This is a genomic window from Pseudomonas sp. Y5-11, from assembly GCF_022368695.1.
Classification (GTDB): domain Bacteria; phylum Pseudomonadota; class Gammaproteobacteria; order Pseudomonadales; family Pseudomonadaceae; genus Aquipseudomonas; species Aquipseudomonas parakoreensis.
Map to the genome: position 1 here is coordinate 836,240 of NZ_CP058974.1, position 57,364 is coordinate 893,603.

Consider the following 57,364-nt stretch of genomic DNA (forward strand, 5'->3'; position numbering starts at 1 on the left):
GCCAATCGCATGAAAGTGCTGGTGCATGACGGCTTCGGAATATGGCTGGCGGCGCGCCGGTTAAACCAAGGCAAGTTCCACTGGCCTGGCATTCGCCATGGTTCTGAGATGGAACTGGATGCCGAGCAACTTCAAGCATTGGTGCTGGGGCTGCCATGGCAACGCGCAGGTTCTGGAGGCTCGATCATACTGCTTTAACGGCTGCCATTAGCCTATCGGTCTATCGTCGCGAAACGCCTGCTCTGGCAAAGTCCGGCGTATGACTTCTTCGCCCAATCTCGACCAACTGTCTCCCACTCAACTGCGCGTCCTCGCAGCGCAGTTGCTCTCGCAAGTCGACACTATGGGCAAGAAAATCAACCGTGATCAAACAGTCATTGAGAAAGTGACCCATGAGATCGCCCAGCTCAAGCGTTTGAAGTTTGCCAAGCGCAGCGAGCAGATGAATCCTGAACAGGCCAGCCTGCTAGATGACCTGATCGATACTGATATCGCGGCGATTGAGGCCGAGCTTCAGGCGTTGCAAATAGCACCAACGGCGACCGAGGAAAAGCAAAAGCCCAAGCGCACGGCATTGCCGGCAGAATTTCCGCGAACGTTGATCCATCACGAACCGGACAACACTCACTGCCCATGCGGCTGCGCCCTCAAGCGCATAGGTGAGGACGTTAGCGAGAAGCTGGACTACACGCCCGGCGTGTTCACCGTCGAGCGCCATGTCCGTGGCAAGTGGGTCTGCGATAACTGCGAAACGCTGATCCAGGCACCGGTTCCGGCGCAGGTCATTGATAAGGGCATCCCGACTTCGGGCCTGCTCGCACAGGTCATGATCGCCAAGTTTGCTGACCATCTGCCGCTTTACCGTCAGGAATCGATCTTCGGTCGAGCGGGCCTGGCGATTCCACGTTCAACCTTGGCTCAATGGGTTGGCGTGACCGGAGTTCAGTTGCAGCCGCTGGTCGATGCGCTGCGCGAAGTAGTGCTTGGGCAACAAGTCATCCACGCAGATGAAACACCGGTGCAGATGCTCATGCCGGGAACAAAGAAAACCCATCGCTCCTATGTGTGGGCCTACGCTACCAGCCAGTTCTCGGATGTGGCAGCGGTGGTTTATGACTTCAGCTCCAGTCGCGCCGGAGAGCATGCTCGCAACTTCCTTCAGGACTGGAAGGGCAAGTTGGTCTGCGACGATTTTGGCGGCTACAAGGCCAGCTTTGAACTCGGCGTGACAGAGATCGGCTGCATGGCCCATACACGGCGCAAGTTCTTCGAACTGCACGCTACGAATAAAAGCACGCTCGCCGAGCAAGCCCTGCGCTATATCCAGTTGTTGTACGAAATCGAAAGAGAAGTCAGAGACCTGGAGCCGGATTTACGGCGCCGAATACGGCAAGAAAAAGCCGTACCGGTGATGGATAGGCTGCATGCCTGGATGATCGCGCAGCGTGATCTTGTGCCCGAAGGTTCGGCCATCAGCAGAGCACTCGATTACAGCCTTAAACGCTGGGCAGCGCTGTCGCGCTACCTCGATGACGGGGCGGTTCCCATTGATAATAATTGGGCGGAGAACCAGATCCGGCCATGGGCTCTTGGGCGCAAGAACTGGCTCTTCGCCGGGTCGCTACGCAGCGGAAAACGGGCTGCGGCGATCATGAGCTTGATCCAGTCAGCACGGCTGAATGGCCATGATCCGTACGCCTATCTAAAGGATGTTCTCATGCGCCTGCCGACGCAGCGCGCGAGTGAGATTAACAAGCTGCTGCCGCACATGTGGGCGCCTGTTTAATCGCGCAGGGTGTCTGCCCTGGCATCTACATTTTGCGCCACACCAAAGCAGGAATTGCTCGGATGTAAATTAGTTCGCTGACCAACTCAATCAGCGTTTGAGTAATGACTGCTGCCGCAGCGAGCCCTCTGATTTCCTCGGGCAAGGCCAATGCCAATGGCAGAACCACTAATGAGTTTCGTGTCGAACTGCTGAAAGCGACTGATCTTGCCGTGCTGGCCGGTAACTTAAACGCCCGAGCCACCAGCGCACCTACCACCGGTGCCAAGAGCGTGAAACCAATGTAGGCGGGAATAACAGGCAGCAGCTTGTCGATGTCTCTGACCACCGTTGAAATCTGAGCGCCGATCACTACGACCAATACAGCCGCCATAGCCGGTACAGGCATCCAGGCCCATGCGTTGTTCCAGCTTTCAACGATGCGTGATCTCTTTGCCCCGGCAGCTGTTGCTACCGCTAAGACCAAAGGCAAAGCGATCAGCATCACAAAGGCCTCAACAAATGGGCCTATAGAAATGACCACTGTTGAGTCGTTACCCAGCATGAAGGTCAGGTACACCGGCAGCAGCACAAGCTGCATCAAAAGAAGCAATGGGGTGGCCGCCAGAGTGAGTTTGGAGTCGCCTTTACCGATATGGGTAAAAACCACCACATAGTCGATACAAGGCGTCAGCAAGACCAACAGGGCACCCACCAAAATCGCCGGGTGATTGGTTATCCCCATCGTCAATGCCCAAACCAGCAAGGGGATGGCCACGAAGTTGGCTGTGAGCAGCGCTGCCATGAAACGCTTATTTGCGAGGCCATTACGGAGATCCAAGAACGGGATCTGTAGAAACATGGCGTACATCAGCACTGCGATGGTGGGTGTCACCGTCGACCCTAATGCTTCAGACGCATTGGGGGCGAGCAGGCCTCCGAGGGCCGCGACAATGACCGCGACGAAGTAAATGGGAATCTGGTTAGTCTCTAGCTGTTCTCTGTCCACAAAATGCCCTTCAAGCGCGTGAAATTATTTTCTGAAGACAGGTTAATATCTGTAGCTGCTACAGGTTCAAGAAAATGCTTGGGGAGTTTGCATGTCAGGAATCGGGGCGCTGTCGAAATCAACGGGTTGCCACATTGAAACGATTCGCTACTACGAGAAAATAGGCCTTTTACCTCCCGCCCTGCGGTCGACTGGGCGGCATCGAATCTATACTGAAAAGCATCGATCAAGACTCGTCTTCATCCGGCAGAATCGTGAATTGGGTTTCCCGCTCGAAGATATCCGAGAACTCATCGCGCTCGCAGCAGATGCTGATCGTCCGTGCGCTGACGCGCTTTCGGTGGTCAAGAAGCACCTAGCGGAAGTAGAGTCGAAGGTAGCAAAGCTTCAGCAAATCCGGGTAGAGCTGCTCTCAATGGCAGGTATGTGTGAGTCAACATGCCTAGGTTTGAACACTCCAGACTGCACGATTGTTGAGTCACTTTTTGAACCTGCTGCTGGGGTTCGCTCTGGTTGCTGCTCCTAGACGAGTCAAGAGCATAGGGGGAGCAAGCTGCCATCGAAACCGAATAGCGCGATAGCCTCGACAGGGTGTTTCGAGCGTCCGTCTACACCAAACGGGCTGGTACAAGATGTGTTCGGCAGACGCTTACCGAGCTTGAGCGTGATCTGGCAACTACACGAAAAGGATATGACATGAACCCTGATGAGCTTTATGTTTCCGTCGACGTCGAGACTTCTGGACCTATACCAGGCGAATACAGCCTGCTTTCCATTGGAGCTTGCCTTGTAGATCAACCTGCCACGTCCATCTATCTTGAACTACGACCTGACAGTCCAAAACACGACCCAGAAGCACTGGCAGTATCGGGGCTGAGTCTGGAGAAGCTGGAGCGCGAAGGACTCACTCCGCAACAGGCGATGCTGACATTTGGTGAATGGCTGAAATCATCCTGCCAAACGGGGCAGAAGGTCATTTTCGTAGGACTCAATGCACCGTTTGACTGGTCATTCGTCAACTACTACTTCCACAAATACTTGGAAACCAACCCCTTTGGTTTTACCGCTATCGACATGAAGGCCTACTTCATGGGAGCTGTAGGTTGCAGCTGGCAGGAAACAAAATCATCCAAGATGACCGCTGCGCTGAAGCCACTCAGCGAACCGAACCATAACGCATTGGATGATGCTCGCTTTCAGGCAGAGCTCTTCGCGCTAATGCTGGCGGGTAAGGGTAACCGCTGACGCCTCCCATGGCACTGACTTGAAGCTTATCTAAGCCAAGTTGCTTCAACATATCTGCCGCCCCTGAACGACCAAGCCTTGATGCCTTCTGGTTTTTCGGACTTGCCAACGATAACGGCTATTGGGTGCGGTAGATCCTGCGTGTAACGCGCAGCAAATCTGGAGAAACTTCCTATGTCTGCCGGAGAAATCACCGGAACAGATTGGGGATGCGTATGCCAATAGCCCACCAGACGTAACCCTTGTTCGTTGGCAGCTTGGATCTCCTGACGGCACCGCTCCGCATCCAACTCTAGCCAAGACCAGCCTGACCGATCGGCGCGATGAGGCAACGTGGCCAAGGCCAGCAGCAACCCTTTCGGATTAACCGGGTTGACGAATAACTGTCCCCCTCGCTCCACGCCAAAGAGGCCCTGCCGATGACTATCCAAGATGTCCGCGACAGCTTGCGACACCAATAGCTCGGAATCCACCTCCGCCCATCTCCAGCGCCAAGCGATATCCGTCATACCATTTCATCCTTATGTTCCGGCCATCCGCGCTCGAGTAGGAGTTGCTGCGCCCCCTCTGGAAGTTTGGGCCCATGGTATTGGCCTCCTAGGCTCGGCACATCTTCAGGCCTGTAGATACTGCTGACCCAAGATGCAGTGGTGATGTTGCAGGTCAATGCACGTAAAGCCGTGTGCGACACCATAGAGGCGATATTGGTCATCCCCAGCGATCCGCCTGGAATAAAGCTCTCCCCACAAGCGGGCAGTGGAACCACACCTCCTCCCGGCCACTCGGTAAACTTATGAAGAAAATCGCCGATGTCCGTGAATAAATGACGGCCATCAAAGGTACCGGCTGGTGCGAATAGCGCGTGGCCTACCTGGGTATACGGTTCGCTCCAGGCTTGTAAAAGTCCCCAAGAAACGCCGCTGGATTTGGCTCGCCATACAGTGACCTCCGACTGCCAGTCCGCTGTCGTAATCACCACAAGATCTGCGTTATCGAACACTTCTGGTTTGCTGCTCATAACTACTTCGGCGAAAGTCGAATAAGCGGTGCATTCTGTAGTCGGAAGATCTAACAGAATCTTGTCCCTCAACGCTGAGGCTTTCAGTCTCCCTAGGCTATCCGCTCCCAGAACGTGCCGCCCCAGATTGGCTGACACCAAAGTGTCAGGATCGATGAGGGTAAGGTGGCCGACACCGGATCGTGCCAATTGTATTGCCACCGCACTGCCTAATGAGCCAACGCCAACACAAACGACTCGAGCATTTTCAAGGTGCTGTGCAGTGCCACTTATATCGCGGGACAGAATGGACGCTCGATCAAGCACGTCCAGGGCAGTTGCGCGGACAAGTGCCGGAGGATGTGCATTTGCGATAGCTGGCCGCCGGCGCGCTGTACGCAAGCCGAATTTTGCCCCCCGCTCCTGCTGTACGCCGAGCGAGCGCACATTGAGACAATATGTTGGAGCACCTGCCCCTCCTGGAAGCTCCAGAACAATCCATCGACTCGCCAACGTTCCATGCAGCTCAAACCATGCCAGCAATTGCTCGGCATCGTCAGGTTGAAGGTGTGGCTTTAGCCACAGCAATAAATCTTCTGGATCCGGGGTGCGGATATCCGGATAAGTCTGAAGCTTGACGTAAAAACCGGGAGTTTCGGCCGCGCGAATGACAGCGGAGCGCCCGACAACCCGCCGGTAATGCCCTTTGAGTGCTGCTACATTCGATGCTAACCAAACCGTTTCCTGACCGGATGGCACAGCCCGGCGCGGATCGCTGAGCGCAAACAACTGCGAGGCAGTCTGAGGTCGATCCAACAGTAAGAGGTTCTGGAATGACTGACCGTGCTGAAACGACCAGTAGGTAGTGATCTCATTCTGAAATTCGATATCGCGCGTTGCCTGGCTTGATCCCATCTTGGACAACGAAACAATCTGGGCCAAGCGAGCAAGGCTGTCCTCTACCACGACCTCTGGGGAGCCCATGATGGGGCGTTCCTGAAAGCCATGAAGGCAAAGCCCCGACTTGGTGGCATGCGGCCAAACCAGCCATGGAGAGGGTTCGACGTTCAGCCGCAAGAGTCCACGGGGAAAGTTGGAGGGGAAACCAATACGCAGACGCCGCTCCTGCCCCGTGTAATCGATGGGCAAGGGGAAGTGAAAGCACGCCGCTTCGTCAGCCCGCATGGGTGCGAGCTGGAGCAATGCATCGGCTGCATCCTGACCTAGGGTATTTCGCAGCGCGGCGATTCCGCGCTGCAATGGCGTCTTAAGAGGATCAGCCAAGGCGTCCAACTGGCTTTACGCTCGACTGAGAGGTTCCGCCACCGCTGGCCCCTCCGAAGAGCGAACCCATCGAAGCAGAGTTTCGAGTAGTGCCATCCGGTCGGCCGGGCATAGTCCAATTCGCAGGGATCTCATTGTTCACTGCCGTAATGAATGCCGGTGCAATACCGAAATTCTTTTTCACTGCCTCGGCAAAGGAATCGTTGGATTCAAAACTTTCCAAACCCAATGAAACAGATGCACTGGCGTCCGCATGCCATTTGGCAAATGCTTGGCGATAGCCTTGCCCCTCGCCCGGTCGATTCCACTTCTCTGCAAAGTTTTCGCCGTTATCGGCAGGGTTGCAGACATAGCAGTCGCTACCTCTCTGCCCGATGTGCTGCGGCATCCTGCGAACGATTTCCAAAATTGCATCGAGCGGTGCCAGAGGCTTCGCCTGCGACTCCTTTACGACATCCAGGTATGCGTGCGTGGCCAGGGTGGTGATGACCGCAGATATTGGGCGAGTATCAGCGCTCCTTGTCTTAATGGCCCATTCATCGCGATGCCGCTTGAGCAGCTTAATGGTTGCACGCAGGGGATCTTGATCGATGTAATCCTGATAATGCGGCAAAGGATCTTGTGTCGCGGCATCAAGCATCCGCTGGCTTTTGGCAACTACCAAGCTTTCCAGAGAGATCTCTTGGGCAGAAGCAACCTGCAACCAATTCGAGTAAGGGATAGGGCTGCTTGCTTTCCACCCTGTGACCCGATCCGGAACCTCCAGCTTACCTTCGCCGTTTGCTTCGCCATTTCCGTTGATCGCGCGGGCAGGCGTGACATCGATGTGGAAACCTGGATTTTCGTCGGCATAAACGATCCGGATGCCACGACGTAATTGCTTAACTTCTTCTTGGACGCGGGAGCCTTCCCTAAAACGCTGCTCAATCGCTTCTAGAACTTCCTTCGCACTAGCGCCTTGAGCGTGAGGGAGCCAGATAATCGCGTCCGCATCAATGGTGTCCAGATCCGCAGGCGCGCCGGGGATTGGCTTGATGGTCGTTTTCAGCCGCATCGAGCCTTGCACAAAGATATGGGCCTCAGCGAGCAGCGGGTTGTCGGAAGCCGAGAGGATTTTTTCCAGTTGGGAGTAGCGGTCATTAATTTTTTCGTACTGCGCTTCCGACAGCGAGATTTCCCGCGCAGCGCGAAGCAGAAAATATTCCCAACTGCTGCGCTTGGTCTGTTCGTTGCTCAAAAGCATTTACCTAGCCTCCTGGGCCACCAAGCCCAATTGCAGTGTTTGCGTAAACCGATCTTGGTTTTCTTTGTCCCGATCGAAGATCAGGTATGTATGTTGATGCTGTGTTGTGAGCAACGCGCCAAACTCGATGGCCAATGCCGCAGGAATGGCGGCGAAGACGTGGATAGGGTCAGGAGTCAGAGCCTCAAGCTGGCTCAGTCGTATTTGAAGTGCGTCACGAAAGGCATGAATCACCCGACGGTTTTGTACCATCGCATAGCTTGGCTCTGGGATCGACAGCTCTGCAATACGTGCACCGGGCAGAGCTTCGGCCACGTCGCGAACTGGAACTTGCGCAGAAATGGAGAGCACAAGCGCCAGTGGCCCGTCGCCGTCGGGGGGAGGTGTAAACAAAAAAGCGGGCGGCTCAGCGGACTGATCTGGCCAGCGCAAAAGATGCTCGCGGTGAAAGGAGAAGATCAAGCGCTTGGAACGGTCGCCGATACTCTGGCCCAACATCATCAAAGCCGGAATGTCGGCCAAGCCGACTACTGCTAGCGCAGGCGAGTCGCCATAGGTGCCGCCGCGACGCTTGAGTTGCTGCTCCAGCTCATACTGGACGCTGTCTTTGACGTTCTGCCAATAGGTAGTGTCCCTGCCACGTGGTCCGGGCGCAGCGAAGGTGATTTTGATGCCTTGATCGAAGGCGGTTAATCCCTCGGCGGACATCGCAGTCAACAGATCGCGAACGGGGATATCGTTGATCGTCTGAAAATGCTGACTCTGGACGATGAGCGGAATGGCTCTGCCACCATCGGGGGTCGTTGCCGCGAGCCGGATGCGTTCCAGGTACGCTTGGTGTAAACCACTCAAATCATTTTCAGGATACCCATCTGCGTCACGATCAATTTTGTCATGACAACCTGGGCACAGGAGCATCAGATTAGCGGTATTGTTTGTGTGCGCCTCAGCATCATGATCCGCGCGTCCCCGAGGGCCTTTGGGACTGGCGGGCAGGATATGCGCCACTTCGCCCCATTTCATTGGCTTGCCGGCACGATAATCGAACGTCAGATCCGTGCCGCACAGTTCACAATGACCAGCGGTCTGTGTCCATACGATCCGCTTCGTCTCATCATTTGTGTTGAAGCGCCCGCTTGCGGGTTTAGCGTCTTCTTGTTCTGCCATTCCGACCTACCCCAGAGAAACATCCATGATTGAAAACGATGATGGCAAGATAAGATCATATTAAGGTCATTCGCCTCGATTTCAAGAGTGATCTGAGGGTGACGAATGCTGAGTCGGCTTTGAGCAGGATGCTGTTTGTGGCTCATCGAAACACAGTAGGGCAGCGTTCGTTTTTCTGGCAAGTGCTGGTGGGTAACGGCACTGACCACAGCGTATGTATCGAAATTAGCGAGTTTATGCAAAAGACATAAACTTGCTAATTTCGATACATACCGCGCGTAGGACTGATGAAAACGGGCTGTGCAGTTCAAACGAGGCTGCAAGCGCAGCCCCTTTTGTATGCATTTTTACGCGTCAGTGCTTGCCAGGCTCAACGGACAAGTGTCGACGACGCATGAGGTGATAGGCCGCCGGGATCACAAACAGCGATAGCAAGGGCGCCGTAACCATACCTCCAATCATCGGGGCGGCAATGCGGCTCATCACCTCGCTGCCGGTACCGCTTCCCAAAAGTATTGGCAACAAACCAGCGATAACCACCGCAACGGTCATGGCCTTGGGTCGAACGCGCTGCACAGCGCCTTCACGAATCGCGGCCATTAACCCGTGTTCTGTGTTGTCACCGAGGTCTTGACGCTCGGCCCAGGCATTTTTCAGGTAGAGCAGCATGATCACGCCAAATTCTGCAGAAACACCGGCCAAGGCGATAAAGCCGACCCCGGTGGCGACCGACAGGTTGAATCCCAACAGATAGAGAAACCATGCCCCGCCCGTGAGAGCGAATGGCAGCGTGGCCATAATCAGCAAAGCCTCATCAAGGCGTGCAAATGTCAGGTAGAGCAACACGAAGATGATCAACAGCGTGGCAGGCACCACCAGTTTGAGTCGTGCGTTGGCCCTTTCAAGAAACTCGAACTGACCTGAGTAGCTTAAGCTCATGCCGGGCTGCAACTTTACCTGCTCACTGACGACCCGGCGTAGATCGGCCACCACGGAGGCAATGTCCCGGCCATGCACGTCGATGTACACCCAGCCTGAAGGCCGTGCGTTCTCACTCTTGAGCATTGGCGGCCCGTCGTTGACCTTGATCTTCGCCACGGTGCCAAGGGTGATCTGGCTGCCTAGTGGGGTGTAGATCGGTAACTGCTCCAAAGCACCGAGCGAATCCCGCCACTCCCGAGGGTAGCGGACGTTGATTGGGAAGCGTGCAAGCCCTTCAATGGTCTCGCCGACATTTTCACCGCCGATAGCGCCGGCCACGATCGACTGCACATCGGCGATATTCAGTCCGTAGCGGGCGGCGGCTTTTCGGTCGATATCCACGTCGATGTAACGCCCACCGGTTAATCGCTCGGCCAAAGCCGAACTGACACCGGGTACGCCCTTAGCCACTCGCTCGACCGCCTGAGTCGCGGCATCAATCTCCGTCAGATTGGTGCCGGCAACTTTCACCCCAACAGGACTCTTGATCCCCGTAGCCAGCATGTCGATACGGTTGCGAATCGGCGGTATCCAGATATTGGTCAGCCCAGGAACTCGCACCACTCGATCCAGCTCTTCCACTAGCTTTTCCTGAGTCATGCCTGGACGCCAATGCTCCTGCGGCTTGAACTGGATGGTGGTTTCGAACATCTCCAACGGCGCCGGGTCGGTGGCAGTTTCAGCACGACCGGCTTTACCAAAGACATGTTCGACCTCCGGCACGGTCTTGATCAGGCGGTCGGTCTGTTGCAGCAGTTGCGACGCTTTCTGCGCCGACAATCCCGGCAGAGCCGAAGGCATATAGAGCAGGTCGCCCTCGTCCAACGGTGGAAGAAACTCGCCACCCAAGCGCGACATTGGCCATAATGCGCTGATAAAAACCAGCAACGCGACCAGCAGCGTGATCTTCGGTCGTCGCAAGACTGCATCCAGAGCCGGCTGGTAGATCCGGATGAGCCAGCGGTTCAACGGGTTCTGTTGTTCACTGGGAATTCGTCCCCGAATCCAGTAGCCCATCAACACCGGCACCAAGGTCACTGACAATCCCGCCGCCGCGGCCATGGCGTAGGTCTTGGTGAAAGCCAGCGGGCCGAATAGCCGCCCCTCTTGCGCTTGCAGGGTGAACACCGGAATGAACGACAGCGTGATGATCAACAAACAGAAGAACAGTGCTGGTCCTACCTCCGCCGCCGCTTCAGTCATCACGTGCCAATGACGTTCACCTTTCAGTTCCTCCCCAGGATTGGCCGCGTGCCAGGCCTCAACCTTCTTGTGCGCGTTTTCAATCATCACCACGGCAGCGTCGACCATGGCGCCGACGGCGATGGCAATCCCGCCCAGGGACATGATGTTGGCGTTGATCCCTTGATAGCGCATCACGATGAAGGCAATCAGTACCCCCACCGGCAGGGAGATGATTGCCACCAGAGATGAACGCAGGTGCCAGAGAAAGATCCCGCAGACCAACGCGACGACGATGAACTCTTCGATTAGCTTGTGGCTGAGATTTTCCACGGCGCGGTCGATCAGCTTGCTGCGGTCGTAGGTGGTGACGATTTCCACCCCCGCCGGCAAGCTGCTTTTCAACTCGTCGAGTTTGGTCTTGACCGCCGCAATGGTTTCGCGAGCATTCTTGCCGCTGCGCAGAATTACCACACCGCCAACCGTCTCGCCTTCGCCGTCGAGTTCGGTGATGCCACGCCGCATTTCCGGACCCAACTGGATCGTGGCGACATCGCTAAGGGTCACCGGCACACCGCCCGATCCCAGCTTGAGTGGGATCGCCCGAAAATCATTGAGCGTTTTCAAGTAGCCGGAAGCCCGCACAATGAACTCGGTCTCTGCCATCTCTAGGACGGCGCCGCCGGTTTCCTGATTGGCCTTGCCGATCGTTTCGGTCACCTCGGCCTGCGTGATACCGAGGCTGGCCAATTTGAGTGGATCAAGCTGCACCTGGTACTGCTTGACCATCCCACCCACGGTGGCCACCTCGGCAACATTGGGCAGAGTCTTGAGTTCGAACTTGAGGAACCAGTCCTGAAGTGCACGAAGTTGCGCCAGATCGTGTCCGCCACTGCGATCTACCAGCGCGTACTGGAAAATCCAGCCAACGCCTGTCGCATCTGGCCCCAACGCCGGTTTGGCGCTGGCCGGCAAGCGACTTTGTATTTGGCTCAGGTACTCCAACACCCGCGAGCGGGCCCAATACAAGTCAGTACCGTCTTCGAACAGCACATAGACAAAGCTGTCACCAAAGAAGGAGTAGCCGCGCACGGTCTTGGCGCCAGGCACCGAAAGCATGGTGGTGGCCAACGGATAGGTCACCTGGTTCTCGACAATCTGCGGTGCCTGTCCCGGATACGGGGTGCGGATGATCACCTGAACATCGGAGAGATCCGGCAGCGCATCAATGGGCGTGCTCTGCACCGACCAGATGCCCCAAGCCGTGACAAAAAGTGTCGCCAGTAGCACCAGGAATCGGTTGGCCACTGACCAGCGAATCAGGGCGGCGATCATGGCTGGCTCCCCGATTTGTCTAGACGCTCAACACGCAGGCCATCGTCGGTCTGACTCACCGCAACCCGAACCTTATCGCCCGTTTTGAGGCCCAGCATCAGCGCCGGAGTAGCGAGTGGGAACGTCATCGTCATGCCAGGCATGCCCAACGTTTTGAAGGGACCATGGGCGAGTGTGACTTCTTTGTCGTTGATCTCAACGATCTGCCCATCCGCCTCATGAAAACTGGAGACTGCTGCGCTGGGTGGTGACTCTTCCTCCGAGCTTGCAACGATGCCCTTGAGACTGGCCTCCGAGTCGAGCAGGAACTGGCCAGAGGTAACCACCTTCTGGCCCTCTTCCAGACCTTTCAAGATCGCCGTCTTGTCATCGTTTTCCTGCCCGATCAACACTTCAACAGGACGATAGCGGCCAGCGTCTTCAGCAAGCATCACCAGAGCACGTCGACCGGTGCGAATGACGGCCTCGCTCGGCACCCACAACACACTTTGCTCCGTTGAACGATTGAGGCTCACTCGTGCGGTCATACCCGGCCTGAGACGGCCTTCTGGGTTGGGTAACTCGACGCGTACGCGAAGGGTGCGGCTATCCGGATTGGTTTCCGGAAGAATCGCGCTGACGACGCCCTTGAGCACAACCCCAGGGAACGCGGGCAAATGCGCCTCTGCCGTTTGCCCCATGAGGATCGATCCAGATTCAGTCTCCGGAACGGCCAAGGCCAGCCAGACGCTACTCAAACCATTAACGCGTGCCAGTGTCTCGCCGGCGGCCACCGTCATACCCTCGCGCACATTGAGCTCTTGCAGCACACCACTAATAGGGCTGGTGAGGGTCAGGTTTGGTTGGACTTTGCCACTGCGCTCTACTTGAGCAATTGATGCCGCCGGCATCCCGGTGAGCCGCAAGCGCTGGCGAGCCACTGCCAGCAAGCCTGTATCGCCACTGCGCTTGAGTGCGAGAAATTCCTCCTGAGCCGCAGCCCACTCAGGTACAAGGATATCCGCCATGGCGGCATTGGCTTTGATCACGTCGCCAGGAGCATGGGCATACACGCGCTCGACGAAACCCGCCGTACGGGCTTGAATGACGGCGACGTCCCGTTCGTTGAAAGCCAACACTCCGACAACGTCCAGACTCGAAGCAAACACACCTCGACTGACGGTAGCCAGTCGCACACCGAGGTTCTGGGTCAGGCTTGGATCAATGCGAACAGTGTCACTGTCCCCCTTGCTATCCGCGTACTGAGGGACCATTTGCATGTCCATGAAGGGCGACTTACCCGGCTTATCGAATTTCTGTTGTGGGTACATGGGGTCGTACCAATACAGAACTTTGCGATCGACTGATGACTCAGGCTTCTGCTCCGGTGCTGCATCCGGTACCGAGCTCACCCTCGGTTGGGCCAACCAGTAACCACCGGCAACCCCCAAAGCAACTGAGATGCTGACAACAAATACCCCTTTCCGTGTTCTAGAGATCATTGAGCGGACTCCCCATAGGCGAAATACAGGCGAGCGCTGGTGAGAGCACGCTGCTCTTCAACATCAATCTGCTTGAGACGGGCTTCGATAAGCTCGCGCCGAGCAGCCACGACGGAGTTCAAATCGCCTTTGCCGGCGCGGTAGCTGGCCATGCTGAGCTCGACCTTCTCCTTGGCCAGAGGCAGCAGACTGTCCAGGGTTCGGCGAACGGCACGATTCAAGCGTTCATAATCGGCCAGATCGTCCTCCAGTTGCTGGGTATGCTTGCGTGACAGGGCTTCCCGCTCGGCCTCTAGCTGGTTGAGTTCAGCGTGCTTGGCCGCAATTTTGGGGTTTTGCCGAGAGTCAGGAAACAGTGGTAGATCCCAGGAAAATTGCACGCTGACCATGTCGCCGAACTGTCGGCCGCGATTCTGATAGTCGACTTCCCAGCTCCAATCCGACTGTTTTTCCGCTTCGGCTTCACGGACCTTGGCTTGCGCTTCGCGGGTCATTGGCGCAAAAGCTGCCAATTCTGGGTGATGTTGCAGCTTATGAGAGTAGTCAGAGGCTTCGACAGGCCATTCAGGCAAGCTGCCCACAGGTTTGTCATTGGCGGCTGGTCCAATCCAGCGCTTCAGGGCAGCTCGGGCCTGCGCTCTCTGACGAATCAGATCGTCCTGCTGCTCTTCCAGTTGTGCCGCTTCCTGTTTGGGCGTTACTGCATCAGCAGGTTGAGCGCGGCCACCGGCAATTTGTGCCCGGACGGTATCGGCCAGCAGACGGTTTTCTTTGTAGAGGTCCTGAAACAGAGTGTCTTTACGCTCAACCGAGTAGCTGTTGATCCAGGCCAACGCCGTGGCCTGACGAACCTTTAGACGTTCGACCCGGCGCTCAGCGGCGGCGCGTTCAATGGCCGCATCAGCGACCTCGATTCGGGCTTTGCGCTTAGCGCTGCTGGGCATCTCCTGACTGACTCCGACCATTCGCATAGTCATGAAGTCTTGGTCGATGCTCCAGCGATCCGGCCCCCCAATGGGGTAGTTCTGTACGCCTAGCAGCAACTTGGGATCGGGTAGTTCACCAGCGGGGATGGCCGCACTACTGGCAGCCTGAATTTTCGCGTCTTGTGCAGTCAGCGACGGCGCATTGTTTTCAGCCAGCTGCAAAGCTTCATCGAGTGTCAATGCGGCAGCGAGACTCGGCAATGCCAGTACGCTTGCCGCCAGGCCGGCCACGAGGGACCACCCTGTGCAATAGCACTTGGAGTTCATGTTCACGATTCCTGTGATGATCCACTGCGCGCTTCATCAGACATGCACGCAGATATGCCATCCCGCTAACGCGGAATGAGGCTCAGTGTGGTACAGGAATCAAATGCGGGGCGGTCGCCATACCCCTGAAGGGGTTTGGACAGGATGGGAGTCTATGGAGATGGACGCTTCGAGGGGGCTAGATAGGGGGACCAGAGGCTTGATGATAGAGACTTGCAGCATGCCGCCGGTCTTACACTCCTGGCCCGGCTTGCAGGGTTTACCATGCTCGGTGGGACTTTTCATGTCATGGCAGCAGTCTTGGCCCATGCCGTCCATCATCGCCATGCCCATGGTTTGCATGGGACACGGCTCTGTCGGCGCCTGAACACCCGCCATCCCACTGAGGGGAAGCGCCAAGCTAATCAGGAATATCAGGCAAAACCGTACATAGCGTGTCATGGACTGAAGTGTAGCCAGTAGAAATGGTGCTAACAATCCCGTTCCCGGCTTCTTGGTTAGCTGCCAGAAACCTCTATTGCGCGCTCATTTCCATTTCAGGACTTAGCGTGCCTAACCATGCGACCAGACAGATGATGAGGATTGCCATCAGGAATTCGAATTTCATGCTGCGGCGCAAGGCATTAACCGCTACAGAGTATTGACCATTGCGAACTGAGCGCTCCAACTGCGGGCTTAAGTGAAAGCGGTTCAGTGTGGCTAAAACGATCATCCCGGCAAAGAGCAGGATCTTCAAAAACAGCAGCTGACCATAGGTACTCAGCATGACCTCATCAAGGTTTGGACCGACGATGAAAAGGTAATTCACGACTCCCGTTACGCTTATGATCGCAACAATCACACCGCCGGCCGACTCAAAGCCAGTCAGCACGCGGGCAAGAATTCGTGCTTCCTCCTCGCCCTTCAGCGATTTCAACCGCAGCAGTAGAGCGAAGGCCGCTAGAGCACCCAACCAGCCACCTGCCGCTAATAAATGGAAAATATCGCTCAGAAAATGCCAGTAGCGGCGGCTGCCTTCGTCCATGGCACCGTGCCCTGTCCAGGCTAGCGTGGCCAACGCGATTGCTCCACACACGGTGACGATCCAGAGGCTGGGTGTCGGAAATCGTTTGTTCAACGCGACGCCCATAATTGCCCCAACCAAGGCGGCTATTCGGACCATCCAGGTCAACCCAACGTCGGTGCCCATGATGACCATTTCAAAAATGTGGTGATGTAGCTCCATAAGCTCCGATACACCGCTCATTGCTTTCGCAAGCAACAACATCGAGGCAAGGGACAGAGCTACACCTGCAACAGAAGTACCGTAAAGAAGCGACTCAAAATTCAAGACCGTGCCCGATACCCTTTCTTTTCCCCTGAGACTGTACAAGCCAAATATGGCCAATCCAAATAACAACATCAGGTCAAAATAGAGAGCAAAGCGAACCACAATATTTATTGAGTCGCTCATGGATCATTTCACTTTGAAGGAAAAGTTGCCGGTGATCGGGTGGGTGTCCGAGGAGACTGCACGCCATTCAACTTTGTAGGTACCGGTCGTCAGAGGTGCAGCCGGCGTAATCACCATCGTTTTCGGATCACCGCCAGCAGCGACGGCGGCCTTTACACCCATTGGAGAGTTCGGCATGCCAGGCATATCAGTCATGATCAGTTTTGCACCGGAAAACTGAGTGGTGAGATTCTCGGAAAAGTGCAGTTCAATTTTCGAAGGGGCCGCCGCATCCGAGCCTTCCGCCGGAGTGGAAGAAAGGAGCTTTGGATGTGCTTGAGCTACGGCACTCAGAAGCAAACCAGCAGTAAGTGCAACAGCTACGGTCGTAGTTTTAAGGAATGACATGCAAGACTCCTCACAGCAAGAGCTGTTGATTTGAGGTTTGTTTGGGAAGAACTAGTTTGTAATTTTCAATTTAAAACCACTGATGGTTAACTCGGAGCTTCCATCTCTAGTGCAGGTTGAACACGAAAATCTCGCTAAGCCCCAACGTCACAGTGCAAGAACACGATGCCACACGAACGCAAACTGTTCGATTACATTTCAGTCAGCTTGACACGCTGTTTGGGATCGAATTGGCGAAGGTCGCAAGTCTTAGAAACGAGACCGCACGCCGCAAATACTGGGGTATTCACTCATTCAAAAAATTACGAAACTGGATGCAGGCCCAAGTCGCGCTAACGCCGTTGATCACAAATGCGGCATTGCTCAGCTGACCTGCAAGTCAACACTAGGAAACTCGAGATGAAAGGCCGTTTTACCGTCACATGACGTACACCAGATTTTGCCATCATGCGCCTCAATAATTGATCGGGTAATCGACAAACCTAGCCCTGCGTTGCTTGGGCTTCCTTCCCTGCGCGCTGGGTCCACGCGATAAAAACGATCGAAGAGCTTTTCAAGATGTTCGGGGGCAATGGGTTCACCCTGGTTCTCCACGACGACCAATACCGACATCTCCTTCTGGAGGATTTCGACACTGATCATCTTCCCTTCCGAGGTGTAGCGAAGCGCATTAGAGAGCAGGTTAGATATAGCTCTGTGGAGCATAAGGACATCGCCTCGGACGCTGCCCCTTCCTGAAACCTTCAGTTCTATCCCTCGCTCATCTGCCAAAAGACGGTAGTATTCAAGCAGTTTCTCCACGACTTCCACCAAATCTATTGGTTTGTTCTCGTGGGTGATCAGACCATTGTCTGACTTCGCCAGAAATAGCATGTCATCAATCATCCGACTCATACGCTTCAAGTCATCAAGATTTGAGTACAGGTTGTCTTCGTAGTCTTCTATATTCCTTTTTCTTGAAAGCACGACTTCGGTGTGGGTCATCAAGTTGCTTACAGGAGTCCGTAGTTCGTGGGCAATGTCTGCGGAAAAATTCGATAACCGGACAAATGCATCGTCGAGTCTGGACAGCATTGCGTTAAAGGACAGCACCATTTGCTGAAGTTCTTTAGGAACAGGCGCTAAAGGGATGCGCTCTTTTAGTGATTTTGCTGACATAGAGGCGGCGACCCGCGTGACCTGGCGAATAGGCCGCATGCCACTGCTTGCTACCATCCAGCCAAGCGCCGCACTGACCAGCGCGCTAATTACCAGCCCTATCCAAAACCAGCGCTCAAGCGTCTCGAAAAAGGACATATGCTGAGTAACGTCAAAGATCAAAATGACTGTCAACGGCTTGTCTTGCCCCGTCACAACGGCTTGTGCTGTCACGCCACGGAACATCTGCTCTTGCTCCCGCCACTCCCAGACGTTGTTGTTTGTGGTTGTGCGGAACTCCTTCGGAATATCTACCGGACCGGGATCTGCGAACAGCAGCTTGCCTTCACCATCGATTATTAGGGCCGTCAAATCCCGGTGAGCACCCAGCAGCGCTTCCAGCTCAGGCTTAAATTCGCTGAATTGATCGATGGTGTTCAACCCGGACAAAATTCTCTGGGTCGAGTGGAGCTTTTCGTTCAATGCCTGCTGATCCAGCATCTTAAAGTGATGCCGACTGAGGTTGTTGAAACTAAGTCCGGCGACCGTAAGCACGGCCGTTACCGCGAGCATGAACATCAGACTCATGCGAGTTGTCAGGGACATCCGATTCATTCCGACTCCGAATCAGGCGCGTCTAGCATGTAACCCATTCCCCTCGAGGTATGAATCAACTTGACCTCAAAGTCGTCATCTATCTTGGCCCTCAACCGTCTAACCGCAACCTCGATAACGTTGGTGTCGCTATCGAAGTTCATATCCCAAACCTGGGAAGCGATAAGTGACTTTGGCAGCACCTCCCCACGACGTCGCAGCAACAGCTCAAGCAACGCAAACTCTTTGGCCGTAAGGTCGATGCGCTTACCTGCACGAATGGCCCGACGCTTGAGTAGGTCCACCTCCAGATCAGCCAATTTCATGTAGGTTTGCGAAGGCGCGCTGTTACCGCGACGCAGCAACGTTCTGACTCGAGCAAGCAATTCAGAAAATGCGAAGGGTTTGATCAGGTAGTCATCTGCGCCGAGTTCAAGTCCTTTAACTCGATCTTCAACGCGGTCTCTCGCTGTGAGAAAGAGTACGGGGACGTCTTTCCCGGAAGCGCGAACCTTCTGCAGAACTTCCCAGCCATCCAATCCAGGCATCATGACGTCGAGAATCAACAGGTCATACGCTTCGCTCAAAGCGTGCTGAAGCGCCTCTTTTCCATTAGTAAAACGATCAACATTGAACCCCGCCTCGGTGAGTCCTTGCTGCAAATAGATACCTATTTTTGGTTCGTCTTCAGCGACAAGAAGTCTCATGAGGTCGTTCTCTGATAGTGATGAAGCGGAGTCTGCAACGAAAACCGGCAGCCAACCAGCAACTGACAGAAAAGTAATATTGGCTTCAGGTAGATGTCAGCGAGCGCTGTCTAGGGTTCAAGCATGAGTACTTCCTAGTGCTCGACCGACTCTTCAGCATGAAACGTTTAGGAGCCGGAAAACAATTCCATAAGGAGTTGCCCCATGAATCGCCTGAAAATTCTGTTTTTTGTGAGCTCAATACTCGTCTCAGCTTCTGTATGGGCTGAAAGTGGCGGAGACCGGGTTATAGAGCGTATGGAGGGTCTGCGCAACAAGGCAGAAGCTGTCCTGATACAAGCTGAAAACGCTCCTGAAGGTCAGCGTCATGTCCACATGACTGAGCATATGAAGATGCTGGGAGAGCTCATGAGCCAACTCCATAAAGATCATCCAGACGCCTCAATGTCTCCTCAGCAGCACCTCGCCTGGATGGAAAAGCACGACAAAATCGTCGATGACGTTTTGAACCAAATGCAGCGCGAGCACAAATTGATGCTTTCAGAGAATCATCAGTGAAAACCGGCTTCCAATGGGCTTTTTGAACAGTAACGTTAAATACGGCGTCATTTGGACGCCGTGCTTTTTTGAAAACTGACAGAAATGTAGTGTTCAGGTCAGTTAACTGGCAGCTCCATGTCTTTAGCATAGCCAGTGCTCCCACTCCTCTTACTCTCGAGGTCACTATGAAAGCTAAGCTCGTTACCCCTGTCATCGCAGCAATCACTCTCCTCTTCGGTGCTACGGCTATGGCCAGCGCAGGGCATGGGAAAGAGGACATCGGCCAGCCTGGAGTCGCCTCTCAGGTTACTCGTACGGTGGAGGTCGAGATGGGCGATATTTTCTTCAAACCTGAAAGCATCGACGTTAAGCCTGGTGAAACCATTCGATTTGTCCTTCGCAATGATGGTTCGCTGCTGCACGAGTTCAACATCGGCAAAGCCTCTGCTCATGCAGCACACCAAAAAGAAATGGCAAGCATGTTCCAGAACGGGACGCTTAACCCCACCGGTACCGGAAAAACGATGAGCGGTATGAGCCACAGCATGGGTGGAATGAAGATGGTCGGAATGGAGCACAACGACCCGAACAGCGTCCTGATTGAGCCTGGCGCAACCCAAGAGCTGATCTGGACCTTCAACAACAGCACAGGCCTTCAGTTTGCCTGCAATGTGCCCGGACATTACCAATCGGGAATGGTCGGTCAGTTTGACCTGAAATAAGCCTAAGCCGGCTTCTCCCACCGCTTCGACACAGGAGTTGGCTACGCTCTGTTGCAGAGTACACAGTGAGGCTTAGATCATGAGTAACCATCAGCGCCTGGATGGAAACACCACCGCACCATATTGGAGGCGCAAAACAGGCGTTGTCCTAATCATGCTCATTGCGATTGGTGCCTTCTACGTGTTGCGGGAGCATTTCAGCCACGTTTATCCATTTTGGCCTTATCTGATTCTGTTGATCTGTCCATTAATGCATTTTTTTGGACATAGCCATGGCGGACATAGCCATGGCGATCAGGCAGCAACCCACAAGGACAAAGAAGGGAAATAGACATGCCTAACATATCGAGCCACCACGACCACAGTCACGCCCATGCTGCTCCGCTAAATGACGATGATCTACGTGACCCGGTGTGCGGAATGGCAGTCACTTCATCAAGTAAATTTGGTGAGTCTTATCAGGGACAGAAGTATCAATTCTGTAGCCTGAAATGCCAGGAGAAGTTTCGAGCTGATCCTGAACGCTTCAGCAGTAATGTTTCGAGCGCCGAGTCCCGCGTCACCACTCCAGAGCCTGCGGTACAAACAGGCACTGAGTTTACCTGTCCGATGCACCCGGAAATACGCCAGCCCGGACCCGGCAACTGCCCTAAATGTGGCATGACATTAGAGCCGGTCATACCCGCGCTCGATGAAGAAGAAAATCCTGAACTCCGGGATTTCGCCCGCCGCTTTTGGTGGTCGCTGCCATTAACCGTGATAGTGACCTTGCTCGCCATGGCGGGACACACGTTACAACTTTTCCATGGCCCGATCCAAAACTGGATCGAGCTGGCTCTGGCGACACCGGTGACCTTGTGGGCAGGTTGGCCTTTTTTTGTCAGAGGCATAGCATCTATTAGAAATCGCAGCCCAAATATGTGGACACTGATTGGGTTGGGTACCGCCGCAGCATACCTTTACAGCGTCATGGCAACGCTCTTACCTCAAAGCTTTCCGGCCACCTTCATGCAAGATGGACGCATCGGCGTCTACTTCGAAGCCGCAGCGGTCATCATCTCACTCACCTTGCTTGGGCAGATTCTTGAGCTCAAAGCACGATCGCAAACCTCCGCCGCCATCAAGTCCCTTCTCGGCCTGTCGCCCAAGACAGCACGCCGGATCAATACCGATGGACAGGAAGAAGACATTCCTCTCACCCATGTCCACCTTGGAGACCATCTACGGGTCAGACCCGGTGAAAAGGTTCCAGTTGATGGCTCAGTACTGGAAGGTGAAAGTGCGGTGGATGAGTCCATGCTTACTGGCGAACCAGTGCCGGTAATGAAGAGAGCTGGAGATAGTCTGATCGGTGCCACGCTCAATACACATGGGAGCTTAGTAATGGAGGCGCAGAAGGTCGGCGCCGAGACCATGCTGTCACAGATCGTACAGATGGTCGCTCGGGCTCAGCGATCCAAAGCACCAATGCAACGAATGGCCGACTCGATTGCCGGCTACTTTGTGATGGGTGTTATCGCGATTGCGATACTGACATTTGTTGGTTGGGGGCTTTTTGGCCCTGAGCCCAGCTGGGTGTTTGGTCTGATCAACGCTGTCGCCGTGCTGATCATCGCTTGCCCCTGTGCGTTGGGTCTTGCTACGCCCATGTCGATCATGGTTTCGACAGGTAAAGCAGCCAGCATGGGCGTGCTGTTCAGGGATGCCAGTGCCATCGAAAACCTATGCAAGATCGACACACTGATTGTCGATAAGACAGGCACCCTGACAGAGGGACGGCCAGTGTTTCACAGTGTGGAGGCCACACCCAGTTTCAATCCCCACGATGTTCTTCAGCTTGCTGCCAGCCTTGATCAGGGCAGCGAACATCCCTTGGCTCATGCAATCGTCGATCACGCCCGAACCGAGAACATTAAGCTCACCAAGCCAGGATCCTTTGAGTCTGGTTCAGGTATCGGGGTCAGTGGCATCGTTGATGGCAAGAAGATCCAACTGGGGAACACCGCGTTGATGGAAGCCGCAGGTGTCAGCACCAAGCCCCTACAAAAGCGTGCAGAGTTGTTGCGACTTGACGGCATCAGCATCATCTACCTCGCAGTCGACGGGGTATTGGCAGGGTTGTTGGCAGTATCAGATCCGATTAAGCCGACCTCCAAAGAAGCAGTCACCAAGCTCAAGGCTGATGACATCAAAATCATCATGGCTACTGGCGACGGGCTCACCACCGCTCGGGCTGTCGCCAGGGAGATGGGGATTGAAGAAGTCCACGGTGAAGTGAAACCTCAGGACAAGGAGCGTCTGGTCGCAGACCTTCAGCAAAACGGCCGGAAGGTCGCCATGGCCGGTGACGGTATCAACGATGCACCAGCCCTGGCGCGAGCAGATGTGGGCATTGCCATGGGGACAGGGACTGACGTTGCGATGAATAGCGCGCAACTCACGCTAGTAAAAGGCGACCTGATGGGGATTTTGCGAGCAAGGGCTCTTTCGGTCGCAACAGTAAAAAACATGCGGCAAAACTTGGGTTTCGCCTTTCTTTACAACTCGATGGGTATCCCCCTTGCCGCAGGCTTGCTCTATCCACTGACGGGACACCTCTTGTCGCCAATGATCGCTGCCATAGCCATGAGCGTCAGTTCTGCATCTGTAGTTTTCAATGCATTGAGACTGAGGAATACCCGAATTGACTGAACTTCAAAATTGCAGCGCACTTGCCATGCGTTTGCATAGAACCTGACCAGTCATTCGCATTTGACTGATCTGTGATTGAGAATTTGACCAACCAGACATCAAAGCTGAGGGGCTCATAACGACCCAAAGCGGTAAATCTGGGCAAGGGACTACCCATGTGTTTTCTTCAGTCCTTCAAGCGCACACTCGCCCTTTGCACAGCGGCCATTTTTTCAGGCCGCTTCATGCGTTTCCATTTTCTGATGTCTTCCTTGCTTCGCCCACAGCTCATACACAGATCACCACTGAGTTGACAAACTGAGATGCAGGGATTCTCGATTTCTTTAGCCATTGTCAGCCACCTTTGGACACACGTATTGAGTCAGGCGGGTGTTCCAGTAACCTCCGTGAGTTCGCTGACACTCCTCCTCAGAGTCGAAGTGGACGCTGTGGTCTGAAGGGGTCAGGACGATGTCGGCCTCCTTCAACGCGATAGCCGTCAGCTCAAAGATGCGCGCCTTCGCGTCAAACAAGGCGAGCTTTCTATCCGCCAAGGTTTCGAATACCCAGATGACCTTCAGGGTTTCAGCCAGCGCGTTGAGGTCAGCGGTATGGGTGAGCCAGATAAAGCCTTTGATTTCACCTTTTGCTGTTTCACACGCTTCGGTGAGCCTGGTAATCAACCGGCGTTCTATCCGCGCCAGTTCGCGTTTCCCTGGTGGCATTGCGGGTTCCTTTGGAGACAATGGAGGGCAGGCTCTGAATCAGGCCGGTCGAAACTCGACCGTCAGATGGCTGACTTCGTGAACCGGCTTGAGACGTTCACGAATGCTGTCGGCGTTCGCAGTGGCCTTACCAACGACGCTGACGATGGCCGCATGGGCTTGCGGCCCAATCCGCCAGACATGCAAGTCAGTGATGATGGCATCCCCCGGCTTCTCAACCAGTTCGCGGATTTCCTCGGCAACGTGCGCATCTGTCTGATCCAGCAGCACACCTGCGGTGCCCCCCATCAAGGTCCAGGCCCAACGCGCGATAACAATGGCGCCGATGATACCCATGACCGGATCCAGCCAAACCCAACCGAGATAACGCCCGGCGAGCAGTGCCGCAATGGCCAGAACTGAAGTGAGCGCGTCCGCGATAACGTGGACGTACGCAGATTTCAGGTTGTTGTCGTTCCCGTGACGGGCATGGGCATGGGCATGGGCATGATCATCATGGTCGTGCTCATGACTGTGCCCGTGGCCCAGCAACAACGCACTGACAATGTTGACAATCAAACCGGTAATCGCGATGAGCGTAGCGGTGCCGAACTGAACTTCCGTTGGCTGCAAGAGGCGCATGACAGACTCAATGCCAATTCCCAGGGAGACCATACCGAGAACCAGTGCCGAGGCGAATCCGCCCAAGTCTCCAACCTTTCCGGTACCGAAACTGTAGCGCTCGCTGGAAGCATGGCGTTTTGCATATCCGTAAGCGGCCGCCGCGATGCCTAATGCGCCGGCATGGGTTGCCATGTGGAAGCCATCGGCCAGTAACGCCATCGAACCCGTAATATAGCCGGCGGTGATCTCGCCGACCATCATCAGCACCGTCAGTGCCACAACCCAAAGCGTACGCTTGGCATTTTCGTCGTGCGCTGAGCCAAGGAACACGTGGTCGTGTGTGTAATTGATGTTGGTGTTGCTCATGAGTGTGTACCTAGATGCGTTCACTTAGCGTAACGGCGAATGGCTTCAAGAAGCTCTTCGACGCCCCTGTTACGCTCTTCTTCGCTGAGCGCAGGGTTCGCGACATGCTCCCGCGCGTGGTCCTCGATGATTTCCTCCATTAAGCCGTTGATTGCTCCGCGAGTGGCAGCAACAAGGTGTAATGTTTTTGCGCAATCGAGATCCGATTCCAATGCTCGTTCAACGGCTTGGATTTGTCCGGCTATGCGTTTTACGCGTTTGAGAAGATTTTCTTTGTTTGCTGCAATATGGCCCATGGGATACCCCCCCTACCTATGTATTGCGCATGATAGGCATACCCCCTATGCCTATGCAAGATCATAGAGCGGAGAGAGCATCTACAGTCCCTGGCAGAAAAGAGGCCTCAAGTGCGAGCGAGGAGCGAGAGGAGCTGTAATGTCCGCCTCTAACCGTTCTCTGCCGGCGATGGCCAAAGTCGAATACGCTGCAAATGGTTGGTCAGGTCAAATGCAAACGAGTGGTCAAGTCTGCCCAACTACCCATCACAATGACGGTCACAACCCGAAACAGATAACTGTTGACCTTGCCATCGTGTCAACGTCGATGCTGTTGGTGCGGCGAAAAGAAACCGCTCAGCTTGAGAGGTAAAAAACCATGTTCGTTTTAAATGTTTCCGGCATTGGTTGCGGCAGTTGCGTCAGCAAAATCACCAAGGCGATTCAGTCAATGGATAACGAAGCTACGGTTTCCGTGGATCGGTCAGCCGGTAAGGTGAGAGTTGAAAGCAGCGAAAGCCCAGAGCAGATTCGTAAAGCTGTCGAGGCGGTAGGTTTTCCTTGCCAGATCAGCGCTTGAAGCGCTGACAGCTGCCCCTGGTCAGACGCCCGTTGCAGGGGGGATCCACTTGGTGAACATTCAGGGATACCATAGCAGCGTCGACCACAATTACCGCTCGCAAGCCCCTGCGCTACTAATCACCTCGCAGAGCTTTGAGCAAACCTTTGAATGCTCCATTCAACCGAGTAAAAGCGGCGTCGAAACGTATTCCATTTTCTGTGTACTTTGCGACCTCAACCTGCTGATCGACAGTATTTTGGTCAATGGCAGGTTGAGCCGGTGTACTGTAAAGCAAACTAATTCCATAAATATCGCTTACGGATTCTATTCCGGCAATGTGTTTTACATTTGTTGTTTCCAAAGAAAATAGAGTGGCAGGTGTTTTTTCTATTTCGCGGGCGAGCACAGTAGAAAAATCTAAATCTCGGGCCTTGTAGTTCGGCGTATCAGCATTTGCGATGTTGTTACTCAGGATTTCGGCTCTTTGGCTACGAAGATTCAAAGCTCTTTCCGCTACGCCGACCGCTTTTTCGAAACTAATACTCAAGCAATAATCCTCAACAAGCTCACTTATTTACTACGCGATACCTCCGGATTCACATCTCCGACCAATAGAGGTTCAAAGACATAGTCACCTTGAGTAACGAAAACCTACAAAGGTTCGCCCGTTGATATTATTGGTGAGTAATATCGATGCGCGCTGGAAGACCGAGACCTTAAGGACTAAATACGATGTTCTTCAAGAGAAATATCACAACCTGACGCAACTGTAATATTGGCCTAAGCTTCCCGACAGCGGGTGACCCTTATAGTCCTATTGAGCCTAATGCTCACCCGCTACGAATCAATGCACGATTGGATTCAGGGGCGGCCAGTACTGATCTGAGGAAACCCCAAATGAACACTATCAAATCCTTGTTCGTCATCGCTGCTCTGAGCATTTCATCTTTGGCTATGGCTGAGGGCGGTGGTGATCGGACTTTCGCACGTATGGAATTGGCCAAAAATAATTCGATGGAATCGTACCAGGTAGCTCAAACGCAGAGCTCTCAACCGCCTGTCGCTGAGAGCAAAGCGAAAGCGATGGATCATAAAAACTGCTGAACGATTAGGCACGCGGCCAACCTGACAGAAATGTAATCACTAAGGTGGTTTAGATGTGGCAATTTCTGAGCTCGCTTGCTGTAAAAATTCGTCTTTTTAACGGTAAGCGAAGCTCATCTTGCCAACTCACGGGTTGTTTTGAACGGCTCCCTTTTGACTGATTGGAAATAAACGGCATGCATTCCAAAACCTCTAGACGGACATTCGTTAAAGGCCTGGCCGCCGGTGGCATCCTTGGCGGCCTTGGTCTGTGGCGCACTCCTGTATGGGCAGTGACCAGTCCAGGCTTGCCGAGCGTCCTCACCGGCAACGAATTTGATCTGTTTATTGGTGAAACCCCTGTAAACATCACCGGCTCGCCGCGCACGGCCATGACCATCAATGGATCATTGCCAGGACCCTTGCTGCGTTGGCGCGAAGGAGAGACAGTCACACTGCGTGTGAAAAATCGTTTGGACCAGGACACTTCCATCCATTGGCACGGGATCATCCTGCCGGCCAATATGGACGGCGTACCCGGATTAAGCTTCCATGGCATCGCACCCGACGGTATGTACGAGTACAAATTCAAGATCCATCAGAACGGTACGTATTGGTATCACAGCCACTCGGGCTTACAGGAGCAGGCAGGCGTTTACGGGCCAATCGTTATCGACTCGAAAGAACCTGAACCTTTTCAATACAACCGCGACTACGTGGTGATGTTGACTGACTGGACCGATGAAGATCCTAGTCGCGTCATGGCGAAGCTTAAGAAGCAATCTGACTACTACAACCACCACAAACGTACCGTTGGCGATTTCATCGACGATGTCAGCAAGCAAGGCTGGTCATCTACCGTAGCCGACCGAAAGATGTGGGCAGAAATGAAAATGAACCCCACTGACCTCGCAGACGTCAGTGGAGATACTTACACCTACCTCATGAATGGCCAGGCGCCCAACGGTAACTGGACCGGTATTTTCAAACCAGGTGAGAAGCTGCGCCTTCGTTTTATTAACGGCTCGGCGATGAGCTATTTCGACGTTCGAATTCCTGGCTTGAAAATGACCGTTGTGGCCGCCGACGGCCAACACGTCAAACCGGTCAGCGTCGACGAATTCCGCATCGCCGTAGCTGAAACGTATGACGTGATAGTTGAGCCCGCCAGTGAAGAGGCTTACACCATCTTCGCCCAGTCTATGGACAGAACCGGGTATGCACGCGGAACCCTCGCAGTTCGCGAAGGATTAAAGGCACAAGTGCCTGCGATCGACCCTAGGCCTCTTTTGTCCATGGATGACATGGGAATGGGCGGTATGGCTGGTATGGACCATGGCAGCATGGCTGGTATGGGCAGCGGCGACATGTCCGGCATGGCTGGCATGGATCACAGCAAGATGGCGGGCATGGACCAAAGTGACATGACCGGGATGACCGGCATGGACGGCGGTGATATGACTAGCATGGCTGGTATGGATCACAGCAAGATGGCTGGTATGGACAAAGGCGACATGGCCAACATGGCTGGCATGGACCATAGCAAGATGGCGGGTATGGACAAAGGCGATATGTCCAACATGGCCGGTATGGACCACAGCAAGATGGCTGGCATGGGCGGTATGGGTGGAGAAATGCAGACTCACCCAGCCTCCGAAACCAACAACCCCTTGGTTGATATGCAAGCCATGACCCCGACGCCAAAGCTAAACGATCCAGGCATCGGTTTGCGGAACAATGGTCGTCGAGTCCTCACCTATTCAGACCTGAAAAGCACTTTCGAGGACCCTGATGGCCGCGAGCCCAATCGCACCATTGAGCTACATCTGACCGGTCACATGGAAAAGTTTTCCTGGTCCTTCAACGGCATCAAATTTTCTGACGCTGAGCCCCTTCGTCTCAAGTATGGGGAGCGTCTTCGCATCACCTTGGTAAACGACACCATGATGACGCACCCCATTCACCTTCACGGAATGTGGAGCGACCTTGAAGATGAAAACGGCAAGTTCATGGTGCGCAAGCACACAATCGACATGCCACCAGGTACCAAGCGCAGCTATCGAGTCACCGCCGATGCCTTAGGTCGCTGGGCCTATCACTGCCACCTGCTTTTCCATATGGAAATGGGCATGTTCCGTGAAGTACGGGTTGATGAGTAAAGGAGACGATCTGTGAGCACATACCTAAATCGTAAATCGCTGGTCGGTTGCCTCTTTGCCGTCGGCTTGATGGGTGGACTCTCGTCCGTGGCGCTGGCAGTCGAGGATAGTAGTGTTCATTCACCTGCTACTCCTGCGGAGCCAACGAGCAAGCCTGCAACTGCGACAAAAGAATCAAAGCCCGATCACGGATCAATGGATCACAGCAAGATGAGCCATGAGTCGATGGGTCATGACCAAAAAACCAAAAAGGCAGATTGAGATCATGACCAGTAAGTTTTTACGTCCAACGTTGATGGCACTGGCAGTCTCTACCAGTCCTGCTTTCTCTTTCATGGCCCAGGCGGCAGAAGAGATGGATCACTCCAAGATGGATCGCGGCTCGATGGGAGCTATGGACCATAGCAAGATGGGGGCAATGGATCACAGCAAGATGAGCATGGACAATGGAGCAATGGACGGTATGGAAAGTATGGATGGAGGGGCTACCACCACCAGCCGAACTCCAATCCCTGTACTGACCGACGCTGACCGTGCAGCCGCGTTCCCTGATGTGGCTGGTCATGGCGTTCACGACAAGAAGGTCAACTCCTTCATGCTGCTGGATAAGTTTGAGTACCAGGATGCTGACAACGGTAGTGCGTTGGCCTGGGATGCAAAAGGATGGATCGGCGGTGACGTTGACCGACTGTGGTTGCGTTCGGAAGGCGAACGTACCAATGGCGTAACGGAAAACGCTGAACTCTCAGCCCTTTGGGGGCACTCCATCGGTCCATGGTGGGATGTCGTCACCGGCGTACGACAAGACTTCAAGCCCGGATCACCACAAACTTGGGGAGCGCTCGGTATTCAGGGCATGGCCCTCTATAACTTTGAAGCCGAAGCGACTGCCTATATCGGTGAGAACGGTCAAACCGCTGCTAGATTGGAAGGCGACTACGACATTCTGCTGACCAATCGCCTGATCTTGCAGCCAACGGCCGAAGCCAATTTTTACGGAAAAAATGATCCTCAACGCGGCATTGGGTCTGGATTGGCAAACACCGAAGTAGGGCTCCGATTGCGTTATGAGATTGTTCGCCAATTTGCCCCTTACATTGGGGTTAGCTGGAGCCGCTCCTACGGCAATACGGCAGACCTGGCCAGCGATGAAGGAGAGCATGCGAACGAGGCGCGATTTGTCGCCGGTATTCGGATGTGGTTTTAAGAGCCTGACATGAAAAGAACGTTGAAAACATTGACTGCTGCCGGGGTGGTTGCCGCAATAACAGGTGCCGGCGTGGTTTATTTTGGTGTGATCAATGTTGGGGCGGATGAACCACACTCCGATCCCGTTTACGCGCTACTTTCCACCGCTCGGGATCGCTCGATCGAAGTGCGCTCACGCGACATTAAAGTCCCCGACCTGAGCGAAGAAGCTCTAATCCGCGCAGGTGCTGGCAACTACAACTCTATGTGCATCGGTTGCCATCTCGCTCCGGGTATTGAAGGAACCGAGTTAAGTAATAGCCTTTACCCCGCACCTCCGAATCTTTCAAAACTGGGCGTTGATGGAAACCCTGCCGCAGCTTTCTGGATCATCAAGCATGGAATCAAATCCACAGGCATGCCCGCTTGGGGTAAAAGCATGGCCGATCCCTACATATGGGGAATGGTCGCATTTCTCCAGCAGCTGCCTTCAATGGATGCAGAGCAATACAAAGCTCTCGCAACCAGCAGCGGTGGTCATCAACACGGTGGCGGCGAGAGCAAAATGCATAACCATGAAGGCCAGCATGAGGGCCAAAAAGGCGCTGTCGCGGGGCATCATGATGCGGGTACAGGCGAAGAAATAGCCGAAGCAGGCGACCATCATGGCGAGAGAAACAGCGCTCATGCCCATGAGGCGGCCGAAGCGCCTTCTCAGGATGAAAGTACCGAACACGCCCATCCTCAGGTTGTGGAGGCTTCACATGACGCCCCTGCAACTCCGGCCACTCAGCCAAAAACTCATACCCACGCTGATGGGAAGGAACATACCCATGCGAAATAACTTTCTTCGTCCCGGTCGGGCACTTCGCCTCGCTGCATTTGCGGCTCTGTTTATCAGTTCAGCTGGTCATGCAGCAGAGTCGCTGACGATCGACGTCCATCGTGACGCTAACTGTGGATGCTGCAAGAAGTGGATCCAGCACCTTGAAGCTAACGGCTTCACCGTCGTTGATCATGTAGAAACCAACATGAGCGCGGTCAAGCAGGATCTCGGTGTTGCTCCACGACTCTCGTCCTGCCACACAGCAATGATCAATGGAAAGTTTGTTGAAGGTCACGTGCCCGCCGAGCAAATCATTGCGATGAGCAAACGTGACGACCTTCTCGGGATCGCCGTTCCTGGCATGCCGGCTGGATCCCCGGGCATGGAAGTCAACGGAAAACATGATGCTTACCAGGTAATCGGTTTGTCCAAAGCAGGCGCAGACCAGGTCATTGCTGAATACCCCGGAAACTAATCTGGCCCCTCAATCCTGTCCCTGCGTGGTTAGCGACATAGCCATGCAGCGGGACACATACTGTCCATTCCGCGCTCAAGTAACACGCAAAGACAATGAGCTACTGTTGGCCGTCTCTCCTGCTGTTCCCCCCAGCCCCACTCTATAACGCCCTCAGCTAAACGATGCGCACGCAGTCGAAGTGAATATCGACGATGACTCTGCACCTTCAGTCTCAGTTATGAATGGAGATTGCCTGTCAACGGATCAAAAGCTCCTAGACAGCAGGTTTGCCAAGCGGGGCGAACACAGGTACTGACAACAGGACGTCCCGCACTTATGTCAATCCACACAAAAAAAGGCGCCACTAGGGCGCCTAAGCCGCCTCCCAAACCAAAGGAGAAACAAGGAGACGGGGTGTACCTGGTAGTCGAACAATTGGTGCCGCAGGTTAGCGCTCGTTAAAGCAGTTGCAGTGGGTACTCGACAATCAGTCGGACCTCATCCAAATCAGATTCGAAATCGGTAGCACGCGTGGTTGCTTGGCGAACACGCAGCGACATGTCCTTCAGAGAGCCTGACTGGATGATGTACTTAGCCTCAATGTCTCGCTCCCAACGCTTTTGGTCTTGCAATGGCGCTCCATCTGCTCCGCGACGCATATACACGCTGTTCGCGTTGGAATAATCAGCGTCCCACCCCTTCGCGTAGCGGGTCATGAAGCTAAGGCCTGGGATGCCGAACGCTTGCATATCCAGGTCGTAGCGAAGCTGCAAGGATTGCTCTTTCGGTGAGTTGAAGTCGCTGTACTGGATGGAGTTATCCAGAAAAATCGAGTCCGATTGGCGCAGGTAATCAAAGTCGTCATTGCCGTTGCTGCGCTGATAGCCAACGGTCACCGTGTGGACGCCGAATTTAACCCCGGCTTTGCCACTCCAGATATTGTTATCAAAGCTGTCCAGGAGTTTTTTACCCTCGTCGACCGCGCGGTAGTAATTAAATCCACCGATCAACGCGACGCTCTCTGAGAGCGGGTAGCTCAGGGAAGTGCCTGCGTAATACTGATTCCAAACATCCTTAAATTGGCTGGCGTAAAGACTCACACCAACATGCTCATTAACGGTGTAATCGCCCCCAAGGTAAGCAATCCATGGAGCATCAACAGCACCGGCATAGAAAGTCGAAAAGCCGTCACGCATGCTGCTGGAGTTGGGTTGGCTCATCGCATGCAGCCGCCCCCCCTGAATGGTCAGGTCTTTAATGGTGGTGTTGGTGAACGTTGCCCCCTTAAAGCTCTCTGGCAGCAGTCGAGAATCGCCATATGCCACGACAGGCGTGGATGGAAAGACATCTCCTACTTTGACCACCGTATCCATAAAGCGAGCCTTCGCGGCTCCGCCTACTTTTGAGTAAGAGTCTTCAGGTTGGCCTTTGCTGTTGTAGGGCATGACATCCACTGAGCTTCGAGCCCCCGAGCGCCCATCACCCGAATCAAGCTTGAGTCCTACCATTGCAAATGCATCTATGCCGAACCCGACGGTGCCTTGGGTGAAGCCAGACTCAAATCGCCCGATAATCCCATGAGCCCATTCTTCAGCGTAACCATTGCCTGTGGGACTTGACTGGCCCTTTCGATTGTCACGATTGAAGTAGAGATTACGATTGAGAAGACTAAGGGAGCTCCCTTCAATGAACCCCTCAGGTTTTTGCTCAACGGCCACTGCAACTTGCCCCATGCTCATGCCAAGGGCAATGAGAGAAAGACCATAAAAGCTTTTATTGTTCATTTAACACTCCAGGCTTTTGCTTGGCAGAGTTTCTTTATGAAATATTTTTATCATTATAAAAAGCCACCGGCACATAGGGATTCCCTCTACGTGCCGACAGACATAATTTCATACAAAAGATAACTTCAGCGTGACCTGAAAATTACTTCTATGTCAGCGACCAGCAAGCATGCTTAAAAAGCGTAAATGAATGATTTGATGTAGACATGACCTTAAGGGGCTAACTCCCATGTGGGCAGTCGGTACCCATAATCTTGTATTCCACGGTATTAAGCTTGCCCGCCGAATCTTCATAGGTCATGCGCGAAGGCGCAACACTACAGTTTTTGTTGGCCTGTGTGACACTGATCACCTTCTGAATATCGAGGTTCATACCATATTCATAATGAACAACTTCAGGGACGGCCTTACCATTTCTTAAGGCATATTGCTCCATCGCCTGTTGGTTTTCTTGCATCATCCGACCATACACGCGGTCACCGCCTCCTTCAGCCATGGCTAATGAAGATAAGGTCAAAACCGAAGCGGCGCAAAACGCTTTCACTGCTGTCATTGCTTTCATGATTTTCTCCTAAGCTCAATTTTCTGAGTTAAAGAGTAACAAGTGAAAGCTTTCAGAAAGCTGCCGCGAAGGTTACTAATGTGAAAGGTGAACCCTACTCCGCGTTTACGCTTTCAAGCCAGATGGCATTTTTGTTATCACCAAAGGTTGGCAGACGCTGACGGAACACAGATGACCTCAAAAGCTTATTGGAACCGGTGGCCCCTCCCAATTCCTCGATACGCCGGTAGATCTGAGCAAGGCCTCCGCGTCGACTCCGGTTTTTTCCAGGCTTGTCAGATCCCACTCGAAGAAACTGGAAAATACCAGGAAAACCTTGCTTGCTACCGCTGAAGTCAATCTTACCGTCGAGTAATTCACCGGGAGCTTCATCCGGATGAGTTCAGAGACAGTCCATATCAAAGTTCTTAGACGGAAATGCCATACTGACTCTTGATGAATCTTTATCTGTTGATAAGTAAGGGGAAACCTCTGCTTGCGTAGATCCAGCTCATGAGGTAACGAACCTGGGAGTAGCGATTGCAAATTCCGAATATTCACTCTCTTCGGATCTTTCGTAACTTTATATAGCTCATCTACGCCCGCTTCGATAAGGGCCGCATACGCGCCGTCTCTTGAGTCGACAGACTTTTCGACCGTAACTGCAATTTTTTTAGGTGCACGGAGTTTTGCCATTAACCATGCGTTATCATGTTCTAGAATCCATTGCGTAGGTTTGTACGCCTTCTTCCAGAGGTACTCGACATCGGCGTCGTTACGTAGCGCTAAAAGCAACTCAATTTTTTGGCGATACCTAGTTTTTTGGCTAGGATGCGATTCTTCAACTTTGGACGCTCGCGGAGAAACAGAGGCACTCAGCAGAATAGACTCATTCTTCAGAGCCTCTTCAAAGTCATCTGCACTGGAAAACAAATGAAGAGCAATGATCAAATGCCTCGCGAGCGGCATATTTAGCTGACCTTTGTCTGATTTGAGCCGGATCCATTGCTCATGTTTCCCGGTGTTATAGGCTGGATCAATCTGCGACAAAAGCTCATCACCGTAAGCGCTTTGGATGCTGTCGAATAGTTTTGCGATACCTGCATTTTTTCCGAAAATATATCCGCGTTTCTTGCATTGGCGGACGTAGCAAGAACTTAATACCGTACTGCCTATCGGAGGAATATTGCGTTGCAAGATATCGTGTGCGAACAGGGCGACTTTCTGTTCCAGTTTTGAGCCCTTGTGAGTCGCTGCGCTGTTTAAGGGGCTCCAACCGCATGCGCATGGCTCAGTCAGATTGGGAAGTAGCTTCAATTTTCGGTAGAACGGGCGAGAGCACTCGGGGCAGGCATGGATCAATGTGTCGCCATGACGCCAACAGACGGCAACACCGGGTATTTGGTGAGATCGATGCCAGTAGGCAGAACCCCGATCAATCAAATCCTCCTGAACGCAGGTAGGACAAAGCTTAGCCTTGCCATGGGTGGACTCCTCTCTGCGGGGCACCCGTACCACCCCGTCATAACCCAGCGGACCTACGTTGTTCTCCGGACCCTGCTTAACCCCAAGAAAAGGCCGGTAAGCAGGAAAAGTGGTATTGCTACTGATCAGCTCTGCGAGATTGCTCTCCGATTGCCCCGGCAGTCTGTGGGCGAGCCTCTCGATCTGATTGGGTACGATGCCACCAATGCAAAAGGGTTTCGATGCGAACAAATCGCGGTAGGTTTCTGTCGCGGTTCTGTTGCCTGACAGATAGTGATATCGGGTGACACGAGAGTGCAGCATTTCATCCGGCATCGACACGGGGAAAAACAATAGATCAGACATCATTTACCGATTAAAGGTAGGGCTCGAAGAGAATATGCATCCGGGGGCAGTATATATGCAACCCGTCAAATTCTGTATCCGGTATCGATTTGGAAATGATACCCAGCCGCTCAACTTTTAACCGTAGTGAATTCATCTAAGCCCTGCCGCGATCGTACTCTTGAATACAAAACACGTATCGATAACCTGCGCAGGTCAGCCCATGGCAATTGCAAAACTATTTCTGTTGATCGCGGGTTAGTACGTTTTACTTGCTGATCGTGGTCATCCAGCGTATGCCGTAGCTATTCTGGAAGGTGCAAATATTCATTAACAGAAAAATAATGTGTTTACGTTGAATTAAATTCAGAACTTTTTTAGATCGAGGGAATGGCTGGCTGGATTACAGCGTGGGCCGAATGCTCGCGACCCTGTAAAGCGAAGAACGTGATATAGGCTTGCCCTCCGAGAGCAATTTGCTTCTAGCCCATCGCAGACGCCTATCGTGGAAGCCTTCGATTGATTCACATACTTTGTCGAGCATTGCTGCACAGAGAGGAAGCTTGCAGAGCTGCTTTTCGAAGCGAGACAGAACATGAAGCTCCCGGCCAATTCTGGTACGCGAGATGCGGACAGGCTTACCCGCAAGAGCATAAAGCGCTTCAGCACACTGACGGACTTCGCCGGCCAGTCTCGCATCGAGGGCAGCGAACATTTCGGCGCTATTTAGACGGGGCGTACGATGGGGGCTTGGGTTTACAGTTGACTCCGAAAGCCACCGCCTATCGTGGCGATACAGCCACGCATACCCCCTGCATGCATGTGCTTTGTAAAAACGATAATCAGCCTCGAAAGCCGTGCGTCTTGCGCATAGCTCAATGTGAAATCTTGCCTCACTCCAAGCACCTTGCCCGCCGGCTACATTTCGGATGTGACGATAGACATACGCCAATGAAACGCCTAGAACGGCAGCGATCTTTTTGGCATCAGCGCCCTCAAGAGCATGTTTCCACACAGCGGCTGACGAACAGTCCATGCCTTCACCGGGCATCACCGGAGAAAGGCGCGTGTGAAGTTGAATGTGAGCTATCGGACCACACGCCACCGCCTGTTTCACCGGGCGTTGACCATGCAGCAAGTTCACCATGTCAATGCCCAGAGCACCGGCCAATAAAATGTATTTGAGCGGGTGGTGGGAGGTTATTGGCGTACGAAGCAGCTTCGTGACCCACGAGGCGGGTGTACCTGCACGAACTTCTCCGAGTATGGAAAATTCCCATTCTTGCGGGAGTGCGGCAAAAAAATCGGCCATGTGCTGCGCCAGCATGTGCATGTGCAAGCGATGGTTATCAGAGGCAAGGTTAAGCTGCGTTGCCCTTTGTAAAAACGTGTAGCGCACCGCCTCCGCTGACAAAGCACTGACTTCAGACTCGATGACCTGAAGTGAGCGCAACGCTATTTCGTGAAGCGGCGGCATGCTCAGCGACGGGGTATCGAGACGTAACGTGTGAGCTTGCACATTCTCATCACTCGGCAGATTGAGTTGTCGAGAGCTGCGGCTGGACCAGCGAGGATCAAGGATACTAAGTGACGTCCCGTGATGCGGACATACCAGCACGCCTGGAAGCATGTGAACCCTGTGCCAGTAAGCAACTCCCCGTTGGGCCTGATCTTGGGCGATACATTCTGGGCATAACCGCACTCGGGAGGCGAATCCAATACGGCTCGCGTTGACGCCCAGCTTCAACATCAAACCCTTCCCATCGGCAGTCATCAGCGTCCGAGCGTGTTCTACCTGGCTCATAGTCAAAAACGGCGCATAGTAGGGTAATAGCGTGTGACGCATAAGGACCTCGGCTATCGATAGCTCGGTACCGCTGGGTAGCGCGTCGACAAACTCCCCTAAATGACTTGGGAATGCCACATTTTGCGAAAATGCTGCCGCCGATTTCAGGCCGGCAAATGCTGCTTGGCAATTACGAACACCGCAAAGACGGGCATAGCGAGATATCACGCTGTGCAGCGTCTCATCGGGGAACGCGGTGGGGAAGAAATGGAGTTTAAGGTGCACTTCGCCACCCCCCGACTCACGCTTTGTGATACATCGGTGAGAACTCAAACAAGTCCTCGTTGAGCCAGCCCGCAGCTCGCAGAGCATCGAGGGGAGCGTCCTGTTCGCTTAGGGCTTTAGCCTCTGAGTTTTCCACACCAGTTGCAATAGGCGATGGGTGATCCTTCGCAAGAATGGTTGGAGATTGGTCTGCCGGCTTCTCACGGGACACAACGCTTCGAAGCAAGGCGAGGCGATCCTCTCGTGCCAAACCGTCGAAGACCATCATTTCGCTCAGTTGATCCTCAATCGGCAGCAAATCGTCGAACTGCCGCATCCGCTTCGGATCTCGGCTACGCAGAGCTGAAAGGGCTGGCTTTAGAATCTGCATTTTTGAGTTGCTTACCTTCACCAGGACCTCGGCAGTCAAACACTCCGAGCCACTCTGGACCGCATAACGCTGACTCAATACCAGCAGCTTGACCAGGAAATCTGTGACGCCTTGAGTGTGCTCATACAGCGTGTCGAAAATCTCGTCAGTCAGCTCAGCAGTCTGCTTGCACCACTGATAGCTCCAGAGATTTTCGACTAACAACCGCCACTCCTCATCCTCTTTTTCGAATCGTTTGAATTCCAGCGTACCGGCACCACAGACTCGGCGGGCAGTCCGCATGGCTTCTGAGAACAGGCTAATCGTAGAGTTCGTGCCACTGAAAACGACCGGGATACCAATGTTGTTAACCAAGTGCAGAAAGAAATTCAGCATGCTCTCCTTACCACCGGTTTTCGCCAGGTGGAGGTTTTGCAGCTCGTCGATTAACAAGGCGCCGATGAAAAACGTGCTGGCCACCTGCTCCATCTGTTGCAGCGCATCATTGATATTTCGATGCCTGTAGCGCTTGTGATAGTCCTTGTCTCCTAGAGCGTCACCAACCGCATAAAAAAACTGCTGGCAAAATCCAGCCAGCGATCCATCCCGAGGGCAGTCAAGCTTCAGCCAAGTGATTTGGGTATGAACAAACTGCTTTCCCTCATAGCGCTCATGACGGATTGTCTGTGGATAAAGGCTCAAAATGGCGTGGAGTGCCGTCGACTTGCCAATACCGCTCAGGCCGACGACGGTAAACGTTTCAGCAGTGGACTTGAACGCATCGTGGTAACGCTGAGCCCCCGATAAAGAATGCAAATGCCGGACGGTAGCGGGCGACATCGGGTTACGCCCAACATACCCTCGACGGATGAGCAGTGAAAACAGGGCCTCCAGTTCCAGGTGTAACAAAAACGGCTGTACCACGGTTCTTAATCGGTCGATACAGTGAATTCGAGTGGATCCTTCGAGGGTCAGCTCTTTCGGATCCACCGGCTGAGGAAAATTCGAGATCAGCTCAATAGCCGCCGCCTCCGACAATATAGGAGGCAAAGCTTCGATAAGCGGATTGCCCGCATACTCACTTATGTCCTGTTTGACGTAATTGGCAAACGTCTGCGCACCTTTCATTTTGCCTGTCCTGGCCGAATTCTTTTGAGCAAATCGATAACTTGCGCAGTGCGCTCGCCGGCATATGAGTCATGCGCTTTCGGTGTCGATTCAGATTGAAGTGAAGCTGGCTCCGCCCTGACGCCTTCAGGAACAGCCGCATTTTCACGCTCACGGAGACGTTCTTCTGCGCGGTTCTCGCGGATGTTTCCAGTGGCCTCCGCCTTGGTGGGCGGAGCAGGTTCCAATTTTCGTTCTGCGAGCGCATGGCTGATGATCTGGTGGACCTGATCGCTAAGCTGCACACGGCTTTCCAGCTCGGCTCGCCGGTGAGTAGGCGGTTTTTGGCGATAGGCTTCGAGCAGATCAAAAATCTCGTCCGAGCGGTAATTCGCGTAACCGGCATCCGATCGTCGAAGATCACAGCGGATAAACTGCTTGGCCTCTCCCTGGATCCAGATGTGCGCCGCAGAGTTCGGATCGAACCAACACTCTATTGACCAAACGCCCCCTTTGCGAGCCTTGGCAAACCAATCTTTCTCTATGGCCATATCACAAACGTAGTGCATGCCGCGAAACATCACGCCGCCCTTTTGAACGGTCGCGCGCTCGCGCGGCAAGAGATGGAGGTAAACCAGCTCGTCGGGACGTTTGTTGGATTCGATCAGGTCGTTTTCGCAGGCCCAATTCCATATCCCGTTGGGCGTAGGTTCAACACCGTCATTCATCATCGCCTGAGTCAGTCGGTCAGGCTGTCGATGGTGCCGGTTATAGTGGAGCACGCAATTGATGAGGATCTGGGTGAACTCTTTGAGGTTTAGCGTGGCATCGAGCCGGTAATCTCGCTCGCCTCGCTCTTTGTCTCGCGCAGCTACCCCGCCAGGTAGCCATCTGATACCCGTCAAATCATTCAAAATGCCAAACCGACTTTCTACCATAGGCTTCCAATCAGGCCGATAAGGCGGAGCCGTGCCCATCTCAATTCCCAAGCCTGACGATAGCCCCTCTGCTGCCAGTGACAACATCTCTCCCCTGTCGGCGTAAATCTGGTGGGGCAGGTGGTGACAATTCCAATCATCTGAATTGATTTCAACGCCGTTCTGAGCGCAGAACTCGACTTTGGGGGTAAACGCGTTGAACAGCGCTTGCCTCGCCCCGTTCCAACTGGGACCTTCCAATCCTACATAGAGGCCAACAATCATTCCGGAGAAACTATCCACAACGATATAAACTACGGGCCGGCCAATAAGCATCCGTCTAGAGTAGCTATTGACCAAATAAATATCGGCAATAGTTGCGTCGATTTCAAACTGATGACACGGTCCACGCAGCCAATCGCGAACGGTACCTGAAAGCGGACGGCAGTCCTTTAACCACTTCCTCAACCCTTTACGGCCACGCTCGGTTTCAATTTCGTCGAAAAAAATCTGTCCCCAATATCTGAATTGCCTCAGGCTGGGCAGCTCTAAGCTAGGTAGCAAACGAAGCTCTTCTTCACTGTTTTTAGAGATGTCTCGAACCGAGTAGAATCTTCTCAACATTTCGTCATATGCGCTCGAAATAGAAGATTTCTTATCTTTTACATAAAGGGCATATCCAACTCGTATGCATCGTTTATCAACCGCACTGAGCATCTTGGAAGGCGCAGTGAGAACGCCTTGAAACGTAGGTTTTCGCCCTGGAGGCCTACTCGGATCATATTTTCTATCGGCAACTCCTACCGCCGAGTAATTATTAAGTAATGAGTTTCGAACTTGACCATAAAACCAATATCGGTAAAGAAGCCGATAGATCGTTTTTCGCTGAATTCCGAGCTCTGACGCCCGTTTGGTAACAAGCCGGCCTAACTCTCCCCGTACAAATATTTGTCCTGGATATTCAGGATCTAGCAGCGGGGCTATGACCGCCCACTTTTCGTCCCGGCCTTGCTTGGCTCTCTCATCCAGCTGGTCCTCAAGCACAAGCATAAACTCGGGTGTGGTAATGGCTGCTGGTTTCGTGTGACCAGACGCTAACGAACGACGCAACTCTTCGAGACCAATGGCGTAGGGCTGCCGGGGTGGGTCTGCTAGATCTATCACCACAGCCAAGTCATGCGTTTCATCTTGGTAAATGAGCCTAGCTATCGTAGCGATGACCGACAGATCGGTAACAGGCTCAAAAACCTCATTAACGAGGACAGTCATGACATTTTCTCCTTCAACGATCCTTGGACAGGGATCTGGAAAACTTCGAATTCAGGAACTAGACTAGTAAGGTGGAGAGGAGTGTTAATCAAATCTATTTTCAGTACCTTGTTCCAAACCAGATGGAAGAAAATTGCCTGAGCGTCTAGATAAGAGATGGACAGAAGGGACGCTATTTTTCTTAGACAGGTGGCCAAAGTCCACGAATATTCCCGGCTGTTTGCTAGGCACTCGATAAAACTCGAATGCAAAGGGACTTTCATTAAATCGCGAGGGAGCTTCGAGTATTTTCTGATTAGTCCAAGATTTTTTATCAAATCTCGTGTAAAAAATTCATCTGTGACGATTTTCCAATCAACACCTTGGCTTTGCCAAAAGCGCTTTTCAATCTCAAGTTTTTCAAGCGTGCGGTTACTTCCTTTGCCAACTAGGTCGGATCGATACTTCACCGTTCTAGCTACCGACTTAAAGTTTCCGCTCAAGTCCTTAACGGTTAGCAGGAAATCTGTTGTCATTACATAGGGCAGTGTCGTTCTAGGGTATCTGGGATAACGTACATCTATTGCCGACGCTATCGCTTGCGCGCGCTCTGTGGGTAGTAACGGATATTGCTCACGGATATCCACGACGTCTTCAGAAAATTCACACACAAGGAAGTACGAACGCTCGAGATCTGACAGTAGGTGATGAATCCTCTCGATCTTCACACCTTGGATTTTGTGCGAACGACCTATCGACGGGACATCTTGTACCCGCAGCCAAGGCACGTAGCTTGCCCCGGCGCCTTCGCCAAATCCATTTGCAATGTGCCGTTCAATGTCCTGCTGTGATGCAAACTTACGACCTCGCAACCCACGCCTCCTCAGTCGATGCGGACCGCTTCACCTCACGCCGAGAAAAGTCGTAGAAGAACACGACCGCCGTAGCGGCCATATTCAAAGCATTTTCTAGACTACACCCGCAGAGAGTTGAAGCGATGAATCCAGACCAAAGGGAAAGCCTGGAAAGGAAAAACCCCCGTAGATACGGGGGTTTGAGCCTTGTGTCAATCTATGTTCATGAGTGTCAAACTTTATTGTTTTGTGTCAATCTTTATTGTTCAAAGCCAGGGTCAACGTCAGCTGTGGATAACTTATTCCACCGTCACCGACTTCGCCAGGTTGCGCGGCTGATCGACGTCGGTGCCCTTGAGCACGGCGACGTAGTACGACAGCAGTTGCAGCGGGACGGTGTACAAGATCGGCGAAAGGATGTCGTGGATGTGCGGCATCTGCACCACGTGGGTGCCTTCGCCATTGGTCATCCCGGCTTTCTCGTCGGCGAACACGATCAGTTCACCACCACGGGCGCGGACTTCCTGCAGGTTGGACTTGAGCTTCTCCAGCAGTTCGTTATTCGGCGCCACGGTGACCACCGGCATGTCGTTATCCACAAGCGCCAACGGGCCGTGCTTCAGCTCACCGGCCGGGTAGGCTTCGGCGTGGATGTAAGAGATTTCCTTGAGCTTCAGGGCGCCTTCCATTGCCACCGGGAATTGCGCGCCACGACCGAGGAACAGGGTGTGGTTCTTCTCGGCAAACAGTTCGGCGATTTTTTCCACCGTGCTGTCCATGGCCAGCGCTTCGCCCAGACGGGTTGGCAGGCGACGCAACTCTTCCACCAGCGTGGCCTCGATGTCTTTACCCAGCGTGCCGCGTACCTGACCCAGCGAAAGGGTCAGCAGCAACAGGCCGACCAGTTGCGTGGTGAATGCCTTGGTCGAAGCCACACCGATTTCGCGACCGGCCTGGGTCAGCAAAGTCAGGTCGGACTCACGCACCAGCGAACTGATGCCCACATTGCAGATTGCCAGGCTGGCCAGGAAGCCCAGCTCTTTGGCGTTGCGCAGCGCGGCCAGGGTGTCGGCAGTTTCGCCGGACTGCGAGATGGTGACGAACAGGGTATCCGGCTGCACCACCACCTTGCGGTAGCGGAATTCGCTGGCGACTTCGACCTGGCACGGGATACCCGCCAGTTCTTCGAGCCAGTAACGCGCGACCATGCCGGCGTGGTAACTGGTACCGCAGGCGACGATCTGCACATTGCGCACTTTGGCGAACAATTCGGCAGCCTGTGGACCGAAGGCCTGCACCAGCACCTGATTGTTGCTCAGGCGACCTTCGAGGGTGCGTTGAACTACGGACGGTTGCTCGTGGATTTCCTTGAGCATGTAATGACGGAATTCGCCCTTGTCGGCGGCTTCGGCGCCATCGCTGTACTGCACGGTCTGGCGCTCGACGGCGTTGCCGTTGACGTCCCAGATCTGCACGGTATCGCGGCGAATTTCGGCGATATCGCCTTCTTCCAGGTACATGAAGCGGTCAGTGACCTGGCGCAGGGCCAACTGGTCGGACGCGAGGAAGTTCTCACCCAGGCCCAGACCAATCACCAACGGGCTGCCACTGCGCGCGGCGACCAGACGATCCGGCTGTTGTGCGTTGATCACGGCCAGACCGTAGGCACCGTGCAGCTCTTTGACCGTAGCTTTCAGCGCAACGGTCAGGTCAGGCTGATCCTTGAGTTTGTGGCTCAGCAGGTGCGCGATGACTTCGGTGTCGGTGTCCGAAGTGAACACGTAACCCAGCGCTTTCAGTTGCTCACGCAGAGCTTCGTGATTCTCGATAATGCCGTTGTGCACCACGGCGATATCGCCGGAAAAATGCGGGTGCGCGTTACGTTCGCAAGGGGCACCGTGGGTGGCCCAACGGGTGTGGGCGATACCGAGACGGCCGGCCAGCGGCTGTTCGGCCAGCGCGGTTTCCAGTTCGCTGACCTTGCCCGGACGACGCATGCGCTCGAGCTTTGCGTCGTTGGTGAAAACCGCTACACCGGCGCTGTCATAGCCGCGGTATTCAAGGCGCTTGAGGCCTTCGAGCAGGATGGCGGTGATATTACGTTCAGCAACTGCGCCGACAATTCCACACATGCTTATTTCTCCTGACTGACAGCCGCGCAAATCACGGTGATACCGCGGGCCTGAATCTGATCGCGGGCCTCTTGTGGCAGGCGATCATCGGTAATGAGGGTATGGACGCTGCTCCACGGCAGCTCCAGGTTGGGGATCTTGCGGCCGATCTTGTCGGCCTCGACCATCACGATCACTTCCCGCGCCACTTCCGCCATCACCCGGCTCAAACCGAGCAACTCGTTGAATGTGGTGGTACCGCGCACCAGATCGATGCCATCGGCGCCGATAAACAACTGGTCGAAGTCGTAAGAGCGTAGTACCTGCTCGGCCACCTGGCCCTGGAAGGACTCCGAATGCGGATCCCAGGTACCGCCGGTCATTAGCAGCACCGGCTCGTGCTCGAGTTCGCTCAAAGCGTTGGCGACATGCAGGGAATTGGTCATGACGACCAGACCCGGCTGCTGGCCCAGCTCGGGAATCATGGCGGCGGTGGTACTGCCGCTGTCGATGATGATGCGGGCGTGCTCGCGAATGCGTTTGACGGCAGCGCGGGCAATCGCCTGTTTGTATTTCGAAACGCTCTGGCCGGGTTCAGCGACCAGCTCCTGCGGCATGGTGATCGCCCCGCCGTAACGACGCAGCAACAGACCATGGCTCTCAAGTGCTGCCAGATCCTTGCGGATCGTAACTTCCGAAGTTTCGAAGCGCTTGGCCAGTTCATCCACACTGACTTCGCCCTGCTCATTGAGCAAGGCGAGAATGTTGTGGCGGCGCTGGGGTGTATTACGTTTCGACATGGCAGCTTAAGTTTCGTTTCGAAAGATAACGTAAGCAATCAAAACCTATTGCCGTTCAATCGTCAAGCTCAGGCCATAAAAAAATCGCAGCCCCCGGCATCCTCTATAGGAGCTGCCGAAGGCTGCGATCTTTTGATCTAAAAGCAGCTGTGGATAACTCAGCTCTTCTTGATCTTCTCCGGCCGCTTCCAGCCGTCGATATTCTTCTGCCGCGCCCGACCCACCGCCAACTGCGCGTTAGCCACATTCTGGGTAATGGTCGAGCCAGCCGCAGTGGTTGCCCCGGACGAGATATCCACAGGCGCGACCAACGAGTTGTTGGAGCCGATGAATACATCCTCGCCCAACACGGTTTTCCATTTGTTGGCGCCATCGTAGTTACAGGTGATGGTGCCGGCGCCAATGTTGGTCCGTGCGCCGATTTCCGCGTCGCCCAGGTAGGTCAGGTGCCCGGCCTTGGCGCCCTCGCCCATGCGCGCGTTTTTCAGTTCGACAAAGTTACCCACATGCGCGCGCGCTTCCAGAATAGTGCCCGGACGCAAACGGGCGAACGGACCGGCATCGCTGCCTTCACCCAGCACCGCACCTTCGATGTGGCTGTTGGCTTTGATCACCACGCCTTTGCGCAGGGTGCTGTCCTTGATCACGCAGTTCGGGCCGATTACCACGTCGTCCTCGATGACAACCTTGCCTTCGAGAATCACGTTGACGTCGATCAGCACATCGCGACCGACGGTGACTTCGCCCCGCACATCGAAACGCGCAGGATCTCGCAGGGTCACGCCTTGCGCCATCAGGCGGCGGCCGGCGCGCAACTGGTAATGCCGCTCCAGTTCCGACAGTTGCTTGCGATCATTGGCGCCTTGCACTTCCATCGGGTCGTGCGGCTGCTCGGTGGCCACCACCAGACCATCGTTAACCGCCATTTCGATCACGTCGGTCAGGTAGTACTCGCCTTGCGCGTTGTTGTTTGACAGGCGGCTCATCCAGTCGGCCAGGCGATTGGCCGGGACAGCGAGGATGCCGGTGTTGCCTTCAGTGATCGCGCGCTGGGCTTCGCTGGCATCTTTGTGTTCGACGATGGCAGCGACCTTGCCGTCAGCCCCGCGCACGATGCGGCCGTAACCGGTCGGGTCTTCCAGCTCAACGGTCAGCAGGCCCATCTGCCCCGGTACGACGTGCTTGAGCAGACGCTGCAGGGTTTCGACTTCTATCAACGGCACGTCACCGTAAAGGATCAGTACGGTTTCAGCACTGATGAACGGGACCGCTTGAGCCGTGGCATGTCCAGTGCCCAATTGCTTGTCCTGCAGGACGAAATTCAGGTCGTCAGCCGCCAGACGTTCGCGCACCACGTCGGCACCGTGGCCGATCACCACATGAATGCGCTGTGGATCGAGCTGCCGTGCACTGTGGATAACATGCCCAAGCATGGAGTTGCCGGCAACCGGGTGCAGCACTTTGGGCAACGCCGAACGCATACGGGTGCCTTGACCGGCCGCGAGAATAACGATTTCGAGAGACATACTGGCTACCAATCCTGGGCGGTCAGCAACTGCGACCGGGTTGTAAAAATCGGAAAAGAAAAAAGGGTAGCCGAGGCTACCCTTTTTTATCAATCGCACAACAAGTGGCTGACGGATTAACCGCCAAACTTCTTGCGGATCTGCTGGACGGTGCGCAGCTGAGCTGCAGCCTCGGCCAGACGTGCGGACGCAGCTCCGTAATCGAAATCTGCGCTCTTCTCGTGCAGAGCAGCTTCGGCAGCCTTGAGGGCTGCTTGAGCCTGAGCTTCATCCAGGTCGGCGGCACGTTGCACGGTATCGGCAAGCACCTTGACCATGTTCGGCTGAACCTCGAGGAAACCACCGGAGATGTAGAACACCTCGGCTTCCCCGCCTTGCTTGATCAGGCGGATCGGACCTGGCTTCAGATTAGTGATCAGCGGCGCGTGACCCAGAGCGATACCAAGATCACCCAGTGCACCGTGCGCAATCACCATCTCGACCAGGCCGGAAAAGATTTCCCCTTCCGCGCTGACGATATCGCAATGGACTGTCATAGCCATCTGATTGCCTCAACCTAAATTAGCGCCCGTTGCCGGGCGCCGGGATTACAGTTTCTTGGCTTTCTCGATCGCTTCTTCGATGCCGCCAACCATGTAGAACGCTTGTTCTGGCAGGTGGTCGTAGTCACCGTTGAGGATGCCTTTGAAGCCAGCAATGGTGTCTTTCAGGGAAACGTATTTACCCGAAGCACCGGTGAAGACTTCAGCCACGAAGAACGGCTGCGACAAGAAGCGCTGGATCTTACGAGCACGGTTTACCAACTGCTTGTCGGCTTCCGACAGCTCGTCCATACCCAGGATCGCAATGATGTCCTTCAGCTCTTTGTAGCGCTGCAGCACGTACTGAACACCGCGAGCGGTTTCGTAGTGGTCGTTGCCGATCACGTTCGGATCCAGCTGACGCGAAGTCGAGTCCAGTGGGTCTACCGCTGGGTAGATACCCAGGGAAGCGATGTCACGGGACAGAACGACGGTGGCGTCCAAGTGGGCGAAGGTGGTCGCTGGCGACGGGTCAGTCAAGTCGTCCGCAGGTACGTATACCGCCTGGATCGAAGTAATCGAACCTTGCTTGGTCGAAGTGATGCGCTCTTGCAGCACGCCCATCTCTTCAGCCAGAGTCGGCTGGTAACCTACTGCCGAAGGCATACGGCCCAGCAGTGCGGATACTTCAGTACCGGCCAGGGTGTAACGATAGATGTTGTCGACGAACAGCAGAACGTCGTTACCTTCGTCACGGAACTTCTCGGCCATGGTCAGGCCGGTCAGTGCTACGCGCAGACGGTTTCCCGGCGGCTCGTTCATCTGACCGTAAACCAGGGCCACTTTGTCCAGAACGTTGGAGTCCTTCATCTCGTGGTAGAAGTCGTTACCCTCACGAGTACGCTCACCCACACCGGCGAACACGGAATAACCGCTGTGCTCGATGGCGATGTTACGGATCAGTTCCATCATGTTTACGGTTTTGCCTACACCGGCACCACCGAACAGACCGACTTTACCGCCCTTGGCGAACGGGCAAACCAGGTCGATAACCTTGATGCCGGTTTCCAGCAGCTCATTGCCGCCAGCTTGTTCAGCGAAGGAAGGAGCGGCGCGGTGGATACCCCAGCGCTCTTCTTCGCCGATCGGGCCAGCTTCGTCGATCGGGTTGCCCAGTACGTCCATGATCCGGCCCAGAGTCGCTTTACCGACCGGTACGGAGATGGCTGCGCCAGTGTTGTTGACGTCCAGACCGCGCTTCAAGCCTTCGGTCGAGCCCATCGCAATGGTACGTACCACGCCGTCGCCCAGCTGCTGCTGAACTTCCAGAGTGGTTTCGGCGCCTTGAACCTTCAAGGCGTCGTAGATGCTCGGTACGCTGTCGCGTGGGAATTCCACGTCGATAACGGCGCCGATGATTTGAACGATACGTCCGCTACTCATAGCTGGATCCTCTGAATATTTGAACCGTTAAACCGCGGCAGCGCCGCCGACGATTTCCGAGATCTCTTGGGTGATCGCAGCCTGACGCGCCTTGTTGTAGATCAGCTGCAAATCGCTGATCAAATCACCGGCGTTGTCGGTAGCGTTCTTCATCGCGATCATCCGCGCAGCTTGTTCGGCCGCGTTGTTCTCGACCACCGCCTGGTACACCTGCGACTCCACGTAGCGCACCATCAAGCCGTCTAGCAGCTCTTTGGCGTCTGGTTCGTAGAGGTAGTCCCAGTGGTGCTTGAGTTCTTGATCCGGGGTCGCCACCAGTGGAATCAACTGCTCCACGGTAGGCTGTTGCGTCATGGTGTTGATGAACTTGTTGGATACCACGGACAGGCGGTCAATACGGCCGTCCAGGTAGGCATCCAGCATCACCTTGACGCTGCCGATCAGATCATTGATCGACGGCTCTTCACCCAGGTGGCTGATAGCTGCAACGACGTTACCGCCGAAGTTGCGGAAAAAGGCCGCACCCTTGCTACCAACAACACACAGATCAATCTCGACGCCGTTTTCGCGGTTTACCGCCATGTCCTTGACCAGGGCCTTGAACAGGTTGGTGTTCAAGCCGCCGCACAGACCACGGTCACTGCTCACTACGACATAACCGACGCGCTTTACTTCACGGTCGATCATGAACGGGTGGCGGTATTCCGGGTTGGCGTTGGCCAGATGCCCAATTACCTGGCGGATACGTTCCGCATAAGGACGGCTAGCAGCCATGCGCATTTGTGCCTTGCGCATTTTGCTGACCGCCACTTTTTCCATGGCGCTGGTAATTTTTTGCGTGCTTTTGATGCTCGCAATCTTACTGCGAATCTCTTTTGCGCCTGCCATGTAACACCTATCAGGTTAGCAAGCGGGAGCCTTGCGGCTCCCGCTGCGGCTTACCAGGTTTGGGTGGCCTTGAACTTCTCGATACCGGCTTTGAGGCCAGCGTCGATTTCGTCATTGAAGTCACCTTTAACGTTGATCTTGGCCATCAAATCGGCGTGATCGCGGTTGAAGAAAGCAATCAGCGCTTGTTCGAAGCTGCCGATCTTGGCGATTTCAATGTCAGTCAGGAACCCACGCTCAGCGGCATACAGCGACAGCGCCATGTCAGCGATCGACATCGGTGCGTATTGCTTCTGCTTCATCAGCTCGGTAACGCGCTGACCATGCTCAAGTTGCTTGCGGGTCGCTTCGTCCAGGTCAGAAGCGAACTGGGCGAATGCCGCCAGTTCACGGTACTGAGCCAGAGCGGTACGGATACCACCGGACAGCTTCTTGATGATCTTGGTCTGAGCGGCACCACCCACACGGGATACCGAAACACCGGCGTTCACTGCAGGGCGGATGCCCGAGTTGAACATGGCCGATTCCAGGAAGATCTGACCGTCGGTGATGGAAATCACGTTGGTCGGAACGAACGCGGAAACGTCGCCAGCCTGGGTTTCGATGATCGGCAGTGCGGTCAGGGAACCGGTTTTGCCGGTCACTGCGCCGTTGGTGAACTTCTCTACGTACTCTTCCGAAACGCGGGATGCGCGCTCCAGCAGACGGGAGTGGAGATAGAACACGTCGCCTGGGTAAGCTTCACGGCCTGGTGGACGGCGCAGCAGCAGGGAAATCTGGCGGTAAGCCACTGCTTGCTTGGACAGATCGTCATAAACGATCAGCGCGTCTTCACCGCGGTCGCGGAAGAATTCACCCATGGTGCAACCGGAGTACGGAGCCAGGAATTGCAGTGCTGCAGATTCCGAAGCGCTCGCTGCAACGATGATGGTGTTAGCCAGTGCACCGTTTTCTTCCAGCTTGCGAACCACGTTGGCGATGGTCGATTGCTTCTGACCGATTGCCACGTAGACGCAGAAAATGCCGCTGTCTTTCTGGTTGATGATCGCGTCGATCGCCAGAGCGGTTTTACCGATCTGACGGTCACCGATGATCAGCTCACGCTGGCCACGGCCGACAGGGATCATGGCATCGACAGCCTTGTAGCCAGTCTGTACAGGCTGGTCTACCGACTTACGCCAGATCACGCCCGGTGCAACTTTCTCGACCGCGTCGGTCTCGGTGTTGCCCAGTGGACCTTTGCCGTCAACAGGGTTACCCAGTGCGTCGACTACGCGACCCAGCAGTTCCTTACCTACCGGAACTTCGAGGATGCGGCCGGTGCACTTGGCGCTCATGCCTTCAGCCAGACTGGTGTATGCGCCCAGTACAACGGCACCTACGGAGTCTTGCTCCAGGTTGAGGGCCATACCGTAGACGCCGCCCGGAAACTCGATCATCTCGCCGTACATGACGTCGGCCAGACCGTGAATCCGCACGATGCCGTCAGATACGCTGACGACAGTGCCTTCGTTACGGGCTTGGGAGGTCACATCGAGCTTTTCGATGCGGCCCTTGATAATTTCACTTATTTCGGAAGGATTGAGTTGCTGCATTGCTCTGCTGCCCCTTCAAACTCAAGATTTCAATGCTTCGGCAAGTTTCGCGATTTTGCCGCGAATCGAGCCATCGATAACCAGGTCGCCGGCGCGGATAACGACACCACCTATAAGGGCAGCATCCTCCGCAACTTGCAGGCGCACTTCCCGGTTGAGTCGTGCACTGAGAACCTTGGCGAGTTTGTCTTGCTGTTCTTGGTTCAATGCAAAAGCACTGGTCACTTCAACGTCTACCGATTTCTCTTGTTCGGCCTTGTACAGGTCGAAAAGAGCGGCGATCTCCGGCAGAAGCGGGAGACGGTCGTTTTCGGCAACGACATTGATGAAATTCTGTGCCTTGGCATCGAACTTGTCGCCGCACACGTCAATGAACGTGGCGGCCTTTTCTGCGCTCGTCAGTCGCGGGGCCTTGAGCACGCGCTGCATGGTGTCGTCTTGCGACACCGCTGCTGCCAGGCCGAGCATGGCTGACCAATTGGCCAGTTGCTGGTGGGCCTGAGCGTGCTCGAAGGCCGCCTTAGCGTAAGGTCGGGCCAACGTGGTCAGTTCTGCCATGATCGCCCTCGCTTAGATTTCAGCAGCCAGTTGGTTAACCAGCTCTGCGTGCGCGTTTTGATCGATTGTGGCACCCAGGATCTTCTCGGCGCCGCCGACAGCCAGCAAGCCCACTTGGGCGCGCAGCTTGTCTTTGACACTGTTCAGTTCCTGTTCGATCTCGGCTTGAGCCTGAACCTTCACACGGTCAGCGTCGATACGGGCTTTTTCAACAGCCTCTTCAACGATCTGGTTACCGCGTTTCTTGGCTTGCTCGATGATTTCAGCTGCCTGAGCTTTCGCTTCGCGCAGTTGCTGACCCGCTTTCTCTTGGGCCAACTCCAGGTCGCGAGCTGCTCGGCTGGCAGCGTCCAGACCATCAGCGATCTTCTTTTGACGTTCGTGCAGTGCCGCAATGACCGGAGGCCATACGAACTTCATGCAGAACAGTACAAAAATCAGGAACGCAACGGACTGGCCAATCAGGGTCGCATTAATGTTCACGCCAACACCTCGCAGTTACGTTGTCCATCACATCAAATTACTCGGAAGAATCCGGGTAATTAGCCAGCGATCTGACCAACGAACGGGTTCGCAAAGGTGAAGAACAGAGCGATACCAACACCGATCATGGTTACGGCGTCGAGCAGACCGGCAACGATGAACATTTTAACTTGCAGCATTGGAACCATTTCTGGCTGACGCGCTGCGCCTTCCAGGAACTTGCCGCCCAGCAGGCCGAAACCAATTGCGGTACCCAGTGCGCCCAGGCCGATCAACAGTGCAACAGCGATAGCGGTTAGACCAACTACAGTTTCCATCTTTCCTCCCGACTTTTACGTCGTATGGTTTAGGTTTTTTAGATTAAAGCGGTAAAACAAATCGTTTCAGAGGCCCGGTTAAGAGCCCCCTCCCGTTTGACCGGGAGGGACATCAGATCAGCCGAGGCTGCTCTTAATGGTTTTCTTCGTGCGCCATCGACAGGTAGACGATGGTCAGCATCATGAAGATGAACGCCTGCAGGGTAATGATCAGGATGTGGAACACAGCCCACGCCCACTGCAGAACAACGCCCAGGCCGCTCAGCCAGAGCAGACCGCTGCCGAACATCACAGCGATCAGAATGAACACCAGCTCGCCGGCATACATGTTGCCGAACAGACGCAGGGCCAGAGAGATCGGCTTGGCGATCAGGGTCACGAATTCCAGCAGGAAGTTCACCGGGATCAGCAGGGCCTGAACGAAGATGTTCTTGCTGCCGAACGGGTGCAGGGTGAGTTCGCCGATGAAACCGCCGATGCCCTTGACCTTGATGCTGTAGAAAATGATCAGTGCGAAAACCGAGAACGCCATGCCCAGGGTCGCGTTCGGGTCAGTGGTCGACACGGCGCGGAACGGGATGTGGTGGTCACCGGAGATCAGGATGGCCAGCTGAGGAATCCAGTCGACCGGTACCAGGTCGACGGCGTTCATCAGGAACACCCAGACGAAGATGGTTAGTGCCAGCGGTGCAATCACCGGGCTCCGGCCATGGAAGCTGTCTTTCACGCTGCCATCGACGAATTCGACCAATACTTCAACGAAGTTCTGCAAAGCACCCGGCTGACCCGAAGTCGCTTTCTTTGCCGCCATGCGGAAAAGGAAAACGAAGATCAGACCCAGCGCGACCGACCAGCCGAGGGTATCGACGTGGAAAGCCCAGAAGCCCATTTCCTTGGCTTCTGCTGCGGAATGGGCAAAGCCCCAGCCGCCGTTAGGTAGCTGACCGAAGGTCAGGTTCTGCAAGTGGTGCTGGATATAGCCCGAAGCGGTTGTTTCTGCCATGGTTGCCTCAAACGCCCTAAGGTCTCGAAAGTCTTGTTCTCATCAGCAGGGGAGCGAACCAGCTGACCGACTGAGTCAGCACGAAAGCGCCGAATACTGCGATCGGCGCCAATGGCTTCACACCTGCAAACACCAGTGCAAACAGCACTGCCGTCAAAATCAGTTTGCCTGCCTCGCCGGCATAAAATGACCGGACGATGGACTGGGCTGCTCGGGCGCCGGAAAACCGAAATGCCTTGTGAGCGAAATAAACATTGGGCAGCAAGGCTATCAGGCCTCCGCAAAGTCCCGAGTATCCGGCAACGACTCCATGCCATTGCCAGAGCGCCAAAGCGGCAATGAGCAAAATGACAAATTGAGCCATCAACACCGGAAAAACCGCCAGGCGATGGAACGGCAGGCGGTTTGGCTTGCGGGTTTCCATCACGTTTGCTCTCCAATGGCCGGCTGCCGAAATTCAATAACTTGGCATAATTTGTGCCGACAAAATGCGCGCAGAGTATAGGGGCGGTTCTGCCCCTATTCAACTGTCAGGTAGTGATTTCCGACTGCGCGCTACATGAGGAAATGTTTCAGCGGATGTGTGCGAGCACACCTTGAAGCTCATCGAGGGAGTTGTAACCGATCACCAACTGACCTTTTCCCTTCTTCCCGTGGCGGATCTGCACCGCAGAGCCTAGGCGCTCGGCCAGACGCTGTTCGAGCCGGGCGATATCCGGGTCGGGTTTGGCCGCTTCCACAGGCTCCGGTTTGCCACTCAACCACTGGCGAACCAGTGCCTCAGTTTGGCGCACAGTCAGGCCGCGTGCGACAACATGTCGCGCCCCTTCCACCTGCTGATTGTCCGGCAGACCGAGCAAAGCACGGGCATGACCCATTTCCAGGTCACCGTGGGACAGCATGGTCTTGATGACTTCCGGCAGTGCAATAAGTCGCAACAGGTTAGCCACAGTCACGCGGGACTTACCCACAGCCTCGGCCACCTGTTGTTGTGTGAGCTGGAATTCCTGCTGCAGACGCTGCAAGGCGACGGCTTCTTCGATCGGGTTCAGGTCTTCACGCTGGATGTTCTCGATCAGCGCAATGGCGATCGCGGTTTCATCCGGCACATCACGGACCATCGCCGGGATGGTTTCCTGGCCGGCCTGCTGGCTGGCGCGCCAGCGGCGTTCACCGGCGATGATTTCGAAGCGGCCGCCGCCAATCGGGCGCACCACGATCGGCTGCATCACGCCTTGCGCCTTGATCGACGACGCCAGCTCTTCCAGTGCCTGCGGGTCCATGTCGCGGCGTGGCTGGTATTTGCCGCGCTGCAGCAGATCCAGAGGCAGGTGTTGCAGTTCACGGGTATCGGCCTGCGCCGCCTGTTCTTCCAGCGCGCTGACGGTCGGACCACTCAGCAGTGCATCCAGTCCACGTCCGAGACCTCGTTTCTTGACGGCCATGGGGATTCCTTAAGTTGGCTGGGCAGCGGCGATGCGTGAATTTTTGCGCTGACGGCGAACCATTTCGCCCGCCAGGGCCAGATAGGCCAGCGCGCCGCGCGATTGCTTGTCGTAGGCCAGTGCCGGCATACCGTAGCTCGGCGCTTCGGCCAGACGGATGTTGCGCGGGATCACTGTGTCGTACAGCTGTTCGCCAAAGTGTTCCTTGAGCTGCGCCGAAACATCGTTCATCAGACTCAGCCGCGGGTCGTACATGGTGCGCAGCAAACCTTCGACCTTGAGGTTGGGGTTCAGCAGTTCGGCGATGCGCTTGATGTTATCCACAAGGTCGCTCAAGCCTTCGAGCGCAAAATATTCGCACTGCATGGGGATAATCACCCCGTCAGCAGCGACCAGTGCGTTCAGGGTGAGCATCGACAGCGACGGCGGGCAGTCGATCAAAATGTAATCGTAGTTTTCACGGATCGGCGCCAGCGCGCTGCGCAGACGGCTTTCCTTCATCTGCATCTCCAGCAGCACCACTTCGGCCGCCGTCAGATCCCGGTTGGCCGGCAGCAGTTGATAACCGCCATGTTCCGAGAAGTGCATGGCCTGGGCCAGATCGCATTCGCCGATCAGCAGGTCGTAGACCGAGTTTTCCAGGCCATGTTTATCCACACCGCTACCCATGGTGGCGTTGCCCTGTGGATCGAGATCGATCAACAACACCCGGCGCTTGGTCGCGACCAGGGATGCTGCGAGGTTGATGCAGGTGGTGGTTTTGCCCACACCACCCTTCTGGTTCGCTATCGCGAATACCTTAGCCATTCTTGCTTGTGTTCCCAATCATGCCGTGCGGCGCAGTATCAGCAGATGGCGTTGGCCTTGGCAACCGGGGACGGCCAGGGCGTGTTCGCTATCGAGTTTGAAGTCTGCCGGCAATGCTACCAGCTCATCGGCCGGATGAACGCCCTTCATTGCCAGCCAGCGCGTGTCGGCATCGCCCAGATGGCGAGTCCAGTTGGTGAAGTTCTCCATGCTGCTGAACGCCCGGGAGATGATCCCGTTAAATGGCTGGGCAGGCTGGAAAGCTTCGACACGACTGTGGATAACTTGCAGGTTATCCAGTTTTAGTTCGAGTTTGACCTGAGTCAGGAAGCGGGTTTTCTTGCCGTTGCTGTCCAGACAAGTCACTTGCGAGTCCGGATACAGGATCGCCAACGGGATCCCCGGCATGCCGCCGCCGCTGCCGACATCGAGCCAGCGGCCGTTTTCGATAAACGACATCACGCTCAGGCTGTCGAGCAAGTGCCGCGACACCATTTCATCAGGATCACGCACTGCAGTCAGGTTGTAGGCCTGGTTCCATTTGATCAACAGGGCCAGATAACCCAGCAGCAGTTCGTGCTGGGCTGCGCTGAGATTGACACCGAGCGCGCGGGCTCCTGTGGATAACTCTTCGGCGTGTTGCGAAGTGACCTTAGAACTCAAGCGCTTTGCTCCAACTGACGGCCCGCGCCGCGTTTTTTCAAATGAATCATCAACAGCGAAATCGCTGCCGGGGTCACGCCCGGAATCCGCGAAGCCTGGCCGAGCGTCTCCGGACGCGTCGCACCGAGCTTGCTCTGGATCTCCTTGGAGAGACCGGAAATGTTGGTGTAATCGATATCCACAGGCAGTTTCGTGTCTTCACTGGCGCGCAGACGGGCGATTTCGTCCTGTTGACGGTCGATGTAACCGGCGTATTTGGTCTTGATTTCAACCTGTTCGGCGACCTGTGGATCTTCGGCGCCCTGCCCGGTCACTTCGACCAGACCAGCGTAGTCGATTTCCGGACGGCTCAAGAGGTTGAGCAAGTTGTATTCGTGAGTCAGCGGTGTGCCGAATTTTTCCGCAATCGCATCGCCCTGCTGCGTGCCCGGGCGAACCCAGGTACTTTTCAGGCGCTGCTCTTCCAGTTCGATGTTTTCGCGCTTCTTGCAGAACGCCGCCCAACGCGCATCATCGACCAGACCCAGCTCGCGACCTTTTTCGGTCAGACGCAAGTCCGCGTTGTCTTCACGCAGGATCAGGCGGTACTCGGCACGGGAAGTGAACATGCGGTATGGCTCTTGGGTACCGAGGGTGATCAGGTCGTCAACCAGTACGCCGATGTAAGCCTCATCGCGGCGCGGGCACCAGGCTTCTTTGCCCTTGGCGCGCAACGCAGCGTTGGCCCCCGCAAGCAAACCTTGCGCACCGGCTTCTTCGTAACCGGTGGTGCCGTTGATTTGCCCGGCGAAGAACAGACCGCCGATGACTTTGGTTTCCAGGCTGTACTTCAGGTCGCGCGGATCGAAGTAGTCGTACTCGATCGCATAACCCGGACGCACGATGTGTGCGTTTTCCATGCCGCGAATCGATTGCACGATCTGCAATTGCACGTCGAACGGCAAGCTTGTGGATATCCCGTTCGGGTACAGCTCATGGGTGGTCAGGCCTTCCGGCTCGATGAACACCTGATGGCTTTCCTTGTCGGCAAAGCGATGAATCTTGTCTTCGATCGATGGGCAGTAACGCGGGCCGACGCCCTCGATCTCGCCGGCAGCGGAATACATCGGCGAACGGTCGAGGTTCGCC

General features: G+C 54.7%; 56 protein-coding genes (2 of these 56 cut by a window edge). 15 read left to right on the forward strand and 41 right to left on the reverse strand.

Going from position 1 to position 57,364, the window contains the following annotated elements; genetic code table 11:
• A protein-coding gene (tnpB, locus tag HXW87_RS03760) for an IS66 family insertion sequence element accessory protein TnpB (protein ID WP_042561913.1) crosses the window boundary here: on the forward strand, window positions 1–198 show its 3' portion. Its footprint begins 138 nt before the window's first position; only the last 198 of its 336 coding nucleotides appear in the window; its start codon lies beyond the left edge, outside the window; its stop codon occupies window positions 196–198.
• A 61-nt stretch (window positions 199–259) separates the two neighbouring features.
• A complete protein-coding gene (locus HXW87_RS03765) occupies window positions 260–1,786 on the forward strand; it encodes an IS66 family transposase (RefSeq protein WP_047297381.1) in 1,527 nt (508 codons plus the stop codon).
• A gap of 25 nt (window positions 1,787–1,811) precedes the next feature.
• Here the strand turns inward: HXW87_RS03765 and HXW87_RS03770 are convergent, their stop codons facing one another.
• On the reverse strand, window positions 1,812–2,774 hold the full coding sequence (locus tag HXW87_RS03770; protein ID WP_108184780.1) for an arsenic resistance protein: 963 nt from the start codon (window positions 2,772–2,774) through the stop codon (window positions 1,812–1,814).
• A gap of 696 nt (window positions 2,775–3,470) precedes the next feature.
• Between HXW87_RS03770 and HXW87_RS03775 the strand changes: the two genes are divergently transcribed.
• A complete protein-coding gene (locus tag HXW87_RS03775; RefSeq protein WP_010565120.1) occupies window positions 3,471–4,019 on the forward strand; it encodes a 3'-5' exonuclease in 549 nt (182 codons plus the stop codon).
• 26 nt (window positions 4,020–4,045) lie between these two features.
• Here HXW87_RS03775 and HXW87_RS03780 read toward each other — a convergent pair whose 3' ends face one another.
• The 12 genes from HXW87_RS03780 to HXW87_RS03835 form a co-directional block, all read right to left on the reverse strand.
• A complete protein-coding gene (locus tag HXW87_RS03780; RefSeq protein ID WP_042556859.1) occupies window positions 4,046–4,528 on the reverse strand; it encodes a Mov34/MPN/PAD-1 family protein in 483 nt (160 codons plus the stop codon).
• The gene (locus HXW87_RS03785) at window positions 4,525–6,309 is read right to left on the reverse strand and encodes a ThiF family adenylyltransferase (RefSeq protein ID WP_047297383.1); all 1,785 of its coding nucleotides are present in this window, start codon (window positions 6,307–6,309) and stop codon (window positions 4,525–4,527) included. The genes HXW87_RS03780 and HXW87_RS03785 overlap by 4 nt, the downstream gene beginning before the upstream one ends.
• Entirely contained in the window at window positions 6,293–7,543 is a 1,251-nt protein-coding gene (locus tag HXW87_RS03790; RefSeq protein WP_047297384.1) for a nucleotidyltransferase, read from the reverse strand. Before HXW87_RS03790 ends, HXW87_RS03785 begins: the two co-directional genes overlap by 17 nt.
• A complete protein-coding gene (locus HXW87_RS03795; protein WP_042556862.1) occupies window positions 7,544–8,710 on the reverse strand; it encodes an SAVED domain-containing protein in 1,167 nt (388 codons plus the stop codon).
• Window positions 8,711–9,064: 354 nt separating this feature from the next.
• Complete coding sequence (locus HXW87_RS03800) at window positions 9,065–12,208, reverse strand: efflux RND transporter permease subunit (RefSeq protein ID WP_042556863.1); 3,144 nt, start codon at window positions 12,206–12,208, stop codon at window positions 9,065–9,067.
• Window positions 12,205–13,689: an efflux RND transporter periplasmic adaptor subunit gene (locus HXW87_RS03805; RefSeq protein ID WP_042556864.1), complete on the reverse strand. Its 1,485-nt coding sequence runs from the start codon at window positions 13,687–13,689 to the stop codon at window positions 12,205–12,207. Before HXW87_RS03805 ends, HXW87_RS03800 begins: the two co-directional genes overlap by 4 nt.
• Entirely contained in the window at window positions 13,686–14,942 is a 1,257-nt protein-coding gene (locus HXW87_RS03810; protein ID WP_042556865.1) for a TolC family protein, read from the reverse strand. The genes HXW87_RS03805 and HXW87_RS03810 overlap by 4 nt, the downstream gene beginning before the upstream one ends.
• 99 nt (window positions 14,943–15,041) lie before the next feature.
• On the reverse strand, window positions 15,042–15,383 hold the full coding sequence (locus HXW87_RS03815) for a hypothetical protein (RefSeq protein WP_080896087.1): 342 nt from the start codon (window positions 15,381–15,383) through the stop codon (window positions 15,042–15,044).
• A 73-nt stretch (window positions 15,384–15,456) separates the two neighbouring features.
• Window positions 15,457–16,395, reverse strand: coding sequence for a copper homeostasis membrane protein CopD (gene copD / locus HXW87_RS03820; protein ID WP_042556867.1), 939 nt, complete (start codon window positions 16,393–16,395; stop codon window positions 15,457–15,459).
• Between the two features lie 3 nt (window positions 16,396–16,398).
• Window positions 16,399–16,782 (reverse strand): copper homeostasis periplasmic binding protein CopC, encoded by a 384-nt coding sequence (copC, locus tag HXW87_RS03825; protein WP_042556868.1) that lies wholly within the window; start codon window positions 16,780–16,782, stop codon window positions 16,399–16,401.
• A gap of 363 nt (window positions 16,783–17,145) precedes the next feature.
• Window positions 17,146–18,534, reverse strand: coding sequence for a heavy metal sensor histidine kinase (locus HXW87_RS03830; RefSeq protein WP_042556869.1), 1,389 nt, complete (start codon window positions 18,532–18,534; stop codon window positions 17,146–17,148).
• Window positions 18,531–19,220, reverse strand: a complete 690-nt coding sequence (locus tag HXW87_RS03835; protein ID WP_042556870.1) for a heavy metal response regulator transcription factor — start codon at window positions 19,218–19,220, stop codon at window positions 18,531–18,533. The genes HXW87_RS03830 and HXW87_RS03835 overlap by 4 nt, the downstream gene beginning before the upstream one ends.
• A 204-nt stretch (window positions 19,221–19,424) precedes the next feature.
• On the opposite strand from HXW87_RS03835, the gene HXW87_RS03840 reads away from it, so the two are divergent.
• The 4 genes from HXW87_RS03840 to HXW87_RS03855 all read left to right on the forward strand — a co-directional run bounded on the left by HXW87_RS03840 (window position 19,425) and on the right by HXW87_RS03855 (window position 23,173).
• On the forward strand, window positions 19,425–19,778 hold the full coding sequence (locus HXW87_RS03840) for a co-regulatory protein PtrA N-terminal domain-containing protein (RefSeq protein ID WP_042556871.1): 354 nt from the start codon (window positions 19,425–19,427) through the stop codon (window positions 19,776–19,778).
• Between the two features lie 167 nt (window positions 19,779–19,945).
• Window positions 19,946–20,482, forward strand: coding sequence for a plastocyanin/azurin family copper-binding protein (locus HXW87_RS03845; RefSeq protein ID WP_042556872.1), 537 nt, complete (start codon window positions 19,946–19,948; stop codon window positions 20,480–20,482).
• Window positions 20,483–20,561: 79 nt separating this feature from the next.
• The gene (locus tag HXW87_RS03850) at window positions 20,562–20,813 is read left to right on the forward strand and encodes a DUF2933 domain-containing protein (protein ID WP_080895976.1); all 252 of its coding nucleotides are present in this window, start codon (window positions 20,562–20,564) and stop codon (window positions 20,811–20,813) included.
• A 2-nt stretch (window positions 20,814–20,815) separates the two neighbouring features.
• Complete coding sequence (locus tag HXW87_RS03855; RefSeq protein WP_080895977.1) at window positions 20,816–23,173, forward strand: heavy metal translocating P-type ATPase; 2,358 nt, start codon at window positions 20,816–20,818, stop codon at window positions 23,171–23,173.
• A gap of 166 nt (window positions 23,174–23,339) precedes the next feature.
• Here HXW87_RS03855 and HXW87_RS03860 read toward each other — a convergent pair whose 3' ends face one another.
• From HXW87_RS03860 to HXW87_RS03875, 4 genes are read right to left on the reverse strand one after another with little or no spacing between them, the layout of a single operon-like run.
• Window positions 23,340–23,504 carry a DUF1289 domain-containing protein gene (locus HXW87_RS03860; RefSeq protein ID WP_080895978.1) on the reverse strand — a complete coding sequence of 55 codons (165 nt, stop codon included), beginning with the start codon at window positions 23,502–23,504 and terminating at the stop codon, window positions 23,340–23,342.
• Window positions 23,497–23,877 (reverse strand): hypothetical protein, encoded by a 381-nt coding sequence (locus HXW87_RS03865; protein WP_042556874.1) that lies wholly within the window; start codon window positions 23,875–23,877, stop codon window positions 23,497–23,499. The genes HXW87_RS03860 and HXW87_RS03865 overlap by 8 nt, the downstream gene beginning before the upstream one ends.
• A gap of 39 nt (window positions 23,878–23,916) precedes the next feature.
• Window positions 23,917–24,846: a CDF family Co(II)/Ni(II) efflux transporter DmeF gene (gene dmeF, locus HXW87_RS03870; protein ID WP_047297385.1), complete on the reverse strand. Its 930-nt coding sequence runs from the start codon at window positions 24,844–24,846 to the stop codon at window positions 23,917–23,919.
• A 20-nt stretch (window positions 24,847–24,866) separates the two neighbouring features.
• Window positions 24,867–25,142 carry a metal/formaldehyde-sensitive transcriptional repressor gene (locus tag HXW87_RS03875; protein WP_042556876.1) on the reverse strand — a complete coding sequence of 92 codons (276 nt, stop codon included), beginning with the start codon at window positions 25,140–25,142 and terminating at the stop codon, window positions 24,867–24,869.
• Between the two features lie 139 nt (window positions 25,143–25,281).
• Here HXW87_RS03875 and HXW87_RS03880 point away from each other — a divergent pair, with 139 nt between their 5' ends.
• Complete coding sequence (locus tag HXW87_RS03880; protein ID WP_140396035.1) at window positions 25,282–25,494, forward strand: hypothetical protein; 213 nt, start codon at window positions 25,282–25,284, stop codon at window positions 25,492–25,494.
• A gap of 6 nt (window positions 25,495–25,500) precedes the next feature.
• A complete protein-coding gene (locus HXW87_RS03885; RefSeq protein WP_080895979.1) occupies window positions 25,501–25,701 on the forward strand; it encodes a heavy-metal-associated domain-containing protein in 201 nt (66 codons plus the stop codon).
• A 115-nt stretch (window positions 25,702–25,816) separates the two neighbouring features.
• Here the strand turns inward: HXW87_RS03885 and flgB are convergent, their stop codons facing one another.
• Window positions 25,817–26,230: a flagellar basal body rod protein FlgB gene (gene flgB / locus HXW87_RS03890; RefSeq protein ID WP_042556877.1), complete on the reverse strand. Its 414-nt coding sequence runs from the start codon at window positions 26,228–26,230 to the stop codon at window positions 25,817–25,819.
• A 350-nt stretch (window positions 26,231–26,580) separates the two neighbouring features.
• Here flgB and HXW87_RS03895 point away from each other — a divergent pair, with 350 nt between their 5' ends.
• From HXW87_RS03895 to HXW87_RS03920, 6 genes are all read left to right on the forward strand, one after another.
• On the forward strand, window positions 26,581–26,787 hold the full coding sequence (locus tag HXW87_RS03895) for a co-regulatory protein PtrA N-terminal domain-containing protein (protein WP_042556878.1): 207 nt from the start codon (window positions 26,581–26,583) through the stop codon (window positions 26,785–26,787).
• A 176-nt stretch (window positions 26,788–26,963) separates the two neighbouring features.
• Window positions 26,964–28,925: a copper resistance system multicopper oxidase gene (locus HXW87_RS03900; protein ID WP_042556879.1), complete on the forward strand. Its 1,962-nt coding sequence runs from the start codon at window positions 26,964–26,966 to the stop codon at window positions 28,923–28,925.
• 12 nt (window positions 28,926–28,937) lie between these two features.
• The gene (locus tag HXW87_RS03905; RefSeq protein WP_176393382.1) at window positions 28,938–29,186 is read left to right on the forward strand and encodes a hypothetical protein; all 249 of its coding nucleotides are present in this window, start codon (window positions 28,938–28,940) and stop codon (window positions 29,184–29,186) included.
• Window positions 29,158–30,132 (forward strand): copper resistance protein B, encoded by a 975-nt coding sequence (locus HXW87_RS03910; RefSeq protein ID WP_042556880.1) that lies wholly within the window; start codon window positions 29,158–29,160, stop codon window positions 30,130–30,132. The genes HXW87_RS03905 and HXW87_RS03910 overlap by 29 nt, the downstream gene beginning before the upstream one ends.
• A 9-nt stretch (window positions 30,133–30,141) precedes the next feature.
• Window positions 30,142–30,957, forward strand: coding sequence for a cytochrome c (locus HXW87_RS03915; protein ID WP_080963326.1), 816 nt, complete (start codon window positions 30,142–30,144; stop codon window positions 30,955–30,957).
• Window positions 30,947–31,414, forward strand: coding sequence for a DUF411 domain-containing protein (locus HXW87_RS03920; RefSeq protein WP_042561924.1), 468 nt, complete (start codon window positions 30,947–30,949; stop codon window positions 31,412–31,414). Before HXW87_RS03915 ends, HXW87_RS03920 begins: the two co-directional genes overlap by 11 nt.
• Window positions 31,415–31,854: 440 nt before the next feature.
• Here the strand turns inward: HXW87_RS03920 and HXW87_RS03925 are convergent, their stop codons facing one another.
• From HXW87_RS03925 to mnmG, 23 genes are all read right to left on the reverse strand, one after another.
• Entirely contained in the window at window positions 31,855–33,180 is a 1,326-nt protein-coding gene (locus tag HXW87_RS03925) for an OprD family porin (RefSeq protein WP_042556881.1), read from the reverse strand.
• Between the two features lie 220 nt (window positions 33,181–33,400).
• Window positions 33,401–33,733 (reverse strand): DUF2790 domain-containing protein, encoded by a 333-nt coding sequence (locus tag HXW87_RS03930; RefSeq protein ID WP_042561925.1) that lies wholly within the window; start codon window positions 33,731–33,733, stop codon window positions 33,401–33,403.
• 186 nt (window positions 33,734–33,919) lie between these two features.
• Window positions 33,920–35,551, reverse strand: coding sequence for a TnsD family Tn7-like transposition protein (locus HXW87_RS03935; protein WP_224450881.1), 1,632 nt, complete (start codon window positions 35,549–35,551; stop codon window positions 33,920–33,922).
• 382 nt (window positions 35,552–35,933) lie between these two features.
• Window positions 35,934–37,601 (reverse strand): TnsD family Tn7-like transposition protein, encoded by a 1,668-nt coding sequence (locus tag HXW87_RS03940; protein ID WP_042556882.1) that lies wholly within the window; start codon window positions 37,599–37,601, stop codon window positions 35,934–35,936.
• Window positions 37,602–37,617: 16 nt separating this feature from the next.
• Complete coding sequence (locus HXW87_RS03945; protein WP_042556883.1) at window positions 37,618–39,078, reverse strand: ATP-binding protein; 1,461 nt, start codon at window positions 39,076–39,078, stop codon at window positions 37,618–37,620.
• Window positions 39,075–41,243 (reverse strand): Mu transposase C-terminal domain-containing protein, encoded by a 2,169-nt coding sequence (locus HXW87_RS03950; protein WP_042556884.1) that lies wholly within the window; start codon window positions 41,241–41,243, stop codon window positions 39,075–39,077. The genes HXW87_RS03945 and HXW87_RS03950 overlap by 4 nt, the downstream gene beginning before the upstream one ends.
• Window positions 41,240–42,094, reverse strand: a complete 855-nt coding sequence (locus HXW87_RS03955) for a TnsA endonuclease N-terminal domain-containing protein (protein ID WP_042556885.1) — start codon at window positions 42,092–42,094, stop codon at window positions 41,240–41,242. The genes HXW87_RS03950 and HXW87_RS03955 overlap by 4 nt, the downstream gene beginning before the upstream one ends.
• Before the next feature lie 281 nt (window positions 42,095–42,375).
• Window positions 42,376–44,208, reverse strand: coding sequence for a glutamine--fructose-6-phosphate transaminase (isomerizing) (glmS, locus tag HXW87_RS03960; RefSeq protein WP_239778450.1), 1,833 nt, complete (start codon window positions 44,206–44,208; stop codon window positions 42,376–42,378).
• Between the two features lie 2 nt (window positions 44,209–44,210).
• Window positions 44,211–44,987 carry a DeoR family transcriptional regulator gene (locus HXW87_RS03965; RefSeq protein WP_047297387.1) on the reverse strand — a complete coding sequence of 259 codons (777 nt, stop codon included), beginning with the start codon at window positions 44,985–44,987 and terminating at the stop codon, window positions 44,211–44,213.
• A 158-nt stretch (window positions 44,988–45,145) separates the two neighbouring features.
• Window positions 45,146–46,513 (reverse strand): bifunctional UDP-N-acetylglucosamine diphosphorylase/glucosamine-1-phosphate N-acetyltransferase GlmU, encoded by a 1,368-nt coding sequence (gene glmU, locus HXW87_RS03970; RefSeq protein ID WP_239778451.1) that lies wholly within the window; start codon window positions 46,511–46,513, stop codon window positions 45,146–45,148.
• A gap of 116 nt (window positions 46,514–46,629) precedes the next feature.
• Complete coding sequence (locus HXW87_RS03975) at window positions 46,630–47,055, reverse strand: F0F1 ATP synthase subunit epsilon (protein WP_007954164.1); 426 nt, start codon at window positions 47,053–47,055, stop codon at window positions 46,630–46,632.
• Between the two features lie 45 nt (window positions 47,056–47,100).
• Window positions 47,101–48,477: a F0F1 ATP synthase subunit beta gene (gene atpD / locus HXW87_RS03980; RefSeq protein ID WP_007954162.1), complete on the reverse strand. Its 1,377-nt coding sequence runs from the start codon at window positions 48,475–48,477 to the stop codon at window positions 47,101–47,103.
• 27 nt (window positions 48,478–48,504) lie between these two features.
• Complete coding sequence (atpG, locus tag HXW87_RS03985; protein WP_007954161.1) at window positions 48,505–49,365, reverse strand: F0F1 ATP synthase subunit gamma; 861 nt, start codon at window positions 49,363–49,365, stop codon at window positions 48,505–48,507.
• A 50-nt stretch (window positions 49,366–49,415) separates the two neighbouring features.
• Entirely contained in the window at window positions 49,416–50,960 is a 1,545-nt protein-coding gene (gene atpA / locus HXW87_RS03990) for a F0F1 ATP synthase subunit alpha (protein WP_041073579.1), read from the reverse strand.
• A 21-nt stretch (window positions 50,961–50,981) separates the two neighbouring features.
• Entirely contained in the window at window positions 50,982–51,518 is a 537-nt protein-coding gene (locus tag HXW87_RS03995) for a F0F1 ATP synthase subunit delta (protein ID WP_007911956.1), read from the reverse strand.
• Between the two features lie 12 nt (window positions 51,519–51,530).
• The gene (locus HXW87_RS04000) at window positions 51,531–52,001 is read right to left on the reverse strand and encodes a F0F1 ATP synthase subunit B (RefSeq protein WP_011336718.1); all 471 of its coding nucleotides are present in this window, start codon (window positions 51,999–52,001) and stop codon (window positions 51,531–51,533) included.
• A 59-nt stretch (window positions 52,002–52,060) separates the two neighbouring features.
• The gene (atpE, locus tag HXW87_RS04005; RefSeq protein ID WP_003097235.1) at window positions 52,061–52,318 is read right to left on the reverse strand and encodes a F0F1 ATP synthase subunit C; all 258 of its coding nucleotides are present in this window, start codon (window positions 52,316–52,318) and stop codon (window positions 52,061–52,063) included.
• Window positions 52,319–52,451: 133 nt separating this feature from the next.
• Window positions 52,452–53,321, reverse strand: coding sequence for a F0F1 ATP synthase subunit A (gene atpB, locus HXW87_RS04010; protein ID WP_047297389.1), 870 nt, complete (start codon window positions 53,319–53,321; stop codon window positions 52,452–52,454).
• Between the two features lie 16 nt (window positions 53,322–53,337).
• Entirely contained in the window at window positions 53,338–53,745 is a 408-nt protein-coding gene (locus tag HXW87_RS04015; protein ID WP_003229783.1) for a F0F1 ATP synthase subunit I, read from the reverse strand.
• 148 nt (window positions 53,746–53,893) lie between these two features.
• On the reverse strand, window positions 53,894–54,766 hold the full coding sequence (locus tag HXW87_RS04020; RefSeq protein WP_041073587.1) for a ParB/RepB/Spo0J family partition protein: 873 nt from the start codon (window positions 54,764–54,766) through the stop codon (window positions 53,894–53,896).
• A gap of 9 nt (window positions 54,767–54,775) precedes the next feature.
• A complete protein-coding gene (locus tag HXW87_RS04025; RefSeq protein ID WP_041073588.1) occupies window positions 54,776–55,573 on the reverse strand; it encodes a ParA family protein in 798 nt (265 codons plus the stop codon).
• An 18-nt stretch (window positions 55,574–55,591) separates the two neighbouring features.
• Window positions 55,592–56,236, reverse strand: coding sequence for a 16S rRNA (guanine(527)-N(7))-methyltransferase RsmG (rsmG, locus tag HXW87_RS04030; RefSeq protein WP_041073590.1), 645 nt, complete (start codon window positions 56,234–56,236; stop codon window positions 55,592–55,594).
• Window positions 56,233–57,364: the 3' portion of a tRNA uridine-5-carboxymethylaminomethyl(34) synthesis enzyme MnmG gene (gene mnmG / locus HXW87_RS04035; RefSeq protein WP_131670800.1), read on the reverse strand. 767 nt of this gene lie beyond the right edge of the window; the window shows 1,132 of its 1,899 coding nt (coding positions 768–1,899); the start codon falls outside the window, past its right edge; it ends in the stop codon at window positions 56,233–56,235. Before mnmG ends, rsmG begins: the two co-directional genes overlap by 4 nt.

What these genes read in the sequence shown, in the direction of transcription:
- HXW87_RS03945 (WP_042556883.1), bottom strand. Translation starts at nt 39,078, where the DNA reads ATGAAAGGTGCGCAGACGTTTGCCAATTACGTCAAACAGGACATAAGT.
- HXW87_RS03925 (WP_042556881.1), bottom strand. Translation starts at nt 33,180, where the DNA reads ATGAACAATAAAAGCTTTTATGGTCTTTCTCTCATTGCCCTTGGCATG.
- HXW87_RS03810 (WP_042556865.1), bottom strand. Translation starts at nt 14,942, where the DNA reads ATGAACTCCAAGTGCTATTGCACAGGGTGGTCCCTCGTGGCCGGCCTG.
- dmeF (WP_047297385.1), bottom strand. Translation starts at nt 24,846, where the DNA reads ATGAGCAACACCAACATCAATTACACACACGACCACGTGTTCCTTGGC.
- HXW87_RS03765 (WP_047297381.1), top strand. Translation starts at nt 260, where the DNA reads ATGACTTCTTCGCCCAATCTCGACCAACTGTCTCCCACTCAACTGCGC.
- HXW87_RS03935 (WP_224450881.1), bottom strand. Translation starts at nt 35,551, where the DNA reads ATGTCTGATCTATTGTTTTTCCCCGTGTCGATGCCGGATGAAATGCTG.
- HXW87_RS03800 (WP_042556863.1), bottom strand. Translation starts at nt 12,208, where the DNA reads ATGATCGCCGCCCTGATTCGCTGGTCAGTGGCCAACCGATTCCTGGTG.
- glmS (WP_239778450.1), bottom strand. Translation starts at nt 44,208, where the DNA reads ATGTGTGGAATTGTCGGCGCAGTTGCTGAACGTAATATCACCGCCATC.
- HXW87_RS03885 (WP_080895979.1), top strand. Translation starts at nt 25,501, where the DNA reads ATGTTCGTTTTAAATGTTTCCGGCATTGGTTGCGGCAGTTGCGTCAGC.
- atpD (WP_007954162.1), bottom strand. Translation starts at nt 48,477, where the DNA reads ATGAGTAGCGGACGTATCGTTCAAATCATCGGCGCCGTTATCGACGTG.
- HXW87_RS03840 (WP_042556871.1), top strand. Translation starts at nt 19,425, where the DNA reads ATGAATCGCCTGAAAATTCTGTTTTTTGTGAGCTCAATACTCGTCTCA.
- atpG (WP_007954161.1), bottom strand. Translation starts at nt 49,365, where the DNA reads ATGGCAGGCGCAAAAGAGATTCGCAGTAAGATTGCGAGCATCAAAAGC.
- HXW87_RS03950 (WP_042556884.1), bottom strand. Translation starts at nt 41,243, where the DNA reads ATGACTGTCCTCGTTAATGAGGTTTTTGAGCCTGTTACCGATCTGTCG.
- HXW87_RS04015 (WP_003229783.1), bottom strand. Translation starts at nt 53,745, where the DNA reads ATGGAAACCCGCAAGCCAAACCGCCTGCCGTTCCATCGCCTGGCGGTT.
- HXW87_RS03930 (WP_042561925.1), bottom strand. Translation starts at nt 33,733, where the DNA reads ATGACAGCAGTGAAAGCGTTTTGCGCCGCTTCGGTTTTGACCTTATCT.
- HXW87_RS04025 (WP_041073588.1), bottom strand. Translation starts at nt 55,573, where the DNA reads ATGGCTAAGGTATTCGCGATAGCGAACCAGAAGGGTGGTGTGGGCAAA.
- glmU (WP_239778451.1), bottom strand. Translation starts at nt 46,513, where the DNA reads ATGTCTCTCGAAATCGTTATTCTCGCGGCCGGTCAAGGCACCCGTATG.
- HXW87_RS03780 (WP_042556859.1), bottom strand. Translation starts at nt 4,528, where the DNA reads ATGACGGATATCGCTTGGCGCTGGAGATGGGCGGAGGTGGATTCCGAG.
- HXW87_RS03915 (WP_080963326.1), top strand. Translation starts at nt 30,142, where the DNA reads ATGAAAAGAACGTTGAAAACATTGACTGCTGCCGGGGTGGTTGCCGCA.
- HXW87_RS03835 (WP_042556870.1), bottom strand. Translation starts at nt 19,220, where the DNA reads ATGAGACTTCTTGTCGCTGAAGACGAACCAAAAATAGGTATCTATTTG.
- HXW87_RS03855 (WP_080895977.1), top strand. Translation starts at nt 20,816, where the DNA reads ATGCCTAACATATCGAGCCACCACGACCACAGTCACGCCCATGCTGCT.
- HXW87_RS03865 (WP_042556874.1), bottom strand. Translation starts at nt 23,877, where the DNA reads ATGCCACCAGGGAAACGCGAACTGGCGCGGATAGAACGCCGGTTGATT.
- HXW87_RS03815 (WP_080896087.1), bottom strand. Translation starts at nt 15,383, where the DNA reads ATGACACGCTATGTACGGTTTTGCCTGATATTCCTGATTAGCTTGGCG.
- HXW87_RS04020 (WP_041073587.1), bottom strand. Translation starts at nt 54,766, where the DNA reads ATGGCCGTCAAGAAACGAGGTCTCGGACGTGGACTGGATGCACTGCTG.
- HXW87_RS03805 (WP_042556864.1), bottom strand. Translation starts at nt 13,689, where the DNA reads ATGATCTCTAGAACACGGAAAGGGGTATTTGTTGTCAGCATCTCAGTT.
- HXW87_RS03965 (WP_047297387.1), bottom strand. Translation starts at nt 44,987, where the DNA reads ATGTCGAAACGTAATACACCCCAGCGCCGCCACAACATTCTCGCCTTG.
- HXW87_RS03830 (WP_042556869.1), bottom strand. Translation starts at nt 18,534, where the DNA reads ATGAATCGGATGTCCCTGACAACTCGCATGAGTCTGATGTTCATGCTC.
- HXW87_RS03790 (WP_047297384.1), bottom strand. Translation starts at nt 7,543, where the DNA reads ATGCTTTTGAGCAACGAACAGACCAAGCGCAGCAGTTGGGAATATTTT.
- copD (WP_042556867.1), bottom strand. Translation starts at nt 16,395, where the DNA reads ATGAGCGACTCAATAAATATTGTGGTTCGCTTTGCTCTCTATTTTGAC.
- HXW87_RS03875 (WP_042556876.1), bottom strand. Translation starts at nt 25,142, where the DNA reads ATGGGCCATATTGCAGCAAACAAAGAAAATCTTCTCAAACGCGTAAAA.
- copC (WP_042556868.1), bottom strand. Translation starts at nt 16,782, where the DNA reads ATGTCATTCCTTAAAACTACGACCGTAGCTGTTGCACTTACTGCTGGT.
- atpE (WP_003097235.1), bottom strand. Translation starts at nt 52,318, where the DNA reads ATGGAAACTGTAGTTGGTCTAACCGCTATCGCTGTTGCACTGTTGATC.
- HXW87_RS03845 (WP_042556872.1), top strand. Translation starts at nt 19,946, where the DNA reads ATGAAAGCTAAGCTCGTTACCCCTGTCATCGCAGCAATCACTCTCCTC.
- HXW87_RS03795 (WP_042556862.1), bottom strand. Translation starts at nt 8,710, where the DNA reads ATGGCAGAACAAGAAGACGCTAAACCCGCAAGCGGGCGCTTCAACACA.
- HXW87_RS03880 (WP_140396035.1), top strand. Translation starts at nt 25,282, where the DNA reads ATGTCCGCCTCTAACCGTTCTCTGCCGGCGATGGCCAAAGTCGAATAC.
- HXW87_RS03850 (WP_080895976.1), top strand. Translation starts at nt 20,562, where the DNA reads ATGAGTAACCATCAGCGCCTGGATGGAAACACCACCGCACCATATTGG.
- HXW87_RS03775 (WP_010565120.1), top strand. Translation starts at nt 3,471, where the DNA reads ATGAACCCTGATGAGCTTTATGTTTCCGTCGACGTCGAGACTTCTGGA.
- HXW87_RS03900 (WP_042556879.1), top strand. Translation starts at nt 26,964, where the DNA reads ATGCATTCCAAAACCTCTAGACGGACATTCGTTAAAGGCCTGGCCGCC.
- HXW87_RS03995 (WP_007911956.1), bottom strand. Translation starts at nt 51,518, where the DNA reads ATGGCAGAACTGACCACGTTGGCCCGACCTTACGCTAAGGCGGCCTTC.
- HXW87_RS03975 (WP_007954164.1), bottom strand. Translation starts at nt 47,055, where the DNA reads ATGGCTATGACAGTCCATTGCGATATCGTCAGCGCGGAAGGGGAAATC.
- HXW87_RS03920 (WP_042561924.1), top strand. Translation starts at nt 30,947, where the DNA reads ATGCGAAATAACTTTCTTCGTCCCGGTCGGGCACTTCGCCTCGCTGCA.
- atpB (WP_047297389.1), bottom strand. Translation starts at nt 53,321, where the DNA reads ATGGCAGAAACAACCGCTTCGGGCTATATCCAGCACCACTTGCAGAAC.
- HXW87_RS03860 (WP_080895978.1), bottom strand. Translation starts at nt 23,504, where the DNA reads ATGGCTAAAGAAATCGAGAATCCCTGCATCTCAGTTTGTCAACTCAGT.
- atpA (WP_041073579.1), bottom strand. Translation starts at nt 50,960, where the DNA reads ATGCAGCAACTCAATCCTTCCGAAATAAGTGAAATTATCAAGGGCCGC.
- HXW87_RS03895 (WP_042556878.1), top strand. Translation starts at nt 26,581, where the DNA reads ATGAACACTATCAAATCCTTGTTCGTCATCGCTGCTCTGAGCATTTCA.
- HXW87_RS03910 (WP_042556880.1), top strand. Translation starts at nt 29,158, where the DNA reads ATGACCAAAAAACCAAAAAGGCAGATTGAGATCATGACCAGTAAGTTT.